Annotated in this window: 51 protein-coding genes, 2 tRNA genes and 2 CRISPR repeat arrays (1 of these 55 cut by a window edge); of the genes, 29 read left to right on the forward strand and 24 right to left on the reverse strand. The window is 72.5% G+C overall.

The features are described 5' to 3' along the window. Positions 1-102: 102 nt before the first annotated feature. From ettA to OHL10_RS15470, 8 genes are all read right to left on the reverse strand, one after another. Complete coding sequence (gene ettA, locus OHL10_RS15435; RefSeq protein WP_265523118.1) at positions 103-1,785, reverse strand: energy-dependent translational throttle protein EttA; 1,683 nt, start codon at positions 1,783-1,785, stop codon at positions 103-105. A 161-nt stretch (positions 1,786-1,946) separates the two neighbouring features. Beyond that, positions 1,947-2,585, reverse strand: a complete 639-nt coding sequence (locus OHL10_RS15440; RefSeq protein ID WP_265523119.1) for a single-stranded DNA-binding protein — start codon at positions 2,583-2,585, stop codon at positions 1,947-1,949. A 41-nt stretch (positions 2,586-2,626) separates the two neighbouring features. Further along, positions 2,627-4,213, reverse strand: coding sequence for a GTP-binding protein (locus tag OHL10_RS15445; protein ID WP_265523120.1), 1,587 nt, complete (start codon positions 4,211-4,213; stop codon positions 2,627-2,629). Then, a complete protein-coding gene (locus OHL10_RS15450; RefSeq protein ID WP_265523121.1) occupies positions 4,210-5,886 on the reverse strand; it encodes a GTPase in 1,677 nt (558 codons plus the stop codon). Before OHL10_RS15450 ends, OHL10_RS15445 begins: the two co-directional genes overlap by 4 nt. Before the next feature lie 636 nt (positions 5,887-6,522). Beyond that, the gene (locus tag OHL10_RS15455) at positions 6,523-6,711 is read right to left on the reverse strand and encodes a hypothetical protein (RefSeq protein ID WP_265523122.1); all 189 of its coding nucleotides are present in this window, start codon (positions 6,709-6,711) and stop codon (positions 6,523-6,525) included. A 10-nt stretch (positions 6,712-6,721) separates the two neighbouring features. Next, entirely contained in the window at positions 6,722-7,015 is a 294-nt protein-coding gene (locus tag OHL10_RS15460) for a hypothetical protein (RefSeq protein WP_265523123.1), read from the reverse strand. Between the two features lie 32 nt (positions 7,016-7,047). Beyond that, positions 7,048-7,389 carry a hypothetical protein gene (locus tag OHL10_RS15465; RefSeq protein WP_265523124.1) on the reverse strand — a complete coding sequence of 114 codons (342 nt, stop codon included), beginning with the start codon at positions 7,387-7,389 and terminating at the stop codon, positions 7,048-7,050. A gap of 82 nt (positions 7,390-7,471) precedes the next feature. Beyond that, positions 7,472-7,819, reverse strand: coding sequence for a hypothetical protein (locus OHL10_RS15470; RefSeq protein WP_265523125.1), 348 nt, complete (start codon positions 7,817-7,819; stop codon positions 7,472-7,474). 78 nt (positions 7,820-7,897) lie between these two features. Here OHL10_RS15470 and OHL10_RS15475 point away from each other — a divergent pair, with 78 nt between their 5' ends. Further along, positions 7,898-8,437, forward strand: a complete 540-nt coding sequence (locus tag OHL10_RS15475; RefSeq protein ID WP_265523126.1) for a GNAT family N-acetyltransferase — start codon at positions 7,898-7,900, stop codon at positions 8,435-8,437. Between the two features lie 40 nt (positions 8,438-8,477). On the opposite strand, the gene OHL10_RS15480 is transcribed toward OHL10_RS15475, so the two are convergent. From OHL10_RS15480 to OHL10_RS15490, 3 genes are all read right to left on the reverse strand, one after another. Continuing rightward, a complete protein-coding gene (locus tag OHL10_RS15480) occupies positions 8,478-8,981 on the reverse strand; it encodes a hypothetical protein (protein WP_265523127.1) in 504 nt (167 codons plus the stop codon). Next, a complete protein-coding gene (locus OHL10_RS15485; RefSeq protein WP_265523128.1) occupies positions 8,978-11,344 on the reverse strand; it encodes an arylsulfatase in 2,367 nt (788 codons plus the stop codon). The genes OHL10_RS15480 and OHL10_RS15485 overlap by 4 nt, the downstream gene beginning before the upstream one ends. A gap of 90 nt (positions 11,345-11,434) precedes the next feature. Beyond that, entirely contained in the window at positions 11,435-12,397 is a 963-nt protein-coding gene (locus tag OHL10_RS15490; protein ID WP_265523129.1) for a formylglycine-generating enzyme family protein, read from the reverse strand. Between the two features lie 139 nt (positions 12,398-12,536). On the opposite strand from OHL10_RS15490, the gene OHL10_RS15495 reads away from it, so the two are divergent. Next, a complete protein-coding gene (locus OHL10_RS15495; RefSeq protein ID WP_265523130.1) occupies positions 12,537-14,777 on the forward strand; it encodes a LuxR family transcriptional regulator in 2,241 nt (746 codons plus the stop codon). Between the two features lie 4 nt (positions 14,778-14,781). Here OHL10_RS15495 and OHL10_RS15500 read toward each other — a convergent pair whose 3' ends face one another. After that, complete coding sequence (locus OHL10_RS15500; RefSeq protein ID WP_265523131.1) at positions 14,782-15,093, reverse strand: carboxymuconolactone decarboxylase family protein; 312 nt, start codon at positions 15,091-15,093, stop codon at positions 14,782-14,784. A gap of 243 nt (positions 15,094-15,336) precedes the next feature. Here OHL10_RS15500 and OHL10_RS15505 point away from each other — a divergent pair, with 243 nt between their 5' ends. The 4 genes from OHL10_RS15505 (at position 15,337) to OHL10_RS15520 (ending at position 16,924) form a co-directional block, all read left to right on the forward strand. Continuing rightward, a complete protein-coding gene (locus tag OHL10_RS15505) occupies positions 15,337-15,786 on the forward strand; it encodes a DUF6325 family protein (RefSeq protein ID WP_265523132.1) in 450 nt (149 codons plus the stop codon). A gap of 60 nt (positions 15,787-15,846) precedes the next feature. Further along, entirely contained in the window at positions 15,847-16,155 is a 309-nt protein-coding gene (locus OHL10_RS15510) for an SHOCT domain-containing protein (RefSeq protein ID WP_265523133.1), read from the forward strand. 93 nt (positions 16,156-16,248) lie between these two features. Beyond that, a tRNA-Arg gene (locus tag OHL10_RS15515) sits at positions 16,249-16,321 on the forward strand. Between the two features lie 45 nt (positions 16,322-16,366). Continuing rightward, on the forward strand, positions 16,367-16,924 hold the full coding sequence (locus OHL10_RS15520; RefSeq protein ID WP_265523134.1) for an SRPBCC family protein: 558 nt from the start codon (positions 16,367-16,369) through the stop codon (positions 16,922-16,924). Positions 16,925-17,021: 97 nt separating this feature from the next. Here the strand turns inward: OHL10_RS15520 and OHL10_RS15525 are convergent, their stop codons facing one another. The 4 genes from OHL10_RS15525 to OHL10_RS15540 all read right to left on the reverse strand — a co-directional run bounded on the left by OHL10_RS15525 (position 17,022) and on the right by OHL10_RS15540 (position 19,954). Then, the gene (locus tag OHL10_RS15525) at positions 17,022-17,480 is read right to left on the reverse strand and encodes an iron chaperone (RefSeq protein WP_265523135.1); all 459 of its coding nucleotides are present in this window, start codon (positions 17,478-17,480) and stop codon (positions 17,022-17,024) included. 114 nt (positions 17,481-17,594) lie between these two features. Further along, a complete protein-coding gene (locus OHL10_RS15530) occupies positions 17,595-18,299 on the reverse strand; it encodes a GOLPH3/VPS74 family protein (protein ID WP_265523136.1) in 705 nt (234 codons plus the stop codon). Further along, positions 18,296-19,015: an ABC transporter permease gene (locus tag OHL10_RS15535; RefSeq protein ID WP_265523137.1), complete on the reverse strand. Its 720-nt coding sequence runs from the start codon at positions 19,013-19,015 to the stop codon at positions 18,296-18,298. The genes OHL10_RS15530 and OHL10_RS15535 overlap by 4 nt, the downstream gene beginning before the upstream one ends. A 24-nt stretch (positions 19,016-19,039) precedes the next feature. After that, the gene (locus OHL10_RS15540; protein ID WP_265523138.1) at positions 19,040-19,954 is read right to left on the reverse strand and encodes an ABC transporter ATP-binding protein; all 915 of its coding nucleotides are present in this window, start codon (positions 19,952-19,954) and stop codon (positions 19,040-19,042) included. Positions 19,955-20,115: 161 nt separating this feature from the next. Between OHL10_RS15540 and OHL10_RS15545 the strand changes: the two genes are divergently transcribed. The 4 genes from OHL10_RS15545 to OHL10_RS15560 all read left to right on the forward strand — a co-directional run bounded on the left by OHL10_RS15545 (position 20,116) and on the right by OHL10_RS15560 (position 22,752). After that, on the forward strand, positions 20,116-21,297 hold the full coding sequence (locus OHL10_RS15545) for a sensor histidine kinase (protein ID WP_265523139.1): 1,182 nt from the start codon (positions 20,116-20,118) through the stop codon (positions 21,295-21,297). After that, complete coding sequence (locus OHL10_RS15550) at positions 21,294-21,896, forward strand: response regulator transcription factor (RefSeq protein ID WP_265523140.1); 603 nt, start codon at positions 21,294-21,296, stop codon at positions 21,894-21,896. Before OHL10_RS15545 ends, OHL10_RS15550 begins: the two co-directional genes overlap by 4 nt. 246 nt (positions 21,897-22,142) lie before the next feature. After that, positions 22,143-22,334 (forward strand): helix-turn-helix transcriptional regulator, encoded by a 192-nt coding sequence (locus OHL10_RS15555; protein ID WP_265523141.1) that lies wholly within the window; start codon positions 22,143-22,145, stop codon positions 22,332-22,334. Beyond that, on the forward strand, positions 22,324-22,752 hold the full coding sequence (locus OHL10_RS15560) for a hypothetical protein (RefSeq protein ID WP_265523142.1): 429 nt from the start codon (positions 22,324-22,326) through the stop codon (positions 22,750-22,752). The genes OHL10_RS15555 and OHL10_RS15560 overlap by 11 nt, the downstream gene beginning before the upstream one ends. A 36-nt stretch (positions 22,753-22,788) precedes the next feature. On the opposite strand, the gene OHL10_RS15565 is transcribed toward OHL10_RS15560, so the two are convergent. From OHL10_RS15565 to OHL10_RS15585, 5 genes are read right to left on the reverse strand one after another with little or no spacing between them, the layout of a single operon-like run. After that, complete coding sequence (locus OHL10_RS15565) at positions 22,789-23,247, reverse strand: NUDIX hydrolase (protein WP_265523143.1); 459 nt, start codon at positions 23,245-23,247, stop codon at positions 22,789-22,791. After that, positions 23,244-23,765 (reverse strand): cob(I)yrinic acid a,c-diamide adenosyltransferase, encoded by a 522-nt coding sequence (locus OHL10_RS15570; protein WP_265523144.1) that lies wholly within the window; start codon positions 23,763-23,765, stop codon positions 23,244-23,246. The genes OHL10_RS15565 and OHL10_RS15570 overlap by 4 nt, the downstream gene beginning before the upstream one ends. Continuing rightward, positions 23,704-24,897: an ABC transporter ATP-binding protein gene (locus tag OHL10_RS15575; RefSeq protein WP_265523145.1), complete on the reverse strand. Its 1,194-nt coding sequence runs from the start codon at positions 24,895-24,897 to the stop codon at positions 23,704-23,706. Before OHL10_RS15575 ends, OHL10_RS15570 begins: the two co-directional genes overlap by 62 nt. Next, positions 24,894-26,678 (reverse strand): ABC transporter permease, encoded by a 1,785-nt coding sequence (locus OHL10_RS15580; protein ID WP_265523146.1) that lies wholly within the window; start codon positions 26,676-26,678, stop codon positions 24,894-24,896. Before OHL10_RS15580 ends, OHL10_RS15575 begins: the two co-directional genes overlap by 4 nt. Continuing rightward, positions 26,675-27,751, reverse strand: coding sequence for an ABC transporter substrate-binding protein (locus OHL10_RS15585; RefSeq protein ID WP_265523147.1), 1,077 nt, complete (start codon positions 27,749-27,751; stop codon positions 26,675-26,677). Before OHL10_RS15585 ends, OHL10_RS15580 begins: the two co-directional genes overlap by 4 nt. 443 nt (positions 27,752-28,194) lie before the next feature. Here OHL10_RS15585 and OHL10_RS15590 point away from each other — a divergent pair, with 443 nt between their 5' ends. The 15 genes from OHL10_RS15590 (at position 28,195) to OHL10_RS15660 (ending at position 45,583) form a co-directional block, all read left to right on the forward strand. Continuing rightward, positions 28,195-29,412, forward strand: a complete 1,218-nt coding sequence (locus tag OHL10_RS15590; protein ID WP_265523148.1) for a toxic anion resistance protein — start codon at positions 28,195-28,197, stop codon at positions 29,410-29,412. Between the two features lie 13 nt (positions 29,413-29,425). Beyond that, a complete protein-coding gene (locus OHL10_RS15595; RefSeq protein ID WP_265523149.1) occupies positions 29,426-30,046 on the forward strand; it encodes a hypothetical protein in 621 nt (206 codons plus the stop codon). After that, positions 30,043-31,653, forward strand: coding sequence for an AAA family ATPase (locus tag OHL10_RS15600; protein WP_265523150.1), 1,611 nt, complete (start codon positions 30,043-30,045; stop codon positions 31,651-31,653). The genes OHL10_RS15595 and OHL10_RS15600 overlap by 4 nt, the downstream gene beginning before the upstream one ends. Further along, entirely contained in the window at positions 31,650-32,990 is a 1,341-nt protein-coding gene (locus OHL10_RS15605; protein ID WP_265523151.1) for a hypothetical protein, read from the forward strand. The genes OHL10_RS15600 and OHL10_RS15605 overlap by 4 nt, the downstream gene beginning before the upstream one ends. After that, the gene (locus OHL10_RS15610; RefSeq protein WP_265523152.1) at positions 32,987-33,982 is read left to right on the forward strand and encodes a glutamate ABC transporter substrate-binding protein; all 996 of its coding nucleotides are present in this window, start codon (positions 32,987-32,989) and stop codon (positions 33,980-33,982) included. Before OHL10_RS15605 ends, OHL10_RS15610 begins: the two co-directional genes overlap by 4 nt. Beyond that, positions 33,982-35,136: a hypothetical protein gene (locus tag OHL10_RS15615; RefSeq protein WP_265523221.1), complete on the forward strand. Its 1,155-nt coding sequence runs from the start codon at positions 33,982-33,984 to the stop codon at positions 35,134-35,136. The genes OHL10_RS15610 and OHL10_RS15615 overlap by 1 nt, the downstream gene beginning before the upstream one ends. After that, complete coding sequence (locus tag OHL10_RS15620; protein ID WP_265523153.1) at positions 35,133-37,472, forward strand: serine/threonine-protein kinase; 2,340 nt, start codon at positions 35,133-35,135, stop codon at positions 37,470-37,472. The genes OHL10_RS15615 and OHL10_RS15620 overlap by 4 nt, the downstream gene beginning before the upstream one ends. Beyond that, a complete protein-coding gene (locus OHL10_RS15625) occupies positions 37,469-38,638 on the forward strand; it encodes a PP2C family protein-serine/threonine phosphatase (protein WP_265523154.1) in 1,170 nt (389 codons plus the stop codon). Before OHL10_RS15620 ends, OHL10_RS15625 begins: the two co-directional genes overlap by 4 nt. Positions 38,639-38,661: 23 nt before the next feature. Next, on the forward strand, positions 38,662-39,945 hold the full coding sequence (locus OHL10_RS15630; protein WP_265523155.1) for a VWA domain-containing protein: 1,284 nt from the start codon (positions 38,662-38,664) through the stop codon (positions 39,943-39,945). Next, a complete protein-coding gene (locus tag OHL10_RS15635; RefSeq protein WP_265523156.1) occupies positions 39,942-40,808 on the forward strand; it encodes an FHA domain-containing protein in 867 nt (288 codons plus the stop codon). Before OHL10_RS15630 ends, OHL10_RS15635 begins: the two co-directional genes overlap by 4 nt. Positions 40,809-41,022: 214 nt before the next feature. Beyond that, positions 41,023-41,619 carry a biotin transporter BioY gene (locus OHL10_RS15640; RefSeq protein WP_265523157.1) on the forward strand — a complete coding sequence of 199 codons (597 nt, stop codon included), beginning with the start codon at positions 41,023-41,025 and terminating at the stop codon, positions 41,617-41,619. Positions 41,620-41,626: 7 nt separating this feature from the next. After that, entirely contained in the window at positions 41,627-43,063 is a 1,437-nt protein-coding gene (locus OHL10_RS15645; protein ID WP_265523158.1) for a class I adenylate-forming enzyme family protein, read from the forward strand. Positions 43,064-43,080: 17 nt separating this feature from the next. Beyond that, a complete protein-coding gene (locus tag OHL10_RS15650; RefSeq protein WP_265523159.1) occupies positions 43,081-44,286 on the forward strand; it encodes a thiolase family protein in 1,206 nt (401 codons plus the stop codon). Further along, positions 44,283-44,978 (forward strand): energy-coupling factor ABC transporter ATP-binding protein, encoded by a 696-nt coding sequence (locus OHL10_RS15655; protein WP_265523160.1) that lies wholly within the window; start codon positions 44,283-44,285, stop codon positions 44,976-44,978. The genes OHL10_RS15650 and OHL10_RS15655 overlap by 4 nt, the downstream gene beginning before the upstream one ends. Further along, on the forward strand, positions 44,975-45,583 hold the full coding sequence (locus tag OHL10_RS15660; protein ID WP_265523161.1) for an energy-coupling factor transporter transmembrane component T family protein: 609 nt from the start codon (positions 44,975-44,977) through the stop codon (positions 45,581-45,583). The genes OHL10_RS15655 and OHL10_RS15660 overlap by 4 nt, the downstream gene beginning before the upstream one ends. Here the strand turns inward: OHL10_RS15660 and OHL10_RS15665 are convergent. Further along, a complete protein-coding gene (locus OHL10_RS15665) occupies positions 45,532-46,272 on the reverse strand; it encodes a phosphatase PAP2 family protein (RefSeq protein ID WP_265523162.1) in 741 nt (246 codons plus the stop codon). The genes OHL10_RS15660 and OHL10_RS15665 overlap by 52 nt on opposite strands. Positions 46,273-46,418: 146 nt before the next feature. On the opposite strand from OHL10_RS15665, the gene OHL10_RS15670 reads away from it, so the two are divergent. From OHL10_RS15670 to OHL10_RS15685, 4 genes are all read left to right on the forward strand, one after another. Continuing rightward, the gene (locus OHL10_RS15670; protein ID WP_265523163.1) at positions 46,419-46,568 is read left to right on the forward strand and encodes a hypothetical protein; all 150 of its coding nucleotides are present in this window, start codon (positions 46,419-46,421) and stop codon (positions 46,566-46,568) included. A gap of 139 nt (positions 46,569-46,707) precedes the next feature. Then, a complete protein-coding gene (gene orn / locus OHL10_RS15675) occupies positions 46,708-47,370 on the forward strand; it encodes an oligoribonuclease (protein WP_265523164.1) in 663 nt (220 codons plus the stop codon). 70 nt (positions 47,371-47,440) lie between these two features. Further along, a tRNA-His gene (locus tag OHL10_RS15680) sits at positions 47,441-47,516 on the forward strand. A gap of 264 nt (positions 47,517-47,780) precedes the next feature. Then, positions 47,781-49,885: direct repeats of the CRISPR family, unit length 28 nt; unit sequence GGATCATCCCCGCTCGCGCGGGGAGCAC. Between the two features lie 144 nt (positions 49,886-50,029). Continuing rightward, the gene (locus OHL10_RS15685; RefSeq protein ID WP_265523165.1) at positions 50,030-51,016 is read left to right on the forward strand and encodes an IS481 family transposase; all 987 of its coding nucleotides are present in this window, start codon (positions 50,030-50,032) and stop codon (positions 51,014-51,016) included. A 10-nt stretch (positions 51,017-51,026) separates the two neighbouring features. Further along, a CRISPR array of direct repeats spans positions 51,027-56,428; the repeat unit is 28 nt; unit sequence GGATCATCCCCGCTCGCGCGGGGAGCAC. A 44-nt stretch (positions 56,429-56,472) separates the two neighbouring features. Here the strand turns inward: OHL10_RS15685 and cas2e are convergent. Next, complete coding sequence (gene cas2e / locus OHL10_RS15690) at positions 56,473-56,997, reverse strand: type I-E CRISPR-associated endoribonuclease Cas2e (protein ID WP_265523166.1); 525 nt, start codon at positions 56,995-56,997, stop codon at positions 56,473-56,475. Then, positions 56,994-57,671: the 3' portion of a type I-E CRISPR-associated endonuclease Cas1e gene (gene cas1e, locus OHL10_RS15695; RefSeq protein ID WP_265523167.1), read on the reverse strand. 276 nt of this gene lie beyond the right edge of the window; the window shows 678 of its 954 coding nt (coding positions 277-954); the start codon falls outside the window, past its right edge; it ends in the stop codon at positions 56,994-56,996. Before cas1e ends, cas2e begins: the two co-directional genes overlap by 4 nt.

A 57,671-nucleotide genomic window follows, 5' to 3' on the forward strand; every position in this document is an offset into this window, starting at 1 on the left:
TCCCGGCTCACTTCCGGCCGCACAGAACTGTGGGGGGGGGTTTGGTGGTGCGAATCCGTCCCCGGATTCGCACCACCATCCCGCCCACAGCGTTCAGGGTGCCTAGTCGCGGGTGAGGCGGCGGTAGGTCACGCGGTGCGGGCGGGCCGCGTCGGCGCCGAGCCGCTCGATCTTGTTCTCCTCGTAGGACGCGAAGTTGCCCTCGAACCAGTACCAGTTCGCCGGGTCCTCGTCGGTGCCCTCGTACGCGAGGATGTGGGTCGCGACCCGGTCGAGGAACCACCGGTCGTGCGAGACCACGACGGCGCAGCCCGGGAACTCGAGCAGCGCGTTCTCGAGCGACCCGAGGGTCTCGACGTCGAGGTCGTTGGTGGGCTCGTCGAGGAGCAGCAGGTTGCCGCCCTGCTTGAGCGTGAGCGCCAGGTTGAGGCGGTTGCGCTCACCACCGGAGAGCACCCCGGCGGGCTTCTGCTGGTCCGGGCCCTTGAACCCGAACGCCGCGACGTAGGCGCGCGACGGCATCTCGACGTTGCCGACCTTGATGTAGTCGAGCCCGTCGGACACGACCTCCCACAGGGTCTTCTTGGGGTCGATGCCACCACGCGACTGGTCGACGTACGAGATCGAGACGGTCTCGCCGACCTTGAGCTCACCACCGTCGAGCGGCTCCATGCCGACGATCGTCTTGAACAGCGTCGTCTTGCCGACGCCGTTGGGGCCGATGACCCCGACGATGCCGTTGCGCGGCAGCGTGAACGACAGCCCGTCGATGAGCTGGCGGTCGCCGAAGCCCTTCTCCAGCTTTGAGGCCTCCAGCACGACCGAGCCCAGACGCGGGCCCGGCGGGATCTGGATCTCCTCGAAGTCGAGCTTCCTGGTGCGGTCCGCCTCGGCGGCCATCTCCTCGTAGCGGGCGAGGCGCGCCTTCGACTTCGTCTGGCGGCCCTTCGCGTTCGAGCGCACCCACTCGAGCTCGTCCTTGAGACGCTTGGCGAGCTTCTGGTCCTTCTTGCCCTGGACCTCGAGACGCTCCTGCTTCTTCTCCAGGTAGGTCGAGTAGTTGCCCTCGTACGGGTACAGGCGGCCGCGGTCGACCTCGCAGATCCACTCCGCGACGTGGTCGAGGAAGTACCGGTCGTGGGTCACGGCCAGGATCGCGCCCGGGTAGGTCGCGAGGTGCTGCTCGAGCCACAGGACCGACTCGGCGTCGAGGTGGTTGGTGGGCTCGTCGAGGAGCAGCAGGTCCGGCTTCTGCAGCAGCAGCTTGCAGAGCGCGACGCGACGGCGCTCACCACCGGACAGCACGGACACGTCGGCGTCCGGCGGCGGGCAGCGCAGCGCGTCCATGGCCTGCTCGAGCTGGGAGTCGAGGTCCCACGCGTCGGCGGCGTCGATGGCCTCCTGCAACGTGCCCATCTCGGCGAGCAGCGCGTCGAAGTCGGCGTCCGGCTCGGCCATGAGCGCCGAGATCTCGTCGAACCGCTGCTTCTTGCCGAGGATCTCGCCGACGGCCTCCTGCACGTTGCCGAGGACGGTCTTCTCCTCGTTGAGCGGCGGCTCCTGCAGCAGGATCCCGACCGAGTAGCCCGGCGAGAGCCGCGCCTCGCCGTTGGACGGCTGCTCCAGACCGGCCATGATCTTGAGGATCGTCGACTTTCCGGCACCGTTGGGTCCGACGACGCCGATCTTCGCCCCGGGCAGGAAGTTCAGGGAGACGTCGTCGAGGATGACCTTGTCGCCGTGCGCCTTGCGCGCCTTGTACATGGAGTAGATGAACTCAGCCACTGGCTCTGTTCCACCGTTCGATCGCTCGCGGGATGCTCTGGCCCAGGGTCCTGACGGCCGCGGTGGCGCGCAGGTCCTCATGGGTGCGCCCGCCCCCGCCGGGTGTTCCGGGTGGGCGGGCGACTTCGACCCGGCAAGCCTACGCGGTTTGCCGCCGCATCTCACCCAGGCTGAGCCGCGAGCTCGCGGTCGACGGCGTCCGGTGCGGCCTCGGTGACGTCCGCCGCGTCCTGGGCACGGTCCGGGTCTCCTGCGGCGTCCAGCTCGTCGACCTCGCCCGGCAGCCCGTCGGGGACCAGCGCCCACGGGTCACCACCCGGCCCTGCGTCCGGCCCTGCGTCCGGCCCGCCGTCCGGCCCTGCGTGGTGCTCGACGCCGTGCGCGTCCGTCCCGTCCCCACGACGCCCTGGGTCGGTGGTGCCGGCCGCGTCGCGCCGGTGGACGGTCGGGGCGAACCGCGCCTCGCCCCGCGCGAGGTCCGGTCCGACGGCGGTCGCCTCGATGACGAGGCTCGACCGGGGGCCCTCCGGCCCGGTCCACTCGTCGACGGCGAGGCGGCCGCTGACGACGACGGCGTCGCCCTTGCGCAGGGACGCCGCGATGTTCTTGGCGAAGCCCTTCCAGGCCTTGACGGTGAACCAGATCGTGCGTCCGTCCACCCACTCACCGCGTGCGCGGTCGAGGTAGCGCCGGGTGCTCGCGATCCGGAAGCTGGTGTAGTCGTTGCCCGACGTGGACGTGAAGAGCTTCGGGGTGGTGCCCACGTAGCCCGCCAGCGTCACGGTGACGTCGTTGCTCATCGATCCTCCTGAGGTCACGCGGCCGGTGCCGGCCGCTGGCCTCAGGGTGCCGGGGACGGCGGGGCGCTGTGCCGGCCGTGGTCCTCCCCTGTGGACAGGGACTCGAGATCAGCGGCTGTGGGTAACCGGACGGCCCCGGTCAGCGGGGCGACCTTCGTCGTGTCGCGCGCCGACTGCGCGAGCTCGCGCACCTGCCGGTGCTCGTCGAGCAGCGCCTGGGTGGGTCGTGCGAGGTTCTCCTGCACCACCCGTTCGATGGCGCCGAGGCCCGAGGCGACCACGGCCTGCTCGCGCCGTCTCGCGAGGGTCCGGCGGATCTGGACCCCGGCGAGGAAGGACCCGACCGCGACGACCACCGACACCGCCGCGACGATCGCGAGCGCGGTGGTGAGGCCGTCGTCGAGGTCGAGGGTGCCCAACGAGCCGAGGATCGAGACCGCCCCGGTGACGATCCCGACGGCGAGCGCGACGAACGCCGTCGTCCGCGTCGCCCGCGCCGACGTCGGGCCCCGGGTGTCGAGGGAGACCTTGGCGAGCGCCGCCGTCGTGCGGGCGATGATGGTGTCGGCGGAGGCCACCGACTCCTCCAGCGAACGGCGCCAGCCGGGCCGCAGGGACCGGCCGGCGCGTGCGAGCCACCGCCCGCGCGAGAGGGTGACGGCGTCGCCCTGGACGGGCGAGAACTCCGGGCGGCCGTAGCCGTTGCGCACCGCGGCGGAGACCTGCCCCGCCACCGCGGCGAGGCCGGCGGCCTCCCCGAGCGAGCGGACCTCCTGCTCGACGGCGGCGCTCATGCTCCACGGGACGTCGCCGGGGGTCTGCGAGAGCAGCAGCTCGCCCGCGCGGTCGAGCTCGCCCGCGACGCGGCTCGCCGAGACGCTGCGCCGTGCGACGGCCTGCTCGAGGAGCTCGCGCAGCTCGTCAAGGCCCTCCCCGGTCTTGGCGGAGACCATCGCGACGAAGACGCCGGACAGGCCGTCCTCCTGCAGCAGGCGGCTCATGTCGCCGGCGAGGGTGTCGCGCCGCGTCGGCGGGACGGTGTCGATCTGGTTGAGCACCACCACCATCGACGCCTCGAGCCCGACCGACTTGCGCAGGTAGCCCGAGTGGAGCGCGTCGTCCGCGTACTTCTGCGGGTCGACGACCCACACGAGGACGTCCACGAGCGGCAGGACCCGGTCGACGACCTCGCGGTGCGCGGGCTCGATCGAGTCGTGGTCGGGCAGGTCGAGCAGGACGAGCCCGCTGATCGCCTCCTCGTTGACGCCGTCCAGCTCGCCGCCGCGGGTGATGCGGCGCTCGTGGTCGACCTCGAGCCAGTCGAGGAGGGACGTGGCGTCCTCGCTCCACGCGCACGCCGTGATCCGGGCCGTGGTGGGGCGCTTGGCCCCGACGTCGGCGAAGTCGAGCCGCGTGAGGCGGTTGAACAGGCTCGACTTCCCCGAGCCCGTGCCGCCGGCGAGCGCGACGACCGTGTGGTCGACGCCGAGCGCGAGCCGTTCGCTCACCCCGGCGATCGCCGTCGCGACGGTGTCCGCGACGTCCGGGTCGAGCCGGTCCCCCGCGAGGTCGAGCGCCTGGCGCAGGTCCTGCGTCCGGGCGCGCAGCTGGGCGTCGTGGGACGTCACATGAACCTCCTGAGCTCGGCGAGCCGCACCCGCAGTCCCACGGCCGCGTCCGGCGCGAGGGCGGGCACGTCGAGTGCGGCGAGAACATCGTCCGCCTCCCGGGCGGCCACCGCGACCGCGCGGTCCGCCAGGTCGGTGGTCAGCTCCTGCACGACGGCGTCCCCCGGCTCCCCGAGGACGGCTCGCACGAGGTGGTGGACGTCGTCCGCCCCGGCCGCCGCCGCGAGGCAGAGCGCCGCGAGCCCCTGCGCTCCGAACGCCTTGACGGCGGCCTCCGCGCGGCGGGTGGACGCGCCGGGCGTGACGTCGGGCTCGTCGACGCCCTGGAGCGCCTCGATCGCCCGCTCGGCGTGGGCCACCCACGCGGCGACGTGGTCGGCCGCCGCCTGCTCGCGGGCTGCCTCCCGGGCCTCGTCGCCGCGGTCGGGCGCGAGCACGGCACCGGCCGGCGTGGTGGGTGCGGTCATCGCGGTGACGAGCACGTCCTCGCTCGCCGTGCCGATCGCGACGAGGGTGCGCGCGGTCGCGGCTCGCAGCTCGTCGAGGAACGGGACGAGCGCCGCGGCCCGCGCGCGGCCGCGACGACGGGTCGAGCGCACGACGCCGGCCCGCACCCGGACGCGGTCGATGCGGTCCGCGCCGTTCACCTGGGCCCAGCGGGCGGCGACCGAGCCGCCGGCCACCACTCCCCCGACGACGGACGCGCGGGCCGCCTCCTCGACGTCGGGCAGGGTGGCGCGTACGAGCTCGCGCGTCGAGGAGGCCGAGGCGACCTGGTGCTCGACGGCGTCCGCGATGCCCTCGACCCAGGCGGGCAGCGCACCGAGCGCGCCCTTGAGGGTGCGCACGATGACGGCGCGCGAGCGGTCGGGGCCGGCGAGCATCGTCAGCCAGCGCGCGATGGGCGCGACCACGGTGCGCTCGAGCAGGCCCTCGTGCGGGCCGACGTCGGGCACGACGAACAGCGGCACACCGTCCATGCCGTGCTCGCGCAGCCGCGCGAGCAGGTCGCCGCGGATCGTGTGCAGGTTCTCCCGTGGCACCCGGTTGAGGATCATCGCGACGCTCGCGCCGCGCTCCATCGCCTGGCCGAGCGCCTGCCACGGCAGGGCGTCGCCGTACCGGGCGGCGGTCGTGACGAACAGCCACAGGTCGGCAGCCTCGAGCAGCTCGGCCGCGGTGCGCCGGTTCTCGTCGAGGAGCGAGTCGAGGTCCGGGGCGTCCAGCAGGGCGGTGCCGCGCGGGACGCCGTCGTGCTGGATCACCCGTGCCATCTGCGTCGTGGGGCTCTCGACGAACACGTCGGCGTCGAGCGGGTTGTAGGCGAGGACCGGCTCACGCGTCGTGGGCCGCAGGACACCGGCCTCGGACACCTCGTCACCGAGCAGCGAGTTGTACAGCGTGGACTTCCCCGCGCCCGTCGACCCGGCCACGACCACCACCGCCGGTGACGACAGCTCCTTGAGGCGGGGCAGCAGGTGCTCGTCGAGCTGGGCCACCAGGCGCCCGCGCGACGCGTCGGCGTCACGCGCACCGTCGAGATCGAGCGGCAGCTCGACCACGGCGACGTCGCGGCGCAGGTCTCGCACCACGTCGAAGACCGTGACCCCCAGCTCGTCAGAGGCCCCCGATCCCGAGGAGGCGGTGCGCACTGCAGCGTCTTCGGTTCTCACTGGTTCATAGTGACCTGCCAGGGTGGCCAGGCCAAACACCCGCGCCGACGGACCGAAGACCTCATCCTGCGGCGGGTGCTCCACGAGGTCCAGCGCTCAGTGCGTCGTCTCGGCCGTCCTCGCAGCGGTGCTCCCTCGGACTCTCGATCTCCACGGATCAGACGCACCCGCTCCGACCCCCGCGGGCCGCGGGATGCGAGGGCTTCAGCGCGCCGATCCCCTGCACGGCGAGATCGGACTCATCCCCCCGCCGAGCTCGAGGACACCCTCTACCGTCACAACCACGCTACGGCTACCGTCGAGGCGTCAGTTTCCGAGCCTCTACTGAACCCGGGGCGCAACACAACGTCGAGGTCCTCGAGATCGATCAGACTGCTTGGTCGCTTCTGATCATCAGGGACCTCGACCCTCACGCCCAGCCTGTCACGCCACCCAGACCACTCCCCACCGGATCGGCGAAGAGCCGTCAACGGGCGGCTCGAGCACCTACGCGGCTCCGCCCTCGGCTTCCGCAACCTGACCCACTACATCGCCCGATCGCTCCTGGAAGCCGGCGGCTTCAGACCGCTGCTACACCCTCATCTGCATTGAGCCCGTCTTGCGATCGTGGCCGCGCGAAGTGCCCCGTCTGCGGCCTCAGCGCGGGCGGTTCGAATCGTCCTCGTTCCGCAGAGTGATCACGTGCCCCTCGCCGTACTCCTCGATCACCAGGGCGCGGGCTTCGAGTGCTGACGGCGCAAAGACGCGCAATCGAATGCCGGGGCCGTCGCCAATCCAGATGATCCCGACGTACTCCTTGTTCTCGCGCTCTTCTTCCTCGCTCATCTCGACTCGCTCACATGTGGGGCGCGAGACACGCGCCACTGTTGCAGATGCCGCCGATGATCGCGCCAGGCTGACGCGAGACGGCGCTGATCTCATTAGACGACATACCGGGCACGTCATGCACGGTCACTCCAGGCCGGTCTCCGAACGCCGCAACGTCGTCGGCGAACAGACCCGCGTCGGGCTTCATGACGCCGTCGGGGAAGCCATGAGTGCCAGTGAGGATGTGCACCTTGTTGCCCTGCCCCAGCGACGTATCGCGGACGCCGCTCACGAGTCTGAATGCTGCGCTCTTCTCAGCCATCACTACTCCTCAACGGTCGGGAAGGGGAGCGATCAACGCTCGCCTCCCGACGTGCGCCCCGCAACCGACAGCCAACGATCACATCTGCGGACCAGTTCGTCGTGATCCACGATGAAAGGTTGACCGTCGTCGGGAGTCGAGGGATGGGCCTCCCTGCCGTCACCGAGTCGGATGACATCCAGACCGTGGATGGTCTGGGCCCCGGTTTCAGCCACTCGTTCGGCTGGCAGGTCTCCCACTACCCACGGGGTAACGAATCGGCAGGCGACGGTGCGGTCGATCACCCGCTCCATCACCAACCGCATCAACATCTCCACGACATCTTCCGTCAACATGAAGGGCCTGCTTGACATTGCTGCCTCCTGCTCGTCCACTCCGACCAGCCACACCGCGTCACTCCCCGACGCGCAGCGGAACCTCGTCGCGAGCGCGGACGATCCGGCGGCGATCGGAGAGCTATCCCCGGAGCAGAGTGTCGGTCACGACCACGCGCTCGCCGATCTCCGCAACGAGCTGCCCACCGAGCTCCACGTCGCGACACCAGACGCGGAGCTCCACACAGGAACCGACGTCACGGACCGAGACCTTCGTCAGGCACTCACGGTAGACCTCGAGCCGCGTACGCCCTGAAGAGCTCCAGCGAACGTGCACCGAGGCCGCCACCTCGTCCCAGGTCAGTGTCAGCTCGTCCCCGTCACCGGCCCGCGCGGTGATCGTCCGGACCCACGGTTCCTCGCCCTGCGACACATCGACCGGCAGTCCGGACAGATCGTCCCCGCCCGGGACCTCGACAGACCCTGTCATCAGCAGCGCTCCTCCAGAGTGAGATGGCCGAAGACCTCGCCGAGGCCTCGTCTATGGCGTTCCTGCATACTCGTCGCCATGAACCACGCGCGGGTACCTGCAGGCGAGGTGGTCCTCGAGACGGACCGGCTCCTGCTCCGGCGTTGGCTCGTGACCGATGCACCTCTCCAGCGCGAGCTGTGGGCCGAGCGCGATCCTCGCGTTCCTCCGCATCGCCGGATAGGCCACGACGGTCGCCCGACGCTGGAGGATATCGAGAACCGGATCCGGCGCGAAGAGCCCGACGCCTCCCTCGGCCTGTTGGCGGCAGAGCGACGAGATACCGGCGACGTCATCGGCTACTGCGGCCTGCTTCCCAACGACCACGGACAGGACGGCGAACCGGAGCTCGCCTACGAGTTCCTGCAGCGGTTCTGGCGCCAGGGATACGCGACCGAGGCCTCCTGGGCAGTGCTCGCCTGGGCTCAGGAGTCCGGCTACCGACGCCTGTGGGCCACCATCCGTGACTGGAACACCGCTTCTCGCCGGGTGATGACCAAGCTCGGATTCATCGAAACCGATCGAGTGGAACCGGACGACACCCACGGGAACTCGCTGTTCTACATGAAGGACCTGTGATCGCCCTCGCGGACACATCGGGCAGGTCCCACCCGAGGTCTCAGTGATGCAGGGACAGCTTCAGGGCGATCATCGCTGCGCCGAGCAGCCCTGCGAAGGCTGTTGACGCGACGCGACGCCACCCGGTCATCCCGCTGCGGGTGCTCATGCGCCACCCGGCGATGCCGAGAAGCCCGAGGTTGACGAGCAGTGCGATGTCGACGGCGGTGGACGGCTCCAGTCGCAGTACCGCCTCGGCGAAGAGCACCGTGACGGGGACCGCGCACGCGGCCACCAGCGGCAGGCCTTCGAGGAGCACCGCCCGCCGCTCGGATCCGGTGAGCGGCCTGCCCGCCCGGGCGCGGGCCGCCATCATCGAGGCGTACGTCTCCGCGCACCAGTAGACGGCCAGCGTCCCGGCGAGCAGGCCGACGACGCGGAGGATGCCGAGGTCCTCGGGCGCGGCGGCGAGCACCGAGCCGGTGATGATCAGCCCGTACAGGTAGGCGGCGCGGCTCTCGAAGGACTCGAGGCTCGCGTGGGCCAGTGGGGACCCAGAGCTCACTGCCGTGCCATGGCGATGCGGAGGCGCTCCTCTGCGCTGATGGCGTGGTCGTGGTCGTCGTCCCCCGTGTCGAGCACGATGCGCAGGATCCGCCCGGTGAAGCGGCTCGTCCGCGTCGTGTAGTCCGTCGAGACGCACGTCCCGGACTCGTACCCGATGTCGGTGGTCTCGTCGGCGGAGAAGACCATGGGCTGCGTGGCGTCGACACGGCCCGCACCGACCTGCTGGTCGTCGTGCTGCAGGGTGACGTCGCCGCCCTTGCCCAGCCCGCCGCCGTCGTACGCGAACGTCACGCCCACGACGTGCCGCCCAGACGGGACGGGCTCGTCGGCGACCACGGTGAACCACCGGATGCCGAGCACGTTGTAGCAGAAGGTGAGCCGCCCGTCGTGGACGTAGACGCTCCAGCCGCCGAAGCGTCCGCCCTGCGCGATGAGCACACCCTGCGCGCCGCCGTCGGGCACCTCGATCTCGGCGAGCACCGAGAAGGACCGGTTCTTCATGCTGACGACGCTGTTCTCCGAGAGCCTGCCCATGCCGGGGAAGAACGTCTGGGAGCGACCCCGCAGGAGCGTCGGGCGCCCGGCCATCCCGGGCTCGATGCGCTCGGACGTGCGGTCGTCCATCGGCAGCACCCCGTACTTCGTGGCCTCGATGAGCCACAGGCGCTGGAGGTCCGCCAGCTTCTGCGGGTGCTCGCGCGCGAGGTCGTGCGCCTGGCTGAAGTCGTCCCGGCCGTCGTAGAGCTCCCACACGTCGTCGTCGAACGCGGGGATGGCCCCGCCGACCATCTGCCACGGCGTCCGGTGCTTGGTGACCGCGCTCCATCCCCGGTGGTAGATCCCGCGGTTGCCGAACATCTCGAAGTACTGCGTGCTGTGGCGCTCCGGGGCGTCCGGGTCGGCGAGCACGTCGATCATGCTCGTGCCCTCCATCGGGGTCTGGAGCACGCCGTTGACCGACGTCGGCTCCGGGATGCCCGCCGCTTCGAGGACGGTGGGAGCGATGTCGATGCAGTGGGTGAACTGCGAGCGCAGGCCCCCGCGCTCGGTGAGCCGGGCGGGCCAGTGGACGATCGTGCCGTTGCGGGTGCCACCCCAGTGGGAGGCGACCTGCTTGGTCCACTGCAGCGGGGAGTTCATGGCCCACGCCCAGCCGACGGAGTAGTGGTTGTAGGAGCTGGGCGAGCCGAGCTCGTCCATGGTGCTCCGCAGGAACTCCGGCGTCTCGAGCGCGGCCATCCCGTTGAAGTTCGCCATCTCGTTGAAGGCCCCGTTCATGGTGCCCTCGGCCGACGCCCCGTTGTCGCCGACGATGTAGTAGACGAGCGTGTCGTCGAGGATCTCCAGCTCCTCGAGGACGTCGACGATCCGGCCCACCTCGTGGTCCGTGTGCTCGAGGAACCCGGCGTAGACCTCCATCTGCCGGGCGAGCACGGGCTTGAGCTCGTCGGGCATGTCGTCCCAGGCGGTGATCTCGTCGTGCCGCGCCGTGAGCTCCGTCCCCGGCGGGACGATCCCGAGCTCCTTCTGCCGGGCGAAGGTGCGTTCGCGCTGCACGTCCCAGCCGTCGTCGAAGACGCCCCGGTACTTCTCGGGCCACTGCGCCGGGACGTGGTGGGGCGCGTGCGTCGCGCCGGGCGCGTAGTACACGAAGAAGGGACGCTCGGGCATGAGGGCCTTCTGCTGCCGGATCCAGGCGACGGCGTGGTCGGTCAGGTCCTCGGTGAGGTGGTATCCCTCCTCCGGCGTCGCGGGCGGCTCGACCGGCGTCGTGCCCTCGTACAGGGCGGGGTCCCACTGGTTGTTCTCCCCACCGATGAAACCGTAGAACGTCTCGAACCCCCCGCCCCCGGTGGGCCAGGCGTCGAACGGCCCCATGGGCGAGGTCTGCCACACCGGCACCTCGTGGCACTTGCCGAACTGTGCGGTGGAGTACCCGTTGAGCTTGAGCGTCAGCGCCAGCGGCGCCTTGGTGTTGGGCCGCATCGAGCTGTTGCCCGGAGCCGACGTCGCGGTCTCGGTGATGCTGCCCATGCCGACCGAGTGGTGGTTGCGCCCGGTGAGCAGCGCCTGGCGCGTCGGTGCGCACAGCGCCGTCGTGTGGAACCGGTTGAGGCGCAGCCCGCCGGCGGCGAGGCGCTCCGCCGTCGGGGTGTTGCACGGGCCCCCGAACGCGCTGGACGCCCCGAACCCGACGTCGTCGAGCAGGACGATCAGCACGTTGGGTGCGCCCTCGGGTGGGAGCAGAGGGGTGATCGGCGGGTACGACGTCTCCGGGTCCTTGGCGTCGTAGGTCGTCAGACCGGGCGCCGGGCGGTCGGGGATGGGCAGCATCGATCGGGAGTGATGGTCAGGACGCATGGAGCTCTCCGCTCGTCGCGGGCACGGGCGTGGACGAGATCCACGCTAGGGAGGCGGGCTCCGGGCCACATCACCCAGACAGGGTGAGGCTCACGCGTCGGCCGCGCAGCGGAACCCGACGTTCCCGGTCGCCGAGTCGGGGGTGCTCGAGCTGCGGGCGTCCACCCGGTACCGGCGGCAGTAGGACTCGTGGCACAGGTAGGAGCCGCCGCGCAGCACGCGCTCGCTCCCGAGCTCCGGCCCCCGCGGGTCCTCCGGGGCCGCGGTGGCGTAGGCGCCGGCCGAGAACCAGTCGGCGCACCACTCCCAGACGTTCCCCGTCATGGTGTGCAGGCCGTACCCGTTGGGCTCGTACGCATCCACCGGGGCGGTGCCGACGTAGCCGTCGGCGACCGTGTTGTGCCCCGGGAAGTCCCCCTGCCAGACGTTCATCCGGTGCGCACCGCCCGGCTCCCGCTCCGCGCCCCACGGGAAGTGCACGCCCTCCAGCCCACCCCGGGCGGCGTACTCCCACTCCGCCTCGGTCGGCAGCCTGAGACCCGCCCAGCCCGTGAAGGCGACGGCGTCGGACCAGCTCACGTGGACGACCGGGTGGTCGAGCCGGTCAGCCACGTGGGACCCCGGCCCTTCCGGGTGCCGCCAGTCGGCGCCCTCGACCTGCCGCCACCACGGTGCCGCGGCGACGGCACGGGTCGGTGGGAAGTCGTCGGGCAGGAGACCACCGAACACGAACGACCACCCGGCCTCCTCGGCCAGCGTGCGGTAGCCCGTCGCGTCGACGAACGCGGCGAACCGCCGGTTGCTCACCGTCGTGCGGTCGAGACGGAACGGGCGGAGCGTCACGGCGTGCGCCGGCCCCTCCCCGTCCTCCGGGTACGCGTCGGGTCCGTCGTTACCCATGACGAACGTGCCCCCGGGCAGGTGGACCATCGCGGCGTCGTCCGGGGTCGTGCCCGTCGTCGCGGCTGCCGTCGGCGCAGGGCCGACGGCGGTGCGTCCGGCCCGATCGCCGTGACCCGCCGCCGGTGCGCAGCACGCGTGCTCCTCGGCCATCCGACCTCCCATCGCCTCGGCGTCGATCACACCCCGAGGCGACCGACCGGCGCATCGTCCAGATCGCATGAGGTCATGGTGCGATGCACGAGGTCGTGTTGCGATGGAGGAGTTCTCCCACCCTTCGTACAGTGGAGCGGTGAGCCAGGAGCCCAGCGGGTCCTCGGCCGTCGAGGAGCTGGACAGCCTCCTGCTCGACGCCCGCTACACCATGCCGCGACCTCGTCCGGGGACGGTGAGCCGGCGCGGGCTCATCGACACCGCGCGCTCGAGCGGGCGCCCCGTCGTCGCGGTCACCGCACCGGCGGGGTACGGCAAGTCGACGTTGCTCGCCGAGTGGGGCTCGCTCGACGAGCGCCCCGTCGTGTGGGTGTCGCTCGAGCACCGGGACGACAACCCGCAGGCCCTGCTGACGGTGCTCGCCACCGCGTTCTCCCGCGCTCTCGACGGTCAGAACGGCCTGGCGACCGACATGCTCGGCTCCGACGCGTCGCTGCTCGGCAGGGCGGCGCCCCGGCTGGCGTCGGCGCTGCGCCGGAGCCAGCGGCCCTTCCTCCTCGTCCTCGACGACCTCCACGAGCTCCGGTCCGCGGGGTGCCACGACGTCCTCGGCCTGGTGATCGGTGCGATCCCGCACGGATCACAGCTCGTGACGGCCAGCCGTGACGAGCAGCCGCACCTGCCCCGGCTGCGCGCGGCGGACGAGGCGGTCGAGATCCTCGCGACCGACCTCGCGCTCGACGTCGCCGCGACGGCGCACGTCCTCGCAGCGGCGCAGGTGCCGGCGGGCCAGGAGATCGCGACGGCCGTCGCGGAGCGGACCGAGGGCTGGCCCGTCGGCGTGCATCTTGCCGCGCTCATCGCCCGCGACGACAGCGGGCACGCCGTCACGGGCACGGACCGCTTCATCGCCGACTACCTGCAGCGCGAGGCTTTCAGCAGGCTCCCGACGGCGACCCGCACGTTCCTGCGTCGCACCAGCGTCCTGGACGAGCTCTCCGCACCGCTGTGCAACGCGGTCCTGGGCGCGCACGACTCGCAGGCGCACCTGCGACGCCTGGAGGCGGCGAGCACGTTCCTCGTCCCGCTCGACCGGCGTCGCGAGTGGTTCCGGTACCACGCGCTCTTCCGGGAGTTCCTGCTGGGCGAGCTGATGACGGTCGAACCCGAGCACGCCGACGAGCTGCGGGTGCGCGCGGCCGACTGGTTCGAGGCGAACGGCTCCCCCGCCCGCGCCGTCGAGCAGCTGCTCGCCACCCCCGACCGGGGGCGGTGCGTCCTGCTCGTGACGCGGATCGTCATGTCCCTGTTCCGACGCGGGGAGATCGCCACCACCGACCGGTGGCTGACCGCGCTCGGCGACGACGTGATCTCGGGCTATCCCCCGCTCGCGGTGCTCGCCGGGTACGTCGCGGTCTACGAGGGCCGGCCGCTCGACGCGGAGCGGTGGGGGGCGTTCGTGGACGCGGCGTCGTTCACCGGGAAGCCCGCCGACGGCACCGCGTCGTTCGACTCGGCCCGCGCCATGTACCGCGCGCTGCGCTGCCCAGAAGGGCCCCAGCAGATGCTCGCCGACACGCACCTCGCCCTCCAGGAGGAAGCAGCGTGGAGCCCGTGGCGCGACTCCGCCCTCACCTTGAGCGGCGAGGCGCACCTCCTCGTGGGCGACCCCGAGGGCGGTGCGCGGCAGCTCGAGCAGGCCGTGGAGGCCGCCCTCGCGCTCGGTCACGCCGACACCCTCGTCGTGAGCGAAGCCCAGCTCGCGCACCTCGACATGGACCGGGGCCGGTGGGACCGCGCGCAGGAACGCGTCGAACGGGCGCTGCGCACGATCGAGCGGGACCGGATGGAGGACTACCCGACGAGCGCGCTCGCGTTCGCCGCCGCGGCGCGCCTGTCGCTCCACCACGGCGAGCCCACCCGGACCCAGCACGACCTCACCCGCGGGATGCGTGCCCGCACGCTGTGCTCGTACGCGTTCCCGACCCTCGCGGTCCGGGTGCGCCTGCACCTGGCCAGGACGAGCCGGGCCACCGCCGACGCCCCGGCCGCTCGCCACCTGCTGCGGGAGGTCGACGACGTGCTCCTGCACCGCCCCGACCTGGGCCTGCTCACCGACGCCGTCGACACGCTGCGCGGCGAGCTCGACGGCGACGGGCGCGCCGGAGCCTCCGGCGGCGGCCCCCCGCTCACACCCGCCGAGCTACGGCTCCTGCCGTACCTGCAGACCCACCTGACGATCCGGGAGATCGGCGAGCGGCTGTTCGTCTCGCGCAACACCGCCAGCTCGGAGATCGGCTCGATCTACCGCAAACTCGGCGTGTCCTCGCGCAGCGACGCCGTCCGTCTCGCCGTCGCGCGGGGCCTGCTCGGCGAGTGAGGCGTCACCCGGGCGGCTCCAGCAGATCGTGGCCGAGCGCGAGCGCGAGCTTCGGCGCTGCGGCGACGGCGCTGGGGAGCCCGACGATCGGGACGGTCGCCGCCAGCACGTCGACGATCTCCGCCGTGGTGACGCCCGCGCTCAGGGCGTCGTCGACCTCTTTGCCGTACGTCGGCTCGGCGCCGCCGACGGCGATGAGAGCGGCCAGCCGGACGAGCGCGAGCGACCTCGGGTCGAGCACGGTCGACTCGAACGCCGCGTCGTCGAGCCGGTCGTCGTTGATCACGAAGTGCCGCAACCGGTCGGTGTAGTCCACGGGCCCGCCTCTTCGATCGCCAGGGTTCACGTGCGCCTCCAGTGACGCACGCGCACCGCCCGACCCGCATCACACCGATCACATGAACCGGAGGCCCGGACGGCGTTCATGCGTTCTGCATGACGACGAGCAGCACGCGACCGCCGCAGGATGAGCGGGGAGGCCGGGCCCGGCCGCGCCATCCGTCCTGGGCGGACGCCCACCAGGACGGCGGACGCCCACCAAGAAGAAGGAGAGCGGACCATGACACAGGACCTCGACGACCTGCAGGAGATCGGTCCCATCGACTACCTGGTCGTGGAACTCCCGGTCGAGGGCATGACCGGGGAAGCGTTCCCCGAGCTGGTCTCCCTCGTCGACCGCGGGCTGATCCGCATCCTCGACTTCGCCCTCGTCCGCCGGGAGCACGACGGCGGCCTGGTCGCGATCGCGCTCGACGAGCTCGCCGACGGGTCCATGGACCTCGCCGTCTTCGAGGGCGCCGGTTCCGGGCTCCTCGGCGACGACGACCTCGGCGAGGCAGCGAACGCGATCGAGCCGGGGCGGGCGGCAGCCGTCCTCGTCTACGAGAACGTCTGGGCAGCGCCGTTCGCGACGGCGCTGCGACGCACCGGGGCGCAGCTCGTGGCGAGCGGACGCATCCCCGTGCAGGCTTTCCTCGCCGCGCTCGACGCCGCCGAGTCGAACACCTGACACCGACGACCACCCCCGCCGCCGACCCACCACCCCACGACCACCAGAAGAGGACATCTCATGCCAGGACTCATCCGCGGTGTCGCACGCACCGCTGCTATCGCCGGGACCGCCACCGCCGTCTCCAACCGCGTCTCACGTCGGCAGGCCGGCCGCTGGGCCGCCCAGGAAGCCCCGCCGCAGGCCGCCCCGCCTGCGTACAGCGCACCACCTCCCGTCTACAGCGCGCCGCCCGCTCCCGCCGCTCCCCCGGCAGCGGACATGGACGCCAAGATCGCGCAGCTCACCCAGCTCGCGGCACTGCGCGACCAGGGAGTGCTCACGCCCGCCGAGTTCGAGGCCCAGAAGGCACAGATCCTGGGCGGCTGACCCGACAGCCCCGAGCAGCCACCAGGTCCCGGGGCGCAGGTCACGTCGTTGGGCCCTGCCTGGTGCGCCAGCAGCCCACTACGATGTACCCGCGCCCCGATAGCTCAATGGATAGAGCAACGGCCTTCTAATCCGTAGGTTGCAGGTTCGAGTCCTGCTCGGGGCACTTAGTGGCGGAGTTCGAGTTCCTCGTGTGCCTCAGGGGCGAGGGATGCAGACCGGCCGAGGCCGCGAGCGGATGTCAGGCCTCTCCGTCGAGCAACAGGAGGAGTTCTCTCTCGCCATGAAGTACACCAACTCGATCGAGATCGCCCTGCCGCGAGAGAGAGTGGCCCAGCTGCTCGCCGACCCGGTACACCTGCCGATGTGGCTGCGAGGCGTGGTGCTGCACGAGCCCGTGAAGGGGATGCACGGGCAGCTCGGAACCACGTCGCGGGTCGTGATGCAGTCGGGGAAGCGGGAGATGGAACTCCTCGAGACGATCACACGCCGGGATCCGGTGGACCTGCACGGGATCCCCCGAGACGTCGTCGTTCACTTCGACCGCGAGACAGTCGGCCCGGGCATGTGGAGCGATGTTCGTGACCAGCTGACCGAAGCCACTCCAGAGACGACTCTCTGGAAGAGCGACAGCGAGTACCGGTTCAGCGGTCTGCTGATGCGGCTGATGGGGCGTGTGATGCCCGGCGCCTTCCACAAGCAGTCTCAGCAGCACATGGAGGACTTCAAGGCGTTCGCCGAACACGGGAAGGATGTCCGCGACGGGTGAACTGGCTCACGGCTCGTGCTGGACCTCCTCGCCACCCATTCGCGGGGTGCCGCGATGGACGGCGGCACGTTGGCGTGCTTCCTGCAGCGGTCGTGCGTCAGCCCACGGCCTTTTTCACCAGCCCGGTGATCGACTTCTCGACCTGGTCGTCGATCTTGGTCACGGCGAACGACGTGGGCCACAGGCCGCTGTTGTCGTCGAGGTCTGCCGCCGTGGTGAAGCCCAGCGTGGAGTAGCGCTCGCCGTCGACGTGCCCGCTGCGGAAGAAGCACACGACCTTGCCCTTCTTCGCGTAGGCGGGCTGCCCGTACCAGAGCTTCGGTGACAGCTCGGGGGCAGTCTTGGTGACGACGGCGTGGATGCGCTCGGCCACCGCACGGTCGGAGGGTTCCATCTCGGCGATCTTCGACAGCACGTCGAGCTCGTCGGCGGCCTTCTTGTTTCCGCGACCGCGGCTCGCCTCCTCCTTCAGCTCCGCGGCGCGCTGCTTCATGGCGGCACGTTCGGCCTCGGAGAACCCTCCCGTGCTGCTCTTCTCACTGGTCCGTGGGCTCATGACCGGCACCCTCCTGGTCTCACTCGTGGCTTGAGGTGGTCCTCACGCTAGTTCGACCCGGTGGGCCGGCACTTCTCGATTCCTGACCGGCACCTGGGTGTCCGCAGTCGGAGCTCACCCTCGGGCGGTCGACGCGCTGATCGCGGCGACCGCGCTCGCGGCGGCGACGGCGGCGGCCGTCCTGGCGACCGCCGAGGAGACCGCCTCGGGTCCCCACTGCCCGCGCTCGATCTCCTTGGCGCGGGTCACGGTCACCGAGTGCCAGGGCAGGGGCGGGCGGAGCGAGGGCATCGCACCGCTGGCCGAGAGCAGCCCGATGATCGCGGCGGTGCGCGGGTCGGGCGCCTCGCCGTCCTCGAGCACCCGACGGATCCTGGCCCGCAGCTCGGTCTCGTGCTGCTCGTCGGCCGCCGGGAACCGCGTGCTGCGGAAGATGCCGAGCACCCGCCTCTCCTCGCGTCGCAGCAGCCCGCGCTCGGTGAGCCGCTGGACCACCACCCGCCACAGGTCGGCGCCGATCGCGACGAGCAGCGGCTGCACACGCTGGGTCTTCTCGGCGATCGTGTCGTACGCCGCCTGCAGGAGCGGGTCGGGCAGCGGGCCGTCGCCGGCCGGTAGGACGCGGGGGCCGTTCAGGATCCCGGAGTCGTCGGTCTGCACCCGGCCGAGCAGCGCGAGCTCGGTGAGCACCGCGCCGCCCAGCGTGTAGTAGAGGGTGCCGGCCCCCTGGACGGACGCTCCGTCGTCGTCCGTGAGGAGCAGCATGAGGTCGTCGACGATCAGCAGGTCGGTCGAGTCGGGCGCCGTCTCGCGGGTCATCGCCGGGGCTCCCACCGGAACATGTTCGCGGCGAGCGCGACCGCGACCACGACCCACGCGAGGGTCGGCGCCAGCAGGAACAGCGAGTCGGTCAACGCGACCCCACCGTCCCAGGCGTTGACGACCAGCTCGGTCGCGGCCCCGCCGGGCAGCAGGCGCTTGAGCAGCGTGAGGCTCTCGGTCCCGGTGATCGCGACCCAGTTCACGACGGCGATGATCCCCAGGCTCAGGGGCAGCGTGGTGACCTGCGCGTGCTCGGGCGAGCGCGTCACACCGGCCGTGGCCATGCCGAGGGCGAGCATCATGACGAACGACGCGAGGATCGCCACCACGAGGAGCGCGATGTCCGCGGGCCGCTCGCTGATGACCGCGAACACCACCAGGATCACCGAGACCTGGACGAGCGAGATCGCCGAGACCGGGAGCATCTGCCCGGAGAGGATGGACGCGTCACCGGCCGCGGTGGACCGCAACCGCTTGAGGAACAGGTCCTGCCGGCGGGCGGCCAGCGTGGTCACGGTCGTGGCGTAGAGGCTGAACGCGCCGATGGTGAAGGCGATCACCGCGGCGATGTACCCGAGACTGCCGATCCGCTCGAACGTGTCGCGGTAGTGGACGAAGAAGGCGCTGGCCGCCGCGGGCATGAAGAGGCTGGCGATCAGGACGGCCCGGTTGCGGAAGATCTGGATGAGCTCGCTGTGCGCGATGGGAAGCATGGGGGTTTCCTCCTCGAGGGATTGTCAGGACGCGGTCTGGCCCGCGCCGATGGCGCGGAAGACGTCGTCCAGCCGGGTCGGGGCGGCCTGCAGGCCCTGCAGCTCGACGGTGTGGTCGTGCGCCCAGTCGAGCAGCGTCTTGAGGTCCTCCTGCAGGGTGAAGGTCTCGATGGCGTACGAGCGGTCGGCGAGTGGCGCGGACTGCAGCGGCGGCGCCGGGGCGTCGCGCGGCAGGGAGAACTGGATCGACGCGGGCAGGGTCCTGGTCAGGTCGGACACGGTGCCCTGGTGGACGAACGCGCCGTCGTGCATCAGTCCGATGCGGTCGGCACGCTGCTGCGCCTCCTCCAGGTAGTGGGTCGTCAGCACGATGGTGGAGCCGTCCTGCAGGAGCTGCTGGACGGCGTCCCAGAGGGCGTCGCGGGACGCGATGTCGAGCCCGGTGGTGGGTTCGTCGAGGACGATCAGCTCGGGACGCCCGTAGACGGCGGTCGCGAAGTCGAGCCGACGCTTCTCGCCCCCGGAGAGCTGGGACACCCGGGTGTCGGCCTTGCGCGTCAGGTCGACGATGCCGAGCACCCGGTCGACCGTGTCCTCGCGGCCGGAGAGCCGGCCGACGAGCCGGACCGACTCGGCGACGGTGAGGTCGGGCGAGAACCCGCTCTCCTGGAGCATGATCCCCATCCGCGGGCGCACGGCGCCGCGGTCGGTCGGGCTCTTGCCGAAGACGCGCACGTCGCCCGAGGACGCCTTGCGGTGCCCTTCGATGACCTCGAGCGTCGAGGTCTTGCCGGACCCGTTGGTCCCGAGGAGCGCGTAGAGCTCGCCTTGCTCGACATGGAACGACAGGTCCTTGACGGCGTGGAAGTCGCCGTAGGAGAGGTTGAGGGTGTCGACGTCGATGACGGTGGAGGTGGAGATGGCTGGTCTGGTGGACATGCCTCCATCGAACGGGTTTCCGCCCCGCGCGCCCAGTGAGGTGGCGTCACCGGCTGGGTGTGACGTTCCTGCGCCGGTACCCATGACACAGCGTCACTCGCGGCCGCACCGACCGGGCCCGATACTGGGGAACGACACCGTCCCCTCCCGTAGGCTCACCCATGGAATCTCGTCCAGACCGCCCGGAGCCTTCGCCGCGGCAGTTCCGCACCATCAACCTCTCGATGATCCTGCCGCTGATCGCCGCGGTCGGTGTGCTCCTCATCGCGCGACAGGCGCAGACGTGGCTGGATGCCGCCGTGCTGGGGCTGGGTCTCGCGGCAGCGCTGCTCGCGTTCGAGCGGTGGACGGCCGGCGAGCTGGAGCGCGTCGCGATCCCCTGCCTGGTCGTGGCCGCCGCGGTCTGGCCCTACGGTGCGCTCGTCGTCGACGGCGAGAACCAGTCCGCGTACTACTCCCTCGGCATCGTCGCGTCGCTCACGGTCCCCCAGCTGCCGCGACGACGAGCCGCCGTCGCGGTCGTGGTGACCGCGTACGTGGCCGCGGTCGGCGCGGTGGCTCTGGCCACCACCCCCGACGCCGGGACGAGCCAGCTGATCTCCGACATCATCATCCCGACCGGCTTCACCGCTGTCGTGATCAGCCTGCGGTTCCCCAACAAGCACTTCTACGACGTGGTGGAGCAGCTCGAGGAGTCGCGGGAGCGCGAGGCCGAGCTGGCGGTCGTCCGTGAGCGGGTGCGCTTCGCCAGCGACCTGCACGACATCCAGGGACACACCCTGCACGTGGTGAAGCTGAAGATCGCCCTGGCACAGAAGCTGCTCCGCACCGACACCGACCGCGTCGAGCAGGAGCTGCGAGAAATGTACGCCCTGGTCGGCGACACGATCGCGCAGACCAAGGAGCTCGCGTACGGGCAGCGCACGCTCAACCTCTCCGCAGAGCTGGAGAACGCGAGAAACCTGCTGGAGGCGGCGGGCATCCACGTCGTCGTCGACCGGCGCGACGAGCTCGGCGGGCGTTCCGTCGGCATGCTGGCGCAGGTGCTGCGCGAGACGACGACCAACATCCTGCGGCACTCGCGCGCGACGCACGTCCGCATCACGCTCACCGGGAACGGGATCACGGTCGTCAACGACGGCACGGGCCGCGACGATCTGCCGGAGCTCCGCGGGCTCGCGGCCCTCGCACGCCGGGTCTCGGACGAGGGGGGCGAGCTCACCGTCCGGCTGGAGCACGGGCGATTCCTCACGGCGGCGCAGTTCACGCCGGAGTCGCCCGACAGATCGACGACGGCCGCGACACCGCTGCCCAGCGCGACCACGACGGAGGCGGAGCGATGACGACCGTGGTGCTGGCCGACGACGAGGCGCTGCTCCGCAAGGCGCTCGCCTCCCTGCTCCCCCTGGAGGGGGACATCACGGTGCTGGCAGAAGCCGTCGACGGAGCAGAGGCGGTCAGCGCCACGCTCACCCACCGACCGGACGTCCTGGTCGTCGACCTGGAGATGCCCGGCGTCGACGGCCTCGAGGCCCTCGCCGAGATCCGCCGGGAGCTCCCGGACCAGGTGGTCCTCATGCTCACCCGTCACGCCCGGCCGGGTGTCCTGCGCAGCGCCCTGCGTCTGGGCGTCCAGGGCTTTGCGAGCAAGTCCGCCGAGCCGAGCCACCTCGCCGCGGTCATCGCCACGCTGCACGGCGGCGGCCGGTGGATCGACCAGGACGTCTCCGCCGCAGCGATCGTCGACGACTCCCCGCTGACCGATCGCGAGATCGACGTGCTCCGTGTGACCGGCGCAGGGTATTCGGTCGCTGAGATCGCGTCCCAGCTGCACCTGGCTCCTGGCACGGTGCGCAACTACCTGTCGAGCGCCATGCAGAAGACGCAGACCAGCACCCGGCACGCAGCCGCCCGCTACGCGCGGGAGCACGACTGGCTGTAGCCCCTCAGGGGCAGGAGCGGGCCCCCTCGGCACCGGGTGGGATGTCGAGCAGGCGGCGACCATGCGCACCGACGCCGGGTTCGCCGAGGTCGAGGAGAAGGTGGTGGCGGAGGACCCGTTCAACGCGTTCGTCGTCGCCCGACCCTGACCCGACACCCCCCACGACATGACAAGCGTGCTTGACACCGACTCCTGGTGTCAAGCACGCTTGTCATGTCACGTCCGCACGACCACACGAGGAATCCCATGAGGAACGACGTCCGCGAGCTCCGGCTGGAGGCAGGTCTGTCCCAGCGCGAGCTGGCGAGCGCCCTGGGTGTCTCGCGGCAGACGGTCAACTCCATCGAGACCGGCCGCTACGACCCCTCGCTGACCCTGGCGATCACGATCGCCCACCACTTCCACCGCGCCGTCGAGGAGATCTTCCATGTCGACTGACCAGTACTCCACCACGCAGAAGGCGCTCAGCCTCGCGATCCTGCTCGTGACGCTGTCGGCGCTGACCGTCACCGGCCTGCTGCTCCGCGAGCACGGCCCCGGGAACATGGGCACGGGGTTCCTGCAGGGTGCGGCGGTCGGCGCGCTCGGCGTCTGCGTCGTCGCGTGGCGCGTCGGCCGCAGGCCGGACAGCACGACGACGTTCGAGCGGGCGTGGACCCGGACCGGGGACGAACGTGACGACGCGGTCCTCACCCGCGCCCTGGCCGTGCTCGGGCTGGCCTCCGTGCCGCTCACGTGCGCGACGGTCGTCGCCCTCGGCTTCGGGGCACCCGTCGAGGTCGTCGTCGGGCTGCTCCTTCTCGCCGAGATCACGGTCGGCACCGTCGCCTTCGTCGTGATCAGCAGGCGTTCCTGACCGACCGGAACGCTCGCGTGTCCGACGCGGTGAGCGTCACGGACGTCCGGTCCCGCAGGTGGCGGTCAGCAGGTCGCGGTCGGCCTGGCGGGTCAGCAGTCGCCGGGCCTCGTCGAGGCCGACCCACCGGGCGTCGTCGACCTCCCGGCCGGGCGTGAACCCGAGGTCGTCGACGACGCTCATGCGCCAGTAGTGCACGTGCTTGGGCCGGTCGGTCTCGTCGTGGTACGTGACACGGGCGAGGTGCTCGCCGAGCGCGCACCGCAGCGCGGTCTCCTCCTCGACCTCGCGCACCGCGGTCGCGGAGAGCTCCTCGCCGGGGTCGACCTTTCCCTTCGGGAAGGACCAGTCGTCGTACTTGGGCCGGTGGATGATCATGACCTCGGTGCCCGACGGCGTCGCTCGGGTCACGATCCCGCCGGCGGCCAAGACCCCGGCAGCGGGGTCAGCAGGTGGTGCGCTCTGCGCGGTCCGATCGCTCGTGCGGGCGCTCATGGTGCGAGGATCCCTCTCTTGCCGTCGTGCTTGACGAGCTCGAACCGGGTGACGGTGTCCGCGAGGTCGACGAGCTCGTCGGGCGCCGTGCGGCCGGTGATGACGACGCTGGTGCCGGGGGCGCGCGAGCGCAGGGTGGCCACGACGTCGTCGAGGTCGAGCCAGCCGCCGTCGAGCGCGTGCGTGAGCTCGTCGAGGACGAGCAGGCTCGGGCCCGGTCGCCCGAGCACGTCGCGTGCGCGGTCCCACGCGTCGGCCGCCACCTGCGCGGTGTCGAGACCGCCCCAGGTCAGGTCCGGGGAGAGCACCGGCCAGTCGATCCCGAGGTCGGCCGCGCGCGAGATCTCCGCCGCGTTCCAGGCGCCGCCCTTGAGGAACTGGACGACCGTCGTCGGCCAGCCCGAGCCGCGGGCGCGGACCGCGTACCCGACGGCGGCGGCGGACTTGCCCCAGCCCTCACCGCAGAACAGCATGACGATCCCGTTCGCCGGCCTCGGCCGGGCGCTCCTGCCCACCATCGCTGGTCCTTCCTCGCACGGTCGCGCGAGGTCGGGCGCCGAAGACCAGCACCCCGTCCGGGTCGATGTCGACCCGCGCGGCCTCGCCGCGCTCGAGCCTACGGTCGCTCGCGAGGACCAGAGAACCGGCGTCCCCGAGGGACAGCCGCACGCGGTACGTCCACCCCTCGAAGACGCACGCGGTGACGGTCCCCGCGACGGCGGCGTCCGCCCCGCCGAGCCGCACGGCGTCGGGGTGCACGTAGGCGCGGGCCGCGTCACCCGGTGCACCGGTCGTGGCGTCCTGCCCGCAGTCCCGCCCGACGAGCGTGCGACCCCCTGCGCTCCCCCGCGCCGTGCCGTCGGCGACCGCGTGGGCGTCGTCGAGCACGAGGACCGACGAGAAGCCCGCGAGGTTCGCGGTCCAGCCCGAGCGGGGCCGCGCGAAGATGCCGTGCGGGGTGTCGAGCTGCACGACCCTGCCCTGGTGCAGGACGAGGATGCGGTCGGCGAGCGCGAGCGCCTCGCTGACGTCGTGGGTCACGTACAGCGCGGTGGTGCCCAGACCGGCCAGGAGCACCGACAGCTCCTCGCGCATGGTCGCGCGCAGCTGCACGTCGAGGTTGGACAGCGGCTCGTCGAGAAGCAGCAGGTCGGGTGACGTGGCCAGGGCGCGGGCGATCGCGACCCGCTGCTGCTGGCCGCCCGAGATCTCCGCGGGCAGCCGGTCCTCGAGCCCGCCGAGGCGCAGGAACTCCACGAGGTGGTCGACGCGCGCGGTCCGTTCGCGCTCGGGCACCCGGTGGGCGCCGAACCTCAGGCCGTACCCGACGATGTCCCGCACCCGCAGGTGAGGCCACAGCGCGTAGTCCTGGAAGACCATGTTGACGCCGCGGCGCTCGGGCGCGACGACGTGACCCGGGCGGGACAGCACCCGGTCGCCGAGGCGCACCTGCCCGGCGTCGGGCATCTCGAGACCCGCGACGAGCCGCAGGAGCGTCGACTTGCCGCAGCCCGAGGGTCCCAGCACGCACAGCGTGCTGCCGGGCTCGATCGAGACCGAGACGTCGTCGAGCGCGGGCACGTCGCCGCCGTAGGACTTGGTGAGGGAGTCGACGTCGACCGGGACGCCGACGTCGGTGGGGCTCGTCATGAGCGGGACTCCTTGTCTGCAGGGACGGGGGTGCGCAAGAGCCACCGGCCCGTGCGGGTGGCGAGCGCTGCGACCGCCACGAGGACCGTGGCCGCGACGACGGCACCGGCCGTCGCGTAGCCGTACCGCCCGCGGTCGAACTCCGTGAGGATCTCGACGGGCAGCGTGGTGAAGCTCGGCGGGGCGAGCATGGTCGTCGCGGCGAGGTCGAAGAAGCTCGAGGCGAGCACGGCCGCGAACGCCGACACGGTCGCCGCGGCGACGATCGGGAGCAGGACCGTGCGCAGCCGCGTGCCCAGCCCGACGCCGCTCAGGGCTGCTGCGGCGAAGAACGAGGCGGGCACCTGGGCGAACGCGCCGAGCTGCAGCCGGACCGCGACCGGCAGCGCGGACGCGACGGCGGCGAGCACGAGCAGCACCGGCCGGCCGTACAGGTCCAGGCCGACGGCCGCGAGCGCCGGCTGGTTCCACACGAAGATGTAGCCGACGGCCAGCACGATGCCGGGGACGGCGAGCGCGACGGTCCCGGCGAGGTCGATGAACGCGCGGGCCCCGGAGCGGGTGTGCGTGAGCACGGCGGCGACGAGGAAGCCGAGGACGGTGGTCGCGACCGCGGCCGTCAGGGCGACGCCGAGCGAGTTCGCCGCGCCCTCGAGGATGCGGCTGCCGCCGGAGAACACCTCGGCGTAGTGCTCGAGGGTGAAGTTCTGGGGCGAGAGCCCGCCGAACGTCGACCGGGAGAGCGAGACCTGCAGGGACGACCCGAGCGGGATGCCGAGCACGAGGAGCAGGACGCCGGCCGTGAGCGTGGTCCACACCCAGGGGCGGCGCGCGGGCGGGGGGCTGACGCGCTCGGCCCGCCCGGTGAGGAAGTCGAACCGCGAGCGCCGCAGGACCCGCAGGTACAGGACGATGGCGACCGCGAGGATGACGACAAGGTAGAACGACAGCACTCCCCCGAGGTCGAACCGTACGGGGCTCTGCCGCACGGACGCGTAGATGGAGTAGGGCAGCGTGGGGAAGCTGTAGGACGTCGAGAGCGCGGCCGGGAGGCCGAAGTCCCCGAGGACGTCGACGAAGACGAGGATCGCCCCCGACAGGACGGCCGGGGCGAGCAGCGGCAGGCGGACGGTGCGCAGCACGGTCCAGGGGCTCGCTCCGCTCAGGGCGGCGGCCTGCCGGTAGGACCCGTCGTCCCAGCGCAGCGCGGCCGCGGTCGCGAGGTACGCGAGCGGGTACTGGGTGAGGCTCATGACGACGACGAGACCGCCCGGGGACAGCACGAGCGGCGCCACCCAGTCGGCGCCGACGGTGTGGGCGGCGACCCCGCTGGGCGAGGCGAACAGCACCCAGCCCTGCGCGAGGATGAACGACGGGCTGACCAGCAGGGTCCACGCCGCGGCGTCGAGCGCCCGCGCCCCGGGGAAGGCCACCGTGTGGCGCAGCAGTGCCAGGCCGGAGCCGAGGGCGCCGCCGAGGACCATGGCACCTGCGGCGAGGGTCAGCGAGTTGCGCAGGCTGGCCTGCCACAGGGGGCGCTCGGTGATCTCCAGGAGCAGGCCCGGGCGCACCGACCAGTCCGCGCCCAGGCCGAGGCCGGGCGCGACGCCCTGCACGAGCACCGCGGCCAGCGGCAGCCCCACGAGCACGGCCAGGACGACGACGAGCCCGGCGCTGAGCAGGCTCTCGGCGCCCGGCCGCCGCAGGACCTGACGTCGGACACCCGGCCCCTGCGGGTCCGGGCGCCGGACGGCCGGGGGCGCGGAGGTCGGCGCGCTCACCCGGCCGACCGGTTCGCGAACCAGTCCTTGATGTCGACCTCGTTGTCGGCCGCGAACCGGCCGTCGGTGACGAGGAGGACCCCGTCGTCGGGCCGGGCGTCCGGCAGGGACGACGTGTCGGTGCCGGTGACGAACGGCGTGATGATGCCGTCGTCGCCGCCGTCGGCCATGAGCGTGCCCATCGTCTCGGGGGTGAGCAGCCAGTCGACGAGCTGCTGCGCGGCGCACGGGCGCGGCGTGTCGGCGCTGATCGCGACCCCGCGCACGACGGCGGGCGCACCCTCGTCGGGCCAGACGAAGTCGACCGACTCGCCGGCCTCCAGCAGGCCGTAGACGTTCTGCTCCTGCAGCAGGGCGATCTCGATCTCGCCGGAGGCGAGCGCCTGCCCGACGGGGCCGTTCTTCGGGTAGGTGTTCAGGCCCCGGTCGCCCAGGGCGTCGAAGTACTCCTGCGCGCCGTCGGTGCCGAGGTCCTCGTAGAACCAGGACACGATCGGGTACGCAGGCGCGGCGACGGCCGGGTCGGCCATGCCGAGCGGCCCGGGGCCCGGCTCGGCGAGCTCGGCCCAGGTGCTGGGCGGGTCGGTGACCGCCGCGGTGTTGTAGGCGATGACGGCGGCGGCGTGCTGGCTCAGCGGCAGCCACGCGTTGTCGTCGGGGGCGATCCCCGCGCCGGCCTCGTCGAGGTTGTCGCGACCGAGCGACGTCCACCCGGTCCGCAGCCGGCCCTCGTCCGCGAGCGCCTGCAGGCTGCCGTGCCCGTCGAGCACGACCACGTCCCACTGCGGGTTGTTCGCCTCGGCGGCGATGCGCGCGAGGATCTCCCCGCCGCCGATGTCGGCGATCTCGGTCTCGATGCCGGCCTCCTGGGTGAACGTGTCGCTGAGCAGCTCGCCCCACGGGTTGAGGTAGATGCGCAGCGGTCCCTCCTCCGGGGTGCACGTCGCCGAGTCGATCGTCGCGGCGTCCGCGGACGGCTCGCCCGTCGTGCTCTCGGCCGGGGTGCACGCGCCGAGGGCGAGTGCGGCGATCCCTGCCGCGCCGACGGCGGCCGTCGTCATCCTGCGTGCCACGGGGTTTCCTCCTGGTGTCGTGGGGCACCGGTACCGGTGCCCGCCTCGTCGCGCCGTGGGGCGCAGGACCACGGTGGCGAGCGCGGACGAACCGTGCCGTACCGCCAGTCAACAGGGGGCGGATCCCTGCACGAAGTTCTCGTGACCTCGCGAGCGCCCGGCGCCGAAGAGTTCATCGCGGCGTCGAGGTTCGGACACCGGCCCGTCACCGCGGCGCCATCTCCAGGGGGGTCCGGCCGGCGGTACGGGTGCCGCGTCGCGGCGTCGGGCGGACTACGCTGTGCACAGCGTTCCGCACGTTCCGTCACGATCGTCCCGGGCACCAGGCTTGACCATCGATTGGTGTGCTGCCGACCGTCCTGTGGAGATACGATGTCGCGACGGCCGCGCGCGAGCCACTCCTGGCTGCTCGCCCGGGCCGCCACGACCAGCGAAGGATGACGATGACCGACGCAGCACCGCTCCAGCCCCCCGCAGCGACCGACACGCTGACGCTCACGGCTCCCGAGCCGGTGAAGCCGGTCGCCACCACGCAGGCGCCCGCGATGGCACCCCGGGTCGACGAGGCTGCCATCCCGGGTCTGGACGCCAAGGTCTCCTCCTACCTCGACTCCCTGCTGACCGCGGACGCGCGCTCGCCGGAGTTCGCGGCCAAGGCCAACGACGTGCGCACCATGGGCGACGCCGACATCCGCACGGCCGCCGACTCCTCCAACCGGCTCCTCGCGACGCCGGTGCGCCAGCTCAAGGAAGGCGGGCTGTCGGAGGGCTCGACCGTCGGGGCGACGCTGCTGGAGCTGCGCCGCACGGTCGAGGACCTCGACCCCAGCGAGGCGTCGACCGGCCGCAAGATCCTCGGCATCATCCCGTTCGGCGGCAAGATCCAGGACTACTTCCGCCGCTACGAGAGCGCCCAGTCGCAGCTCAACGCGATCATCAAGGCCCTGTACGACGGGCAGGACGAGCTGCGCAAGGACAACGCCGCGCTGAACCTCGAGAAGCAGAACCTCTGGGACACCATGGCCCGGCTCAACCAGTACATCTACGTCGCCGAGGGCCTGGACACCCAGCTGGCCGCGAAGATCGCCGAGCTGGACACGACCGACCCCGAGAAGGCCAAGGCGCTGCGCGAGGACGTCCTGTTCTACGTCCGCCAGAAGCACCAGGACCTGCTGACGCAGCTCGCGGTCTCGATCCAGGGCTACCTCGCGATCGACATCATCATCAAGAACAACATCGAGCTCATCAAGGGCGTCGACCGGGCCACCACGACGACGGTCTCCGCCCTGCGCACCGCGGTGATCGTCGCGCAGGCGCTCGCCAACCAGAAGCTCGTGCTCGACCAGATCACGGCGCTGAACACCACGACGTCGAACATGATCGCCTCGACCTCGAAGATGCTGGCCGACCAGTCCGCCACGATCCAGTCGCAGGCGGCCAGCGCCACGGTCGGCCTGCCGCAGCTCCAGCAGGCCTTCCAGAACATCTACGCGACGATGGACTCCATCGCGGACTTCAAGACCCAGGCGCTGGACTCCATGGCGCAGACCATCGGCGTGCTCGAGACCGAGACGACGAAGGCCCGCACCTACCTCGACCGCGTCGCGCAGAGCGACCAGACGGACGTCTCCAGCGGCGCGCTGGACCTCGGCAAGAGCTGAGGCGCAGCGCCAGATGGGGTGGTTCCAGGACTTGATCGCCCGGCTCACGGGCCGGGCGGACCAGGCAGAGGCTGAGCAGGGCGGGCTCGCCCTGCCCCCGGTGCCGACGAGCGACGACATCCTCGTCTCCGTCGACCGGGTGCAGGAGCAGATCGCGGGCCGTGTGCCGCCCGCCGTGACGGCCCGTGTGCAGCGCATCACCCGCACGGTCCACGACATGGTGCCGCGGCTCGACCGGCTCGGCGTCGGCAGCGCGCAGGCGCACACGGTCGTCGCGACGGCGACGAGCTACCTGCCCGAGGCCGTCGGCGGGTACCTGCGCCTGCCGCGCGACTTCGCGGACCGACGCGTCGTGGCGCAGGGCAAGACGTCGCTGATGATCCTGTGCGACCAGCTCGACCTCCTCGGGGTCACGCTCGACAAGATCTCCGACGCCGTCTCGCGCGCCGACGCCGCCGCGCTCGTCGCGCACGGGCAGTTCCTCGCGGACAAGTTCGCGACGTCGTCGATCGCGCTCGCGCCCGGCGCGGGCCTGGGGACGGCGCAGCCCACCGACCTCGGCGGGGGCACGTCCCCGCTCACCCCACCGGGAGCCGCCCCCGGGGCGGAGCACGGCCGGACGGAGCGGCCATGAGCGGCGGGCAGGGGGCCCACCCGGGCGGGACCGGTGCAGCAGGGCTCACGGCAGCGCTCGACGCCCTGGTCGTGGCCGGCGCGACGGCCGGGCTCGCCGAGGACGCCGTGCGCGACGAGGGGTCGCGGCTCGCGGCCGCGGTCGCCGAGTCCGCGACGGGGGCCGCGCACGAGTGGCTCGCCGCCGTCGGGCACGAGAGCGCCGCGTTCGGCGCGTTCTTCACCGCCGCCGCGAGCGCCCGCCGCTGGCGCTCGGCACCCACGGACCTCCTGACGGGCCTCGTCTCGTCCGGCTCCCCGGCCGCCGTCGACTACGCGGCCGCGCTGGCCGACGTCGTCTCCGCGGCGTGCGACCTCGGCTCGCCGAGCATGTCCGTCCTCGCGAGCGCGTCCGCGACGGCGGCCGTCCAGCGCGACGCCGCCGCACCACGCCGCCCCGCCCCGAGCGTGGCCCCCACCGGCACGCGTCCCACCGGCGCTCCCGCTCACGTGGACCTGTCGAGCCTGGACCTCTCGCTCGGCGGCTCGTCGTTCGGCACCGCACCGTCCGGGACCTTCCCGTCCGGGACCGGGCGCGCGGGCGAGGTCGGCGACCTCCCGTCCGTCGAGGCGATCCTCGACGCGCTGCGCCCGGCGCCCACCCCCACCGGCGACGCCGCAGGCAGCACGCAGGGAGCCGCCGGCACGTCGGCGGAGGTCGAGGCGGAGACCGACACCGAGGCTGCCGCCGAGCCGGACCCCCGCACGCTCGAGGAGATGCTCGGCGAGCTGGACGCCCTCATCGGGCTGGACCGCGTCAAGCACGAGATCCGTCAGCAGACCGAGATGCTGCGCATCGAAGGGCTTCGGACCGCAGCGGGCCTCACGCGCCCCACGATGACCCGCCACCTGGTGTTCCTCGGGAACCCCGGCACGGGCAAGACGACGGTCGCGCGCCTCGTGGCGGGCATCTACCGGGCGCTCGGGCTGCTCGCGAAGGGCCACCTGGTGGAGGTCGACCGCTCTGAGCTCGTCGCGGGCTACCTCGGGCAGACGGCCGTCAAGACGTCCGAAGTGGTCGCCACCGCGCTCGGCGGCGTGCTGTTCATCGACGAGGCGTACGGCCTCGCGGAGGACCAGTACGGGGCCGAGGCCATCAACACGCTGGTCAAGGACATGGAGGACCACCGCGAGGACCTCGTCGTCATCGTCGCCGGCTACCCCGGACCCATGGGCGAGTTCCTCGCGACGAACCCCGGGCTGGAGTCCCGCTTCTCCACGACCATCACGTTCGAGGACTACACGGACGTCGAACTACGCGACATCTTCGAGCGGCTCGCGACGAACGCCGACTTCGAACCGACCGAGGAGTGCCTGCGACGGTTCGAGGAGATCGCGTCCCTCCAGCCACGCACCGAGGGCTTCGGCAACGGCCGCTACGCCCGTAACGTCCTGGACGGCGCGATCGCCCGGCACGCGTGGCGCCTCAAGGACACGGCCGAGCCGACGCTCGCCGAGCTGCGCCTGCTGCTCCCCGAGGACCTGCTGGCCCCGGAAGCCCCGACCGACGACGCGCAGCCCGTCGAGCTCTTCACCACCGACACCGCCCCCACCGAGGAGCACGCATGACGCAGACCGCCGCGCCACCCGTCCCCGCGAGCGCGCCCGACCCCGGCCCCGCCGGTGCACGGCGCATCGTGCCGGCCGCCGCGACGCCCGCGCGCACGAGCCGTCGTGCACGTCTGCGCGCGTCGATGGCGCGCACGCCGGGCCGGATGCGGATCGCGCTCGCCGTGAGCGTGCTCGCTGCGATCGCCTTCGGCCTGCTCGGCTTCCAGGCGGCCAGCGTCCAGGCACGGGCGCTGACCGCGGCCGAGCACGACACGAGCCAGCTCGTCGACATCCAGGAGGCGCGCAACACGCTCGTCGTGGCCGACGCCATCGCGACCAACGCGTTCCTCGTGGGCGGTCTCGAGCCGACCGCGCAGCGCGAGCGGTTCGACGAGGCGGTCCTCGCCGCGACGACGCTGCTCACCGAGCTCGCCGGGCGCAACGCCGCCGACTCCCCCGAGCTCGCCACCGCGCAGGCCGGGCTGAGCGACTACGTCCGACTCGTCGAGCAGGCGCGCGCGAACAACCGGCAGGGTTTCCCGGTGGGCTCGGCGTACCTCGACCAGGCGTCGACGACACTGCGCGACGAGACGCTGCCCGCCCTCGACGGTCTCGTCGTGGCGAACGCCGACCGGGTCGCGACCGACTTCGCGGGCGTGCGCAACGCGCTGTGGATCCTCGCCGCGGGCCTGCTCGCGCTCGCCGTGCTCGTCCTCGTGCAGGTCTGGCTCGCCCGCCGCACCCACCGCGTGCTGAACGTGGGCCTCGTGGCCGCGTCCGCCGTCGTGCTCGTGATCGGGATCGGCGGGGCCGTGGTCCTGGGCCAGGCGAGCTCGACGGCGAACGCCGTGCGCGCGGGCCCGTACGCCGCGACCCTCGCGTCCTCGCAGGCGTACTCGCTGGCGAACGACGCGAAGTCCATGGAGAGCTTCACCCTCATCAAGCGCGGCTCCGGCCAGGCGTACGAGGAGGAGTTCGTCGCGTCGGTGACCGAGGCCGGCGAACGGCTCGACACCGCGGCCGCCGAAGGCGTGATCGGGGACGAGTCCTCGCGTGCGCTCGACGAGTGGGTCGCGCAGCACGAGCTCATCCGCGAGCTCGACGACGGCGGCGACTGGGACGGCGCGGTCGCGCTCGCGATCGGCGACGACGCGGACAGCCCGAACGCCGCGTTCGACGCGTTCTCCGCCCAGGTGCGCGACGACATCGCGCAGAGCACGACGCAGACGCAGGACCGGCTGTCGTCCGCCCAGGGCCTGTCCGCGGTGTCCGCGTGGCTGCTGCTGCTCGCCGGCGGCGCCGCGGCGCTGCTGGCGTGGCGAGGAATGTCCGCCCGACTGGAGGAGTACCGGTGATCGCGCGAACCACCCGAGGAGCACGCCTGCCGCTCGTGGCGACGGCGCTCGCCGCGGCGCTCGTCCTGGGCGCGTGCTCGGGGCCCGACGGCGCGTCGGACCTGCGCCGCGACGTCGCCGAGGAGACCACGACCGAGGAGGAGCCGGCCCCGCCCGCGGCGTCGTCCCAGCCGGCGACGTGCGAGGACCCGGTCGCGTCCTACGAGCCCGAGGGTTCCCTGCCCGGCCCGGACGACCTGCCGTCCGGCAGCACCATGGCCGAGATCCGCGAGCGCGGTTCGCTCGTCGTGGGGGTCTCGGCCGACACGCTGCTCATGGGCTCGCGCAACCCGCTCAGCGGCGAGATCGAGGGCTTCGACATCGCCGTGCTGCACGAGGTCGCGCGGGCGATCTTCGGCGACCCCGACCGCCTGCAGTTCCGGGTGATCACGTCCGGCCAGCGCCTCGACGTCCTGGAGAGCGGCGAGGTCGACGTCGTGGCCCGCGCCTTCACCATGACGTGCGAGCGCTGGGAGACCATCGCGTTCTCGTCCGAGTACTACCACGCGGGTCAGAAGGTGCTCGTGACGCGCGACTCGACGGTCGAGCGCATCGAGGACCTCGAGGGCCAGCGGGTCTGCGCGCCCGAGGGCACCACGACCCTCGAGCGCCTCGGCGAGTTCCCCGGCATCGAGGCCGTGCCCGCGCAGACGCACACCGCCTGCCTCGTGCTGTTCCAGCAGGCCCAGGTCGAGGCGATCACGGGTGACGACACGATCCTCGCCGGGTTCGCCGCGCAGGACCCGTACGCGAAGGTCGTGGGCGAGGCCATCAGCGACGAGCCGTACGGGCTGGGCATCGGGGCCGACAACGTCGACCTGGTGCGCTTCGTCAACGGCGTGCTCGAGGAGATGCGCGACGACGGCACCTGGACCGACCTCTACGAGCGGTGGCTCGGAGTGCTGGGCCCCGCCCCCGAGCCGCCGAACGCCGTGTACGGCCGCCCGTCGTGATGGGCTCCCCCGCGCGCGTCGCCGCACCCGAGGCGCCCGGTCGCCTCGGCGTGGCGATCGACGCCCGGGAGCTGCTGACGTACCTCGGCGGGCTCGAGACGTGGCTGGGTCAGCGCCGCACCGAGCTCGACCGGCTCGACGAGGCGGCGCAGGCGGCCGAGACGCCCCACAGCTACACCTCCGACCTCCTGCTGGCGCTGACCCTGTGGCAGGCGATCCGCGGCCGCGCGGACGAGCTGCAGGTCGTCTGGGACTCGGGCCGGGCCGACGCCGTCGCCCGGGAACGGATGTCTCAGCTCGTGTGGGGTCGTCTCGACTCGGGCAACGGCGCGGCGCTCGTGTCCCTCGTCGAGGCGGTGAACCTGTGCGACGCGCTCGTCGTGCAGCTGCGCACCCGCCTGTCGTTCGACCCGAGCACGGCCGACCAGGTCGCCCGCCTGCGCGGCCTGCGGGCGGAGCTCGTGCGCTGCGAGGACCTCGCCGGGTCGGACCCGGGGGCGCGCGCGACGATCGAGTCGCTGCGCCGCCGCCTCGATCGCATCACGGAGCGCGCCGCCCGCGGCGGAGACGTCTCGGGCCCTCTCGCAGAGCTCGAGACCGCGACCGCGCACGCCGAGCGGGACCTCATCGTCGCGGCGTCGCAGCGTCGCCAGCTCGCGGCCGACCGCCAGCGCGCCGAGGAGCAGCGCGCCGCCCTCGAGGCGCGCGAGCCCGCGCTGCACGACCTCGCCGCGCGGTGCCGCGCCGAGATCGCGGTCCCGCCCAAGCACGCCGTGCCCGACGTCTCCCGCCTCGGCCCGGTCCCGGCGGACCGCGCCGCGCTCGACGACTACGTGCAGCGCCTGGAGACCGTGGGTCGTGCGCTCGCCGCCGTCGAGGGGGCGTACGCCGCCCCGCTGCGCGAACGTGCCGAGCTGCGCTACGCGCTCGCCGGTCTGCGCACCCGCGCCGCCGAGGCCGGCCGGGACGCGTCCTTGACCGTGCGCTCGGGGTACGACGAGGCCCACGAGGCCGTGGAGCGCACACCCTGCGACCTCGCTATGGCCCGCTTCCTCGTCGACCAGTTCCGCTACCTCGCGCGGCCGATGCCCGCGCCCGCCCTCTCGCCCACCCCGCCCCGGCCGGTCGCCGGCCACGAAGGAGCGCCCCAGTGACGACACCCTCGACCCTCGCGTGCTCGCAGCCCGGCTGCACCGGCACCATCGAGGACGGCTACTGCAACGTCTGCGGCTCGCCCGCCGGTGCCGCACCGGTCCCCGTCTCGAACGCTCCGGCCGCGGGTTCGTCGTCGGCGGGCGCCCCGGCGTCGCCCTCCGCGATGCTCGGCACCGGGTTCGCCGAGGCCGGGCCCGACCTCACGGCCTCCGCGCCCGACGGCGACCCCTCCTCGACCCGCACCGGCCGGACCAGCTCTGCCCGGCTCGCGACGGCGGCTCTCGGCTCGGCACGGACGGCCGCGACCGGCTCCAAGGCGACCCGTCGTCTGGGCACCAGCTCCGCTCGCCTGCGCGGCCACCGGCTCGGCGCGGGCCTGACCACGGTCCCCTCGAGCCCTGTCACCGATCCCCTGCAGGCCGTCATGGCGGTCCCGGAGGTCCCCGAGTCGAAGCGCTACTGCCCGTCGTGCGGCGCGCGCGTCGGCCGTTCCCGCGACGGCGTGAGCGGACGCACCGACGGGTTCTGCCCGCAGTGCGGGACCCGCTTCGACTTCACGCCCCAGCTCTCACCGGGTGATGTCGTCGGGAACCAGTACGAGGTGGTGGGCTGCCTCGCCCACGGTGGCCTCGGCTGGATCTACCTCGCGCGCGACCAGAACGTCTCGGGCCGGTGGGTCGTCCTCAAGGGTCTGCTGAACTCCGGCGACCCCGACGCGTTCGCGGCGGCGATCTCCGAGCGCCAGTTCCTCGCCGAGGTCGAGCACCCGCTGATCGTCGAGATCTACAACTTCGCGATGCACAACGGCGCCGGGTACACGGTCATGGAGTTCGTCGGCGGCAAGTCGCTCAAGGACATCCTGCGGGACCGGCGCGACGCGAACGGTGGGACGAACGACCCGTTGCCGGTCGACCAGGCGCTCGCCTTCATCCTGGAGATCCTGCCGGCGTTCTCCTACCTGCACGACAAGCACCTGCTGTTCTGCGACTTCAAGCCGGACAACATCATCCAGCAGGGCGACGGCGTCAAGCTCATCGACCTCGGCGGTGTGCGCCGCGCGGACGACATGACGTCGGCGATCTTCGGCACGGTCGGCTTCCAGGCGCCGGAGGTGCCCGAGGTCGGCCCGTCGGTCGCGTCCGACATCTACACGATCGGCCGCTCGCTCGCGACGCTCGTGCTCGACTTCCGGGGGAACACGTCCACGTACGCGGCGTCGCTGCCGCCCGTGGCCGACACCCCCGTGTTCCAGCAGTACGACTCGTTCTACCGGCTCCTGGCGAAGGCGTGCGCGCTCGACCCGTCCGACCGGTTCGGCACGGTCGACGAGATGCGCGCCCAGCTCGTCGGGGTGCTGCGCGAGGTCGTGGCCACCGACCGTGGGCAGGGCAGCGCGGCGCTGCACTCGGCCGCGTCGGTGCTGTTCGAGGCGCCCGCGTCCGACGAGGCCGAGCGTCCGCTCGCGTGGGACCAGCTCCCGGCGCTGAAGATCGACGAGCACGACCCGATGGCGAGCTGGCTCGCGGGCGTCAACGTGGCCGACCCCGCGGCGCGGCTCGCGGCGCTGTCGTTCCCCCCAGAGGACACGGTCGAGGTCCGGCTCGCCCGTGCGCGCGCGGCCATCGAGGCCGAGCGCCTCGACGTCCTGCAGGAGACGATCACCACGATCCTCGCCGACGACCCGTGGGAGTGGCGTGCGGCCTGGCTCGGCGGCCTCGGCGAGCTGGCGCGCGGTGACGCGACGGCGGCCCGGGCGTCCTTCAACGCGGTCTACGGCCAGGTCCCCGGTGAGCTCGCGCCCAAGCTCGCCCTCGCCTCCGCCTGCGAGCTGAGCAAGGAACCGGAGATCGCGGAGTCGCTCTACGTGATCTGCGCACGCTCGGACGCGAACTACACCGCACCCGCGGCGTTCGGCCTCGCCCGTATCCGGGAAGCGCGCGGCGACGTCGACGGCGCACTGCACGCGCTCGACCTGGTGACCTCCACCCGCAGCTCCTACCTCGAGGCGAGGATGCTGCGGGCCCGGCTGCTCGCCGGGTCCGGGCGTGGGCTGCCCGCCCTCGCCGATGCGCTCGCCAGCGTGGAGTCGGTCGCGATCGCCCCGCGCGAACGGGCGGAGCTCACGGTCGGTGTCCTCGACTCCGCGCTGCAGCTCGTCACGGAGACCGGCGCGGCTCCGCAGACCAAGATCGCGGGGGTGACCGCCGAGGAGCCCGCGCTGCGCGACGCCCTCGAGCAGGCGTACCGGGACCTCGCGGCCGTCAGCGACGACCACGGCGAGCGGATCGACCTCGTCGACCGCGCCAACGCCGTGCGGCGGTGGACGCTGCGATGAACGCCCGCACCACGACCCTGCCCCCGTGCACGTCCTGCGGGGAGGAACCCGGGGACGGCGCGCGGTTCTGCGAGAACTGCGGCGCCGACCTCGCGGCGCAGGGCGCCGCCCTGCCCGAGGCAGCCCCGGACGCCGAGCGCGAACGACCCACCGAGGAGGTGACGGCGCCCACGACGCCCGCCGCTCCCACGGCCCCGGTCTGCCGCGCGTGCGGCGGGACGATCGCCGACGACGGCTACTGCGAGCTGTGCGGCGAGCCTGCGGGCAACGAGCGGGACCACTGGACCGAGCAGCCCGCGCCCTGGGTCGCGGGCGCGTGCGACATCGGCCGCCGCCACCGGCGCAACGAGGACGCCATGGCGCTGGCCGCGGACCCCGAGCCCGGCAGGTTCGCGGCGCTCGTGGTGTGCGACGGCGTGTCCTCCGCCCCGGACTCCGACCTGGCCAGCCTCGCCGCAGCCCGCGCTGCCCGCGACGTGCTCGCCGAGGGACGACCCGACGGGAGCACGCCCGTCACGGGCACGACGTCCGAGCGCATGGGGACGTGGTCCGCCCTGCTGTCCGCCGCAGCGCTCGCCGCCAACGAGGCCATCGTCGAGACCGTCGGCGACAAGGCCCACCGCGACGACCCGCCGTCGTGCACGTTCGTCGCGGCCGTCGTCGACGGACCGCTCGTCGTGGCCGGGTGGATCGGCGACTCGCGCGCCTACTGGCTGCCCGACGACGGACCGGGGCGCCAGCTGAGCGTGGACGACTCGTGGGCCGAGGAGATGGTCGCCCAGGGAATGTCCCGCGAGCAGGCAGACGCCTCACCGCAGGCCCACGCCATCACCCGCTGGCTCGGGCCGGACGCGCACGACCTCACGGCTCGGACCGCACCGACGGTGCCCTCCGGGCCCGGCTGGTTGGTCGTCTGCTCGGACGGGTTGTGGAACTACTGTCCGGGCGCCGACGACCTGGGAGGGCTCGTGCGTACCACGGCGGAGGCGACCGGTGGCGAGCCCGCACCGCTCGCGGCCGAGCTCGTCCGCTGGGCAAACGCCCAGGGCGGGCGCGACAACATCACCGTGACGCTCGCACGGTTCGATAACCTGCTCATGAACCTGCCCCCGACACCCGAGACCGCGGACGAGGCGCCTACCACGCCGACCGACCCGCGCAGCTGAACCGACGAAGGAGCCGACAACCCATGGCCGAATTCACCGCCGAGGTCTTCCAGAACGAGTTCCTGTCCGAGGGCGGGACCGACGTGCACGCCATCGTCACGGTGACGTGCACGGGCGCGGGCACCGCCGGTGGCGCAGGGGCGGGCGGTGGCGTCGCCGAGATCATCATGGTCGACACGTCAGGCTCGATGTCGGGTCGCAACATCGAGTCGGCGAAGCACGCCGCGCAGGTCGCCGTCGACCAGATCCTCGACGGGACGTGGTTCGCCATCATCGGCGGGAGCCACGTGGCCAACCGGGCGTTCCCCTACCCCAACGCCCGGGTGTCGATGGTGCAGATGGAGCCGGGCGCCCGTGACGAGGCGAAGCGCGCGATCTCGATGATGACGCCGGGCGGCGGCACCGCGATGAGCACGTGGCTGCGCCTCGCCGCCCAGCTCTTCGACAGCGTGCCGCAGGCGACGCAGCGCCACGCGATCCTGCTCACCGACGGCAAGAACGAGTCGGAGGCCCGTGGGATGCTCACCAAGGCCGTGCGGGACGTGACGGGTCAGTTCCAGTGCGACGCCCGCGGGGTCGGCTCGCGCTGGCAGGTCGACGAGCTGCGCGAGATCTCGACGGCGCTGCTCGGCTCGGTGGGACTCATCGCCGACCCGAGCGAGATCGCCGCGGACTTCGAGGCCCTCATGCGGGCGTCGATGGCGCGCGGTGTGGCATCGGCCGACCTGCGCGTCTGGGCGCCGCAGGGTGCGCAGGTGCTGTTCGTGCGCCAGGTCGCGCCGACCGTCGAGGACCTGACGAACCGGCGGGTCGAGGTCAACGCTCTCTCGGGCGCGTACCCGACCGGCTCGTGGGGCGACGAGTCCCGCGACTACCACGTCGCGGTGCGGGTCGGCTCGAAGCCCGTGGGCTCCGAGCAGCTCGCCGCGCGGGTGCAGCTCGCCGTGGGCGGCGAGGTCGTCTCCTCGGGCCTGGTCAAGGCCAAGTGGTCCGACGACGAGACGCTCACCACGCGTATCAACCCGGAGGTCGCGCACTACACGGGCCAGGCGGAGCTCGCGGCCGTCATCCAGGAAGGGCTGGCCGCGAAGGCGTCCGGCGACGAGGCGACGGCGACCGTCAAGCTCGGCCGCGCGGTCCAGCTCGCCCAGCAGACAGGCAACGACGAGGCGACGTCCCGCCTGCGCAAGGTCGTCGACATCGACAGCGAGGAGCAGGGCACCGTGCGCCTCAAGCGGAACACCTCAACGCTCGACGAGATGGCGCTCGACACCGCCTCGACGAAGACGACGCGGGTGCGTCGATGAGCACGGTCGTGTGTCCGAACGGGCACTCCTCGGTGTCCACCGACTACTGCGACACCTGCGGGGAGCCCATCGCGTCGGCGGCGGGCGCTTCGGCGGCCGGTGCGTCCGCGACGCCCGCCGGTCCTGCCGCACCGTCGACGGGCGCCCCGGCGCAAGTGCCGTGCCCGAACTGCGACTTCCCCGCCACCACCGGCGCGCTGTTCTGCGAGAACTGCGGCTACGACTTCACGACCGGGTCGCTGCCCGTGGCGGCCGCGCCCCCGGCCGTCCCCGCACCCGGCGCCCTCGAGCCGCCCAGCTCGCTCGACCTGTCCGCCCCGGCGCAGCCGTCGGCGGCCGAGCCGTCGTCGGCAGCCGGCCCCGCATCGCCGGACGACCCCGCGACGGGGTCCACCGGGGGCCCGGCCGGGGCCACCTCCGGGTCCGCCGCGGACCCGCTGCCGGACCCGTCGGCGAGCGACGACCAGTGGGTCGTCGAGGTCTGGATCGACCCGGACTGGTACGCCGCGCAGAAGCCGGAGGACCCGATGCCCTCGGCAGGGCTGCCGGGCCTGGTCGTGCTGCGCGAGCGCAGCGTCCTGGTCGGCCGGCCGTCCGCGTCGCGCGGCATCCACCCGCAGGTCGACTGCGGGGCGGACACCGGCGTCTCCCGGCGTCACTGCCAGCTCAACACCGACGGCCTGCGCTGGTGGGTCGAGGACCTGCAGTCCGCGAACGGGACGTTCCTGAGCCCCGCGGGCGAGGCCCTGCCGACCGACCCCGTGCCCCCGGGGCAGCGGCGCGAGGTCGAGGACGGCGACCGCATCTACCTCGGCGCCTGGACCCGGCTCGTCATCCGGCGCGCGCTGCCCGGCGAGGTCTGAGCCATCTGCGCCCGGTATGGAGGATTCCTCCATACCGGGCGACTGTGGGGCACCCTCGATGTGGGACATCCTCCAACGGGTTGTGCGGACCGACCAACGTGCCCACCGACCGCTCGTCGGGACCGGGGGCGCAGCAGGGCATGCCGGTTCGCCACAGTGGACGGCGGGGGCGCACCGGCCCTCACCGACCGAACGGAGCACGATGACCCACCCCGTGAGCACTGAGCCGTCCACGCACGCACCACCCGCCCGGTGGACGGTCGGCGCGTCCGACGCTGCGCGCATCGCGACGTTCGCCGCCCTGATCGCCGTGCTCGGCATGCCCGGTTCGATCGCGTTCTTCGGCAACGCCGTCCCGATCACGCTCCAGACCCTCGGCGTGATGCTCGCCGGTGCCCTCCTGGGTGCGTGGCGTGGTGCACTCGCCGTAGGGACGTTCCTCGTGCTCGTCGCCGCAGGTCTGCCGCTCCTGGCCGGCGGCCGTGGTGGGCTCGGGGTCTTCGTCGGCCCCTCGGTGGGGTACCTCGTGGGGTTCGTCGCCGGCGCAGCGGTCGTCGGGTGGCTCGTCGAGCGCGCTCGGCGCACCACGCTGCCCGGCGTCGTGGTCGCCTGCCTCGTGGGCGGCGTGCTCGTCGTCTACGCGTTCGGCATCCCCGCGCAGGCCGTCATCACCGGGGTCCCCGTCGAGACCGTCGCGCGCCTGTCGCTCGTGTTCCTGCCCGGGGACCTGCTCAAGGCGCTGCTCGCCGCGACCGTGACGGTCGGCGTCGTGCGCGCGTACCCGCCGGCGGCACCGGCCGCCCGCCGCTGAGGTCACCGTGCCCGTCGCCCACCAGGTCCTCGCCCACGCCCAGCGCCACGGGCCCCGCACGGCCGTGCGCAGCGGCGAGCGCGCCCGCACGTATGCGGACCTCGCGGGCGACGTCGTCACCGGCGCGGACTACCTGCGCGGGTCGGGCGTCGCGCGCGGCGGGCTCGTGGCGGTCTCGCTGCCCGACCCGGCCGACCTGCTCACGGCGGTCCTCGCCGTCGACCACCTCGGCGCGACCCCGCTGGTGTGCGACCACACGTGGTCGCGCCACCAGCGCGCCGAGGTGCTGCGCTCGGTCGCGCCCGGCACGTTCGTCGACGTGCCCCTCCCCCGCCGCGCCGCGTCCGGTGCGCCCTCGCCACACCGCGACGACCTGCCGGACGCCGCCCGGGCCGACGACCTCGCGTGGGCCGGGTTCTCCTCCGGCAGCACCGGCCGCCCGCGCGCGGTCGTGCGCACGCGCGGGTCGTGGGCCGGGTCGTTCGAGCACCTGACGCGCCTCGTCGGGCTGGGACCGGACGACACCGTCCTCGTCCCGGGCCCCCTCGCCTCGTCCCTGTACTGCTTCGCAGCCGTGCACGCCCTCGCGCTCGGCGCGACCGTGCAGCTCGCGCACGGGCCCGCTGCGCTCGCGACCGCGCTCGCCCGCTCCCACGTCGTGCACCTCGTGCCGCAGCTCCTCACCGACGTGCTCGACGTCATCGAGTCCGGTGCGCCCAGCCGGTTGCGCACCGCGGTCGTCGGCGGCGCGTCCCTGCCGGCCGGCGAGCGCGAGCGCGCGGCCCGCCTCGGGATCGGGGTCGTCGCGTACTACGGGGCGGTCGAGCTGTCGTTCGTCGCGGTCGACCCCGACGGCCACGGCCTGCACCCCTTCCCCGGCGTCGAGGTCGACGTCCGGACGCTGCCGGCCTCCAGCCTGGGCGAGGTCTGGGTCCGCTCGCCGTGGGTCGCGCGCGGCTACCTCGCCCGGGCGACGGGCCCGTTCCGGCAGGAGGGCGGCTGGTCGACCGTCGGCGACCTCGCCGACCCGCTCCCCGGCCCGCTCGTTGACACTCCGGTCGCGGACGCTCCCGTCGCAGCACCCGCGCCGCTGGTGCTGCGCGGTCGCGGGGACGGTGCGATCCTCACGGGCGGCGCGACCGTCGTGCCCGAGGACGTCGAGGTGGTGCTGCGCGCCGTCCCGGGGGTCGAGGACGTCGTCGTGCTGGGCACGCCGCACCGCCGGTTCGGCTCGGTCGTCACCGCCGTCGTGCAGGGCGACGGGCGCCCCGGCCTGCGCGCGCACCTCGAGCGGGTGGCCCGCGTGTCGCTCGCACCCGCCCAGCGTCCACGCCGCTGGTACGGCGTGCGCGAGCTGCCGCGGACGCCGTCGGGCAAGCCGGCACGCGCGGCGGTGAGCGAGGCGCTCGGAGCGGCGACCACGACCTACGGCGGACTGCCGTGAGTGCGGCGGCAGGCGCTGTGCGTGACGACGCCCCGGTGGTCGTGGCGGCTCGGCGCACCTGGATCGGCACGGCCGGGCACGGGCACCGGGACGTCAGGGCGGTCGACCTCGCGGCCGTCGTGCTGGGCGCCGCGCTCGATGACGCCAGGGCGCTCGGTGTCGCAGCGGAGGTGGACGACGTCGTGCTGGGGAACTGCACCGGACCCGGCGGGAACCTCGCGCGCGTGGCCGCGCTCACCGCGGCGGGGCTCGGCACGGGCGTGCCGGGGCTCACGGTCGACCGGCAGTGCGGCAGCGGCCTGGCCGCGGTGCTGCTGGCCGGGCAGCAGGTGCGCACCGGCGAGGCCGGGATGGTCTTCGCGGGCGGTGTCGAGAGCGCGTCGACCGCGCCCCGGCGCGCGCACCGCACCCCGGACGGCGACGTGCCCTACGACCGCGCCCCGTTCGCGCCCGCCGCCATCGGCGACCCCGACATGGGCCCGGCTGCCGACGCGCTGGCCCGCGCCTACGGGGTGCCGCGCGAGCGGCAGGACGCCTACGCCGTGCGCAGCCACACCCGCGCGCTGGCCGCGCACGCCGCCGGGCGCTTCGACGCCGAGACCGTCCCGGTGCCGAGGGACCCGTCGGGCACGGGATCCGCGCACGGATCGCCGCTGCGCCGCGACGAGCGGGCGAGGCGTCTGGACCCGGCCGTCGTCGCGCGCCTGCCGGCCGCATTCTCGCCGGACGGCACCGTCACGGCGGCGACGGCCAGCCCCGTGAGCGACGGCGCCGCGGTGCTTGCGATCGTCCCGGAACGCACCCGTGCCGCGCTCGGGCTGCCGGGGCTGCGCCTCGTGGCGGGTGCCACGCGTGGCGTCGACCCGCGCCTGCCGGGCTGGGGCCCGGTCCCGGCGGTCCGCACCGTCCTCGCAGCGGCGGGACAGGACGTCGGGCAGCTCGACGCGATCGAGCTCGTGGAGGCCTTCGCCGCCCAGGTCCTCACCGTCACGGACGCGCTCGGCCTGGACCCGCTGGGGGTGCCCGACGACGACGCCCGGCTCTGCACCGACGGCGGCGCGCTCGCCCTCGGTCACCCGTGGGGGGCCAGCGGTGCGGTGAGCGTCGTGCGGCTCTTCAGCCGGCTCGTGCGGGCCGGGGCGCCCGCGGGGACGCTCGGCCTCGCGGCGGCGGCCGTGGGCGGCGGGATGGGCGTCGCCGGCCTCTTCGAGGTGGTCCGGTGACGGGCTGCGTCGTCGAGCTCGAGGACGTGCACGTGCGCCTGGGCGAGCGGGACGTGCTGCGTGGTGTGGACCTCGTGCTGCGCGAGCACCGCGTCGGCGTCGTCGGGGCGAACGGGTCCGGCAAGAGCACCCTCGCGCGGCTGCTCAACGGGCTCGTGCTGCCCACCCGCGGGTCGGTGCGGGTCGACGGTCAGGACACCGCCCGCCACGGCGCGACCGTCCGGCGCCGCGTCGGGTTCGTCTTCACCGACCCCGACGCGCAGATCGTCATGCCGACCGTCGCCGAAGACGTCGCCTACTCGCTGCGCCGGCACCGTCTGGGCGCCACCGAGGCCGACCGACGGGTGCACGAGGCGCTCGACCGGCACGGACTGGCCGGGCACGCCGACCACCCCGCGCACCTGCTGTCCGGGGGGCAGAAGCAGCTCCTCGCCCTCACGTCGGTGCTCGTCACCGAGCCACAGCTGGTCGTCGCCGACGAGCCGACGACGCTGCTCGACCTGCGCAACACCCGCCGCGTCGCGCGCGAGCTGCTCGCGCTCCCCCAGCAGGTGGTGCTCGTCAGCCACGACCTCGACCTCCTGGCCGACTATGACCGGGTCCTCGTCGTCGACGACGGCCGGGTGGTCGCCGACGACGAGCCCGGCCCCGCCGTCGCGCACTACCGAAAGCTCATGGAGCGCGAACCGTGAGCACGACCGACGTCGCGACCCGGGCGGAGGTGGGGTCCGTCCTGCACCGCGCGCCTGCCGGTGCCAAGCTCGTCGGCCTCGCCGTCGCGTCCGGTGCCCTGCTGCTGGTGCGCTCGCCCACCGGGGTGCTGCTGGCCGCCGTCGCCGTGCTCGCGGCCTACGCCGCCGGCCGGGTGGGGCCGCGCGCGGCATGGTCGCAACTGCGCCCGCTGCGGTGGGTCGTGCCCGTGATCTTCGTGGTCCAGTGGCTGACCCTGGGCCCCGCGCAGGCCGCGGTGCTCTCCGCCCGGCTGGTGATGCTCGTCGCCCTCGCGGCCCTCGTCATGCTCACGACGCGCACGAGCGCCGTCCTCGCCGCGATCGAGCGCGGGCTCGCGCCCCTCGGCCGGCTCGGGGTCGACGTCGGCCGGGTCGCGCTCGTGCTGTCCCTCGCGATCCGCAGCATCCCGGTGCTCGCCGCGTTGGCCACGCGGGTGCGCGACGCCGGGCGTGCCCGCGGCCGCGAGCGGGACGTGCGGGCGTTCGCCGTCCCGCTCGTCGTCGGTGCGCTGCGTCAGGCCGACGCGCTCGGCGACGCCCTGCGCGCCCGCGGGCTCGACGACTGAGCCTCGCGCCACCGCACGACCAGGACCACCACCCCGAGCACCACGACCGCGAGCGCCACCCCCGCCAGGACGTCGGTGAGGAAGTGGTACCCCAGGTAGAGCCTGCTGCCGGCGACGACGACGGTCACGGCGAGCGAGACGACCGCCCACACCACGAGCAGGCGGCCGCTGTGGTGCCGGTGCCACAGGAGGTACCCGCCGACGAGCACGAGCGTCGCCGCACCGATGGTGTGCCCCGAGGGGAACGAGAACGTGTGCTCGATGCCGGGGACGACCATCGAGTCGTCCGGTGGTCGTGGCCGCGCGACGAGCGCCTTGATGGAGACCGAGAGCACCGTGGACAGCGCCATCGCGCCCACGAGGAGGCCCGGCTCCCACCACGTGCCGGCGACCCGCGCCCAGACGAGCGCACCGACCGCGACGAGGACGGGGAGCACGAACGGGCCGAAGATCGTCGTCACGACCGTCAGGAACGTCGTGAGCCCGGCGCTGCGGTGCGCGACCATCCACTCGAGGATCGGGTCGTCGACGAGCCAGAGGTCGTCCTGCTCGCGCACCGCGTCGTACAGGCCGCCGAAGGCCACCGCCCCGAGCACGACGAGCACGACGCCGGGCCACGCCCAGCGCACGACGTTCCCTGCGACCTGCGCGGCCCGCACCGGGCCCGCGGGTGTGCTCTGCTGCTCCATCCCGCGAGGGTAGGTCGAAAATGCCGTGCGCCGAGCATCCTCGCCGTGGTTGTGTGGACACACACCGCGGTGACGTCCGTCCGGTCCGTACCGGGCGGTGGAGGGTCCGGCCAGACCCACGAGTCCGACGTCACGAGAGAACCACCATGCACCCCCTCATCACCTACGACATAGCCGTCCTCGACCGTCGCGAGCGGCTGCAGGAGCTCACCCTGCGGCGCAACCAGCTCCGACGCACCAGCACCCGCGTCCCCGCCCGCACGCGCCAGGCACGCCTGACGCGCCGCGACGGATGACGCCAGCACGCCGACCGTCTGCAGCCGCAGTCGACGGCACCCCTCGAAGGCCCCGGCAGCACGGACCCACCGTCCGCGCCGGGGCCTTCGTCGTCCCCGCGCGCACCCGGGGTCGGACGCACCCCATAGGCTGGTGGGCGTGAGCCCTCTGAACACCAACGACCGCATCGTGTGGATCGACTGCGAGATGACCGGTCTCGACCTGGGCGCCGACGCCCTCGTCGAGGTCGCCGCCGTCGTCACCGACTCCGAGCTGAACGTCCTCGGAGAGGGGGTGGACGTGCTCGTCGCACCACCCGCGGCCGCGCTCGAGCAGATGGGCGACTTCGTCCGGGACATGCACACGTCGTCGGGCCTGCTCGACGAGCTCTCCGCCGGACTCACCCTGGCCGAGGCCGAGGAGAAGGTCCTCGACTACATCCGCGCCTGGGTCCCCGAGGCCGGCAAGGCCCCTCTCGCCGGGAACTCCGTCGGCACCGACAAGGCGTTCCTCGACCGCGACATGCCCGGCCTCGTCGGCCACCTGCACTACCGGATCATCGACGTGTCCTCCATCAAGGAGCTCGCCCGCCGCTGGTACCCCCGGGTCTACTTCGCCTCCCCCGCGAAGAACGGCGGGCACCGCGCCCTCGCCGACATCCTCGAGTCCATCGACGAGCTGCGCTACTACCGAGAGGCCCTCCTCGTGCCGCAGCCCGGCCCGGACTCCAAGTCCGCGAGAGCAGTCGCCGAGCGCATCAAGGCCACCAGCGTGGCTGGCGTGACGCAGGCCACGGCCGCCCCGAGTACGACCACGTCGTAGAGCACCCCGTGGAGCAGGTACACTTTTCGACGGTCGGTGTACCGCTCTTCGAGGGGTCACCGTAGCCGTGGTGGGTATAGCTCAGCTGGTAGAGCACCTGGTTGTGGTCCAGGGGGTCGCGGGTTCAAGTCCCGTTACTCACCCCAGCGCCGAGGCCGTTCCGACGGAACAGCTCGGACGAACGAAGGCCCCGGGTCGACACGATGTCGGCCCGGGGCCTTCGCGTTTCATCCACCCCCTTGGGCCGTCCTTCCCCCAGCGAGAGGACAACCGCTTTGCATTCTCAGGTACGCGGTCGGTTCATCTGAGTTCCTGCAGGGAGCACCCTCCTACTAGGACGACAGCGACGACTGGATCATCCCCGCTTGCGGGAACACGGGCCGACCTGCGAGTCGATCTTCGTGTTCGAGGGATCATCCCCGCTCACGCGGGGAGCACTGGAGGTCGCCGGCCAGCGGGCCGACCTTCGGCGGGTCATCCCCGCTCGCGCGGGGAGCACCTCGTAGACGAGGCCCATCGGCGCCGGCCCCCGGGATCATCCCCGCTCGCGCGGGGAGCACATGACGATGACGCCTCCGAGGGCCATGCCGATCGGATCATCCCCGCTCGCGCGGGGAGCACAGTCCGTGGCGCCGGTTCGTACTGGACGACGACGGATCATCCCTGCTCGCGCGGGGAGCACGCTCGGTCGGCCTCGCGTGCCTCGCGCGCCTTCGGATCATCCCCGCTTGCGCGGGGAGCACGGGACAACGTCAAGGGCGTGGGCTCGAGCATCGGGATCATCCCCGCTCGCGCGGGGAGCACTTGCGCGGAAGGTCTCGCCACCACGGGGACGCCGGATCATCCCCGCTCGCGCGGGGAGCACATCTCCTCGTACTCGGTGACCAGGGCGGGGTCGGGATCATCCCCGCTCGCGCGGGGAGCACTCGATGCCGCGGCCTCGGACCGGCGCCTTCCGAGGATCATCCCCGCTCGCGCGGGGAGCACTTCCCCATGGGTGCGGGGAACATGCGTCGACCCGGATCATCCCCGCTCGCGCGGGGAGCACTCATTCCACGCCTTCAACAGCACGCCATAATCGGGATCATCCCCGCTCGCGCGGGGAGCACGTAGTCCGTCTGCGCGCAGAGGCGTTCGAGTTCGGATCATCCCCGCTAGCGCGGGGAGCACGCTGAGCGGTGGGGCAACATCGCGACTCAGCGGGGATCATCCCCGCTCGCGCGGGGAGCACTGGCCGGTCAACGGTGCCGCGTTCGACCCGAAGGGATCATCCCCGCTCGCGCGGGGAGCACGGCACGGTGGCGACCGGTAGGGGGGTGGTGGTGGGATCATCCCCGCTCGCGCGGGGAGCACTACGTCGTGGCCACCGGTTGCGGCACGGCCGCGGGATCATCCCCGCTCGCGCGGGGAGCACGTGGGCTCGAACATCGTGGGCGGCCTCAAGTCGGGATCATCCCCGCTCGCGCGGGGAGCACTCCGCACCCGCCAGGATCGCGTCCGCCAGCCGGGGATCATCCCCGCTCGCGCGGGGAGCACCCGAACGGGCTCACGAAGGCGCTCCTGCGGCAGGGATCATCCCCGCTCGCGCGGGGAGCACCCCGAACGTCAGGTCCGACTCCGAGATCGTCGTGGATCATCCCCGCTCGCGCGGGGAGCACGGCAGCGATCCGGGACTACGCGGCGTCGCACGGGGGATCATCCCCGCTCGCGCGGGGAGCACTTGACGATGTCGGCCTCGGTCGTGGCGAAGTTGGGATCATCCCCGCTCGCACGGGGAGCACGCCGAGACCGACGAGTGGCGGTACGGGGTCGCGGGATCATCCCCGCTCGCGCGGGGAGCACGGCAGCGATCCGGGACTACGCGGCGTCGCACGGGGGATCATCCCCGCTCGCGCGGGGAGCACTTGACGATGTCGGCCTCGGTCGTGGCGAAGTTGGGATCATCCCCGCTCGCGCGGGGAGCACGCCGAGACCGACGAGTGGCGGTACGGGGTCGCGGGATCATCCCCGCTCGCGCGGGGAGCACGTGCCCTCCGCAGTCGCCGCGTCGATGACGACCGGATCATCCCCGCTCGCGCGGGGAGCACCTGTTCCGCATGGTGGCTCAGCTCCCGGGCGAGGGATCATCCCCGCTCGCGCGGGGAGCACTTACCGGCGACCTTGGCGAGCGCGTCGGTGGCGGGATCATCCCCGCTCGCGCGGGGAGCACCACTACGCGAAGATCGCGGGCCCCACGTCGAACGGATCATCCCCGCTCGCGCGGGGAGCACTGCTGAGCCTTCCACGACATCCTGGGGACCTCCGGATCATCCCCGCTCGCGCGGGGAGCACTCGATGACCACCTTCGACGTCTCCGCACGCAACGGATCATCCCCGCTCGCGCGGGGAGCACGGGATGCTGGGCGCGCCGGTGCCGGCGCCGGGGGGATCATCCCCGCTCGCGCGGGGAGCACCGCGCGAGATGGGCATCACGTCCGGCGAGGTCGGGATCATCCCCGCTCGCGCGGGGAGCACGCCTCCCCCAGATCGAGGGCTAGGTGTACTGACCGGAGACGTTGGTCGAGAGAGTGTGACGCGTTGATCTGAGTGGTAGCGCGCGAGGGCCTCCCGCGGTGGAGTGGAACTGCCTAGGTATCCGCTCCGCACACAGGAGGCCCTCGTGTCCCACGCTAATGCCGCGCTGACTCCCCGCGCCCGGCTGACGGTCGCCCGGTTGGTGGTCGACCAGCACGTCCCGATCGCGGAGGTCGCGGCGCGGTTCCAGTGCTCGTGGCCCACGGTCAAGCGGTGGGCCGACCGGTATGCCCACGGCGAGCCGATGAGCGACCGGCCCTCGCGCCCGCACCGAATGCCTGCCAAGACCGACCAGGCCATCACGCGCCGGATCGTGTCGTTGCGGCTGCGCAAGCGTCTGGGACCCGTCCAGCTGGCTGCACTGACCGGGGTGGCGCCCTCGACCGCGCACCGGGTCCTGGTCCGCTGCCGGCTCAACCGGTTGTCCCACGTGGACCGGGCAACGGGCGCGCCGGTGCGTCGCTACGAGCACGCCTACCCCGGTGCGATGCTGCACGTGGACGTCAAGAAGCTCGGCAACATCCCCGATGGTGGCGGGTGGCGGTTCGTCGGCCGCGCCCAGGGTGATCGCCACCGAGCCGCCACGCCCGGCAAACCCAAGAACAGGCACCACAACCCGAAGATGGGGCACGCGTTCGTGCACACCGTCATCGACGATCACTCACGGGTGGCCTACGCCGAGGTCCACGACGACGAGAGAGCCGTCACCGCGACCGGTGTCCTGCGCCGTGCAGTGGCGTGGTTCGCCGCGCGCGGGATCGTCACCGAGCGGGTGCTATCCGACAACGGCTCGCCCTACGTCTCGCGCCTGTGGCACGAGACCTGCGTCGAGCTCGAGATCAAACACTCCAGGACTCGGCCCCGCCGCCCCCAGACCAACGGCAAGATCGAACGCTTCCACCGCACCCTGGCCGACGGCTGGGGCTACGCCCGCTGCTACACCTCGGAAGCCGAACGCCGCAACGCTCTGCCAGCATGGATCCACGAGTACAACCACCACCGACCCCACACCGCCAGCGGGAACAAGCCACCGGTCACCCGATTGACCAACCTGTCCGGTCAGTACAGCTAGGGGCGGGGTTGGATCATCCCCGCTCGCGCGGGGAGCACAGTCCCGGCGACTACGGAAGCGGGGCGGCGAGGGGATCATCCCCGCTCGCGCGGGGAGCACCGATGCAGGCGAACGCCGTGGACCGCCTTGGGCGGATCATCCCCGCTCGCGCGGGGAGCACAAGGCGGGTTGGGACTGGATCTCGACGAACGTGGGATCATCCCCGCTCGCGCGGGGAGCACGCCTACGCCGCTACGTGGGATGAGTGGGGCATGGGATCATCCCCGCTCGCGCGGGGAGCACGGGAGCGTCGAAGCGGAGCCAAACGGTCAGCGCGGATCATCCCCGCTCGCGCGGGGAGCACGTAGTTCCGCGGCAGGAGGAGGTGCACCAGCCGGGATCATCCCCGCTCGCGCGGGGAGCACACCACCGCTCCCCGCCCGCGTAGGCGGCGCCGGGGATCATCCCCGCTCGCGCGGGGAGCACCGTCCGTTCTAGTCATGGTGCCTCCCATAGGGCGGATCATCCCCGCTCGCGCGGGGAGCACCGCCGGCCCGTCGACGCCGAGCCGACGGTGAAGTTGGATCATCCCCGCTCGCGCGGGGAGCACCCCACCCTCGGGTTCGGCACGAACATCACGGACGGATCATCCCCGCTCGCGCGGGGAGCACGTAGACCTTCCCGTCGGTGGCGTCGCACATGGCGGATCATCCCCGCTCGCGCGGGGAGCACGATCTGAAGCTGCCGTTCGCGAACTCGGTCAAGGGATCATCCCCGCTCGCGCGGGGAGCACCATCGCTGCTCCTTGAGTCCGGGCCGCCACTCGGGATCATCCCCGCTCGCGCGGGGAGCACGTCGAGTACGAGTCGGTCGGCTACCCGCAAGACGGATCATCCCCGCTCGCGCGGGGAGCACCTGGCCAGCCTGCTCGAACGACCATTCGGAGGCGGATCATCCCCGCTCGCGCGGGGAGCACTTCCCCGTCCGCGTCACGGGTGAAGCGGTACGGCGGATCATCCCCGCTCGCGCGGGGAGCACGAAGTGAGCGGGTTCGGCGAGGACGGCGCCCTGGGATCATCCCCGCTCGCGCGGGGAGCACACTAGGCGCTCCACGGTCTTGTCCGGGAGCTTCGGATCATCCCCGCTCGCGCGGGGAGCACCCCTGAGGAGGGTTCCCGATGGCCATCAACAACGGATCATCCCCGCTCGCGCGGGGAGCACATCGTCGGGGGCACCGACGACGATCCCCGTGTGGGATCATCCCCGCTCGCGCGGGGAGCACTAGTCGGGCTCGGTGATGGTCGCCTCGTAGACCGGATCATCCCCGCTCGCGCGGGGAGCACCGGGACTCGACGTCGAAGTCCTCGCCGCGGATCGGATCATCCCCGCTCGCGCGGGGAGCACGCAACGCATTGCACGATCCCAGCGGATTCATTCGGATCATCCCCGCTCGCGCGGGGAGCACGTGCCGATCATCGTTGGTCCGGTCACCCTGCCGGGATCATCCCCGCTCGCGCGGGGAGCACTCCATGCGCTGGTAGGCCAGGACGCCGGCACCCGGATCATCCCCGCTCGCGCGGGGAGCACTGGCACGTGTTATCCCATCCCTTCCTCGTACGGGGATCATCCCCGCTCGCGCGGGGAGCACCCGATCGCCGTCCGGAGCTTGCCGCCCCAGTTCGGATCATCCCCGCTCGCGCGGGGAGCACGGTCTCGTCGAGCTCGGCGGCACCGTGTACCTGGGATCATCCCCGCTCGCGCGGGGAGCACCGGCCGACAACGCGCACTTCAACGCAGGCGGCGGGATCATCCCCGCTCGCGCGGGGAGCACGCACAGGGACCACGTGGAGTGGTGGTACTTCGAGGGATCATCCCCGCTCGCGCGGGGAGCACCGGCAGGTCGTCAACACCGCCGCACTGTCCGCCGGATCATCCCCGCTCGCGCGGGGAGCACGCGCTGTCGAGGACGAACCGCGAGCCCGAGTTGGGATCATCCCCGCTCGCGCGGGGAGCACGATCGACGGCCGGGGCGCGCTCACTGGTCGGCCGGATCATCCCCGCTCGCGCGGGGAGCACTGAAAAGGTATGAGCAGTTACCCAAATGGGGAGGGATCATCCCCGCTCGCGCGGGGAGCACCTCCAGCGGCTCGACGACCACGCGCCGCACCGCGGATCATCCCCGCTCGCGCGGGGAGCACGTGCCGACGTCGGGCGACGCGGTACAGGTGCTCGGATCATCCCCGCTCGCGCGGGGAGCACCACTCCCGGACGGTCTCGGCCGCGGTGCGGGTCGGATCATCCCCGCTCGCGCGGGGAGCACCGGCACGGTGCGTACCGCGCCGGTCATCAGTGCGGATCATCCCCGCTCGCGCGGGGAGCACCGCTTGCAGACGTAGGCCGGGCGTGGCTACCCGGGATCATCCCCGCTCGCGCGGGGAGCACCATCGCGAAAGAGCTCGTGACCGGGATCTTCCGGGATCATCCCCGCTCGCGAGGGGAGCACACGCCCACCTCCATGCTCGCCACGATGGCCGACGGATCATCCCCGCTCGCGCGGGGAGCACAAGGCCCTCGGGATCAAGTCCCCCTCGAAGGTGGGATCATCCCCGCTCGCGCGGGGAGCACGAGGTGTTGATCTGGAGTTGCGCCCAGAGGTAGGGATCATCCCCGCTCGCGCGGGGAGCACGAGCGTGATCGTGGGGGTCATGGTTGATCGCCCGGATCATCCCCGCTCGCGCGGGGAGCACGACGTCGAGGCGGTGGCGCACACCTTGCGGAACGGATCATCCCCGCTCGCGCGGGGAGCACACTTCGACGTATCCCGGGTCACGCTCGTAGGGCGGATCATCCCCGCTCGCGCGGGGAGCACACGGCACCCGACCCGGACGCCGTCGACCGGTCGGGATCATCCCCGCTCGCGCGGGGAGCACGTGACCTCGCCGGTCGTCTCGTCGATGCGGACCGCATCATCCCCGCTCGCGCGGGGAGCACGCGCGGAGCTTGGCCTGCGCCCCAGCCTTGGTCGGATCATCCCCGCTCGCGCGGGGAGCACGGCGGCGGTCTCGGCTACGCGTTCGCCGGCGGGGGATCATCCCCGCTCGCGCGGGGAGCACGATCTGGTCGGGAACCGCGTGCCAGATCTGAGCGGATCATCCCCGCTCGCGCGGGGAGCACTAACGAAGGGATTCATCATGACCGCTCGGAGACGGATCATCCCCGCTCGCGCGGGGAGCACGGTGCCCCGGTCGCCGTCGCGTCCGGCGGGAACGGATCATCCCCGCTCGCGCGGGGAGCACAGCGGGGAGCGTGAGGGCGTACAGGTCAGCGTGGGATCATCCCCGCTCGCGCGGGGAGCACAGCGAGTGCGCGGTGCCGGGCACCCCGGCTCGCGGATCATCCCCGCTCGCGCGGGGAGCACGCACATCATTCGTGGTGTGGAATGGGAGCGTGTGGATCATCCCCGCTCGCGCGGGGAGCACTGGCACGTGTTATCCCATCCCTTCCTCGTACAGGGATCATCCCCGCTCGCGCGGGGAGCACGAGTGGCCCGCCGTGTAGTTGTCGTCCACGGCCGGATCATCCCCGCTCGCGCGGGGAGCACAGTCCCCGCGACCACGGAAGCGGGACGGCGGGGGGATCATCCCCGCTCGCGCGGGGAGCACCACTGGAGGACGTCTGAGCCCATGAACGCCCAGGGATCATCCCCGCTCGCGCGGGGAGCACCCGGTCAGGCTGGGCTTGATGCCCTCGACGGTCGGATCATCCCCGCTCGCGCGGGGAGCACTCGTCCTCGTCCACGACCTTGGCAGGGGTCAGGGGATCATCCCCGCTCGCGCGGGGAGCACGGGCTGTACGTGAACGGCAGGACGGCGCCGGCGGGATCATCCCCGCTCGCGCGGGGAGCACTCCTCCTGGGGGGCGATGGAGGCGAGCAAGGACGGATCATCCCCGCTCGCGCGGGGAGCACAAGCTCAAGGCCATCGCCGCGCGCCCGGTGAACGGATCATCCCCGCTCGCGCGGGGAGCACTTGAGCGGTTCGACGATGTACTCGACGATCGTCGGATCATCCCCGCTCGCGCGGGGAGCACGCCTCCCACATTCGACGCGTGCGCTCCGCCAGGGGATCATCCCCGCTCGCGCGGGGAGCACGATGCGGTCGGATTTGTGCAGCGCGTTTACGGGGGATCATCCCCGCTCGCGCGGGGAGCACGTCGTCGTCAGCGTCCTCGCCGACACGAAGAAGGGATCATGCCCGCTCGCGCGGGGAGCACTCCGTGGCCGTCACCGTCGCGCAGCTCGCGTCGGGATCATCCCCGCTCGCGCGGGGAGCACCGTGACGGCGTCGTGGACCGCATGAGCGTCGGCGGATCATCCCCGCTCGCGCGGGGAGCACACCCCGGACGGCGGCACCCTCGAGGGCGACGTGGGATCATCCCCGCTCGCGCGGGGAGCACGGTCATCCGACCGTCACCTCCACCGATGCGAGGGGATCATCCCCGCTCGCGCGGGGAGCACTGGACCATCCGACCGAGCGCCGTGGTCGCCTTCGGATCATCCCCGCTCGCGCGGGGAGCACATGATGTCGCCTGCGGTGATCTGGGCGGCGGTCGGATCATCCCCGCTCGCGCGGGGAGCACAAGGGGACGGGCGATGGGGTGTACGAGGACGGCGGATCATCCCCGCTCGCGCGGGGAGCACGTCACCTACGTCCAGGCGGTCGACGTCGACACGGGATCATCCCCGCTCGCGCGGGGAGCACAGGGGGTCGACCACGGGGCCCTGAACCTCGAACGGATCATCCCCGCTCGCGCGGGGAGCACGTGTCGGGCGTTGGGTCGAAAGGCGGCTCGTCGGGATCATCCCCGCTCGCGCGGGGAGCACGTGCACCGTGGCGCCGGCGAACCGGGCCCCGAGGGGATCATCCCCGCTCGCGCGGGGAGCACGCCCGTAGACGTCGATCCCGCCGCCGGTGGTTGCGGATCATCCCCGCTCGCGCGGGGAGCACTCGGCGGGGCGGGTGCGGTTGCGGCTGTGGTGGGGATCATCCCCGCTCGCGCGGGGAGCACGAAGCCCACCCCGAGTACACCGAGGTGCAGGTCGGATCATCCCCGCTCGCGCGGGGAGCACACGACCGTCACGACCTGCGAGCGCTGGGACACCGGATCATCCCCGCTCGCGCGGGGAGCACGTGATCTCGGCGATCAGGTCGGAAACGGCGATGGGATCATCCCCGCTCGCGCGGGGAGCACGAGACGAAGGACTTCCCCGAGCTGTGGCAGGAGGGATCATCCCCGCTCGCGCGGGGAGCACCAGAACACGTTCAGTGCGGTGCCTGGTGCTGCGGGATCATCCCCGCTCGCGCGGGGAGCACAAGCTCAAGGCCATCGCCGCGCGTCCGGTGAACGGATCATCCCCGCTCGCGCGGGGAGCACACTAACTGACCTGCGAACATATCAGGATGATCAGGCTCCTGCGATCACTTCGACGGGTCGGCGCCCGGATCAGGCTCGCCACGCGAGTTGCGGCGCCTTTGCTCGATCGACGTCCCATACCGTCGCCGCCTCGATGCGTTGCTCCATCCTCTGCGGACACCAGAACTCGGGGGACGGTTGTCAGTCGTCGGGGTGGTGAGGTGATCGCTCTCGGAGGAAATGCCGCCTGACCGCGACCTTTCACGGTTCGAACGGCGGGCGCTGTCGTCCAACTCGGCGGCGAACTTGCGCGACTCGGCGGTCTGTCGACGCATGAGCGTCACTCCGTCGTGGTCTGCAGTCTCCCACGCGTGGTTGTGGACGCGGAAGTCCAGCCTTTGCTCCGTCGTGGTGGACCACACCATGAGGGCGCGTCCGCGGCTCACGTCCTCGACGATGCGCAGCCACAAGAGCTCGCGAACACGGGCCGATACGTGCCCGACGTAGACGCCGGCGGAGATCTCCAGCAGCCATCGGGTGAGCTCGCCGCGGAGCTTCTCCGGTGTCACGGACAGCACGACGACGATCACCAGTCCGTTTCCTCGCCCGAGCCGTAGCTGACCCCGCCCGACACCGCTCCGAACCTGCCGTCCCAGAGCATCGAGACGTCCGCCCATTGGTCGAGCTCATTCGGATCCCTGATCAGCAGACTGGTGATGTCTCGCACGCACCGCTCCAGCAGCTTCGCCTTGTGCAAGCGGTCGCGCATGTCGCGACGCACGTGCCCTCCGACATCCGCGAGATCCTGTGCCGCGGCGTCGAACGCGGCGGGGATCGCAAACTCCGCCTTGTAGAGATCAGCAATGTCGTAGACGAACGACCTCTCGTGCCCGGTGTGCACGAACCCGAGCCCTGGTGAGCAGCCGAGTGCTACGACGACAGCGTGCACAACTCCGTACAGGCACGTCGTCGCAGCCGAGAGCGCTTGGTTCACCGCGTCCGACGACCCGAAATCGTCGGGCCGATACTCCCGCCGCTCCCAGGGCACGCCCGTGCGTTGGGAGTGCTCTCGGTAGGACTTTCGGACTCTCGCGCCCTCCCGGCCGCGGAGCTGCTGCATCGTCAGGCCCGAGACCTCTTCGTCGGGGAATCGCATCTCGTACATCGCACGTGCGACAGCAAGTCGCGAATCGCGACGCGTCACGAGCTCAGCCTGCGCCTCGAGCAGACGAGAGGACTTGGCCAACGAGCGCCCGTGTGCGTA

It is taken from the genome of Oerskovia flava (assembly GCF_026163685.1).
Taxonomy (GTDB): Bacteria; Actinomycetota; Actinomycetes; order Actinomycetales; family Cellulomonadaceae; genus Oerskovia_A; species Oerskovia_A flava.

Coding starts and splice junctions, on each gene's coding strand:
- OHL10_RS15440 (WP_265523119.1), bottom strand. CDS start 2,585: ATGAGCAACGACGTCACCGTGACGCTGGCGGGCTACGTGGGCACCACC.
- OHL10_RS15455 (WP_265523122.1), bottom strand. CDS start 6,711: ATGAGCGAGGAAGAAGAGCGCGAGAACAAGGAGTACGTCGGGATCATC.
- OHL10_RS15460 (WP_265523123.1), bottom strand. CDS start 7,015: ATGGCTGAGAAGAGCGCAGCATTCAGACTCGTGAGCGGCGTCCGCGAT.
- OHL10_RS15470 (WP_265523125.1), bottom strand. CDS start 7,819: ATGACAGGGTCTGTCGAGGTCCCGGGCGGGGACGATCTGTCCGGACTG.
- OHL10_RS15475 (WP_265523126.1), top strand. CDS start 7,898: ATGAACCACGCGCGGGTACCTGCAGGCGAGGTGGTCCTCGAGACGGAC.
- OHL10_RS15485 (WP_265523128.1), bottom strand. CDS start 11,344: ATGCGTCCTGACCATCACTCCCGATCGATGCTGCCCATCCCCGACCGC.
- OHL10_RS15490 (WP_265523129.1), bottom strand. CDS start 12,397: ATGGCCGAGGAGCACGCGTGCTGCGCACCGGCGGCGGGTCACGGCGAT.
- OHL10_RS15505 (WP_265523132.1), top strand. CDS start 15,337: ATGACACAGGACCTCGACGACCTGCAGGAGATCGGTCCCATCGACTAC.
- OHL10_RS15510 (WP_265523133.1), top strand. CDS start 15,847: ATGCCAGGACTCATCCGCGGTGTCGCACGCACCGCTGCTATCGCCGGG.
- OHL10_RS15520 (WP_265523134.1), top strand. CDS start 16,367: ATGCAGACCGGCCGAGGCCGCGAGCGGATGTCAGGCCTCTCCGTCGAG.
- OHL10_RS15525 (WP_265523135.1), bottom strand. CDS start 17,480: ATGAGCCCACGGACCAGTGAGAAGAGCAGCACGGGAGGGTTCTCCGAG.
- OHL10_RS15530 (WP_265523136.1), bottom strand. CDS start 18,299: ATGACCCGCGAGACGGCGCCCGACTCGACCGACCTGCTGATCGTCGAC.
- OHL10_RS15535 (WP_265523137.1), bottom strand. CDS start 19,015: ATGCTTCCCATCGCGCACAGCGAGCTCATCCAGATCTTCCGCAACCGG.
- OHL10_RS15540 (WP_265523138.1), bottom strand. CDS start 19,954: ATGTCCACCAGACCAGCCATCTCCACCTCCACCGTCATCGACGTCGAC.
- OHL10_RS15545 (WP_265523139.1), top strand. CDS start 20,116: ATGGAATCTCGTCCAGACCGCCCGGAGCCTTCGCCGCGGCAGTTCCGC.
- OHL10_RS15550 (WP_265523140.1), top strand. CDS start 21,294: ATGACGACCGTGGTGCTGGCCGACGACGAGGCGCTGCTCCGCAAGGCG.
- OHL10_RS15555 (WP_265523141.1), top strand. CDS start 22,143: ATGAGGAACGACGTCCGCGAGCTCCGGCTGGAGGCAGGTCTGTCCCAG.
- OHL10_RS15560 (WP_265523142.1), top strand. CDS start 22,324: ATGTCGACTGACCAGTACTCCACCACGCAGAAGGCGCTCAGCCTCGCG.
- OHL10_RS15565 (WP_265523143.1), bottom strand. CDS start 23,247: ATGAGCGCCCGCACGAGCGATCGGACCGCGCAGAGCGCACCACCTGCT.
- OHL10_RS15570 (WP_265523144.1), bottom strand. CDS start 23,765: ATGGTGGGCAGGAGCGCCCGGCCGAGGCCGGCGAACGGGATCGTCATG.
- OHL10_RS15575 (WP_265523145.1), bottom strand. CDS start 24,897: ATGACGAGCCCCACCGACGTCGGCGTCCCGGTCGACGTCGACTCCCTC.
- OHL10_RS15590 (WP_265523148.1), top strand. CDS start 28,195: ATGACCGACGCAGCACCGCTCCAGCCCCCCGCAGCGACCGACACGCTG.
- OHL10_RS15595 (WP_265523149.1), top strand. CDS start 29,426: ATGGGGTGGTTCCAGGACTTGATCGCCCGGCTCACGGGCCGGGCGGAC.
- OHL10_RS15600 (WP_265523150.1), top strand. CDS start 30,043: ATGAGCGGCGGGCAGGGGGCCCACCCGGGCGGGACCGGTGCAGCAGGG.
- OHL10_RS15605 (WP_265523151.1), top strand. CDS start 31,650: ATGACGCAGACCGCCGCGCCACCCGTCCCCGCGAGCGCGCCCGACCCC.
- OHL10_RS15615 (WP_265523221.1), top strand. CDS start 33,982: ATGGGCTCCCCCGCGCGCGTCGCCGCACCCGAGGCGCCCGGTCGCCTC.
- OHL10_RS15625 (WP_265523154.1), top strand. CDS start 37,469: ATGAACGCCCGCACCACGACCCTGCCCCCGTGCACGTCCTGCGGGGAG.
- OHL10_RS15630 (WP_265523155.1), top strand. CDS start 38,662: ATGGCCGAATTCACCGCCGAGGTCTTCCAGAACGAGTTCCTGTCCGAG.
- OHL10_RS15635 (WP_265523156.1), top strand. CDS start 39,942: ATGAGCACGGTCGTGTGTCCGAACGGGCACTCCTCGGTGTCCACCGAC.
- OHL10_RS15665 (WP_265523162.1), bottom strand. CDS start 46,272: ATGGAGCAGCAGAGCACACCCGCGGGCCCGGTGCGGGCCGCGCAGGTC.
- OHL10_RS15670 (WP_265523163.1), top strand. CDS start 46,419: ATGCACCCCCTCATCACCTACGACATAGCCGTCCTCGACCGTCGCGAG.